Genomic DNA, 56,116 nt, shown 5'->3' with positions numbered 1-56,116 from the left:
CGGCCCTCGTTGACGCCGAAGTTCATGGTGGCGTGCGCCAGGTGCAGGGCGCAGCCCGCCTCCCGGGTGAGCGCCACCATCTCCTCGTACGCGCGCAGCGCCCCCGCCCCGTACGAGCGGTGGTGCGGGCAGTAGTAGCCGCCGTACCGGGCGACGACCCGGCACAGCTCGGTGAGCTCGGAGTCCGGGGCGTACATGCCGGGGGTGTACGTGAGGCCGGACGACAGGCCGACCGCGCCCTGTTCGAGGCCCTCGGCGACGAGCCGCCGCATGCGGGCGAGCTCGGTCTCCGTCGCCGGGCGGTCGTCCCAGCCCATCACGTACATGCGGACCGTGCCCTGGGGGACGAGGTACGCGGCGTTCACGGCGATGCCCCGGTCCAGCCGGTCCAGGTACTCGCCGACCGTGCGCCAGTCGAGGTCCATGTCGGAGGCGTCGCCGTTCCAGCCGGTGATCGCCCGGCGGACCTCGTCCAGCGTGCGGTCGTCGACGGGGGCGTACGACAGGCCGTCCTGGCCCAGGACCTCCAGGGTCACGCCCTGCGCGGCCTTCGCGCTGTGGTCCGGGTCGCGGAGCAGCGCGAGGTCGCTGTGGGCGTGCATGTCGATGAAACCGGGGGAGAGGACGAGGCCCTCGGCGTCCAGGACGCGGCGGGCGGTCGGCCGCTGGCAGCCGGCCGCCGCGGCCTCCTTGACGATCGAGACGATCCGGCCGCCCTCGATGCCGACGTCGGCGCGGTAGGAGTCGCCGCCGCTGCCGTCGACGACGTCCGCGTCACGGAAGACGAGATCCATGCCCTGCCCCTCCGGTGATCAGAAGAACGTGCGGATGTGGTCGACCACCGTGCCGTCCGCCTCGACGACCGGGATCAGCTGCCACTTGTCGAAGATCGTGCAGGGGTGCGACAGGCCCATGCCCACCCAGTCGCCGACCTCCAGGTCCGCGCCCGGTGCGGTGGCGAGCCAGGTGTGCTGGTCGGAGAGGCCGGTGACGGTGATGCCCTCCGCGGGGCGGATCTCGCCCGTGCGGGCGTCGCGGACGACGTGCGCCTCGGGGAGGTGCAGGTCGTGGGCGGCGTCCCGCTTGCCCGCGTTGGTGAAGGCCTGTCCGTCGGTGGGGCGGGAGACGACCTGCGACCACAGCCGGAACGCGGGCTGGAGCGCGCCCTCCTCGGGGATCCGGTTGAAGGGGGTGCGGTTGCGGTACTGGCCGTCGTCGTGGGAGACGTACGCGCCGGAGCGCAGCAGCTTGAGGACCGGCAGGGAGAGCTCGGGGATCTCCGCGAAGACCTCGGCGACCGTGTCGAACCACTCGCTGCCGCCCGCGCTCACGACGATCTCGCCGACGGCGGGGTCGAAGCGGCCGGCCTTGTCGAAGTCGGCGGCGAGCCCGACGAGGCGGTGCAGCCACTCCCGCACGCTGTCGGCGTCGGCGCCGGGCATCGTGCCCTCGTACCCGGCGACGCCCACGAGCCGCAGGGTGGAGACCGCCGCGACGGCGTCGGCGACGACCGCGCACTCCGCCTCCGTCCGTACGCCCGTCCGCCCGGTCGCGCCGGCGGCCAGCTCGACGACGACGTCCACGGGTCGGGTTGCGCCGGCCGCGCGCAGGGCCTCGTCCATGAGCTCGACGCCGCGCACGGAGTCGACGTAGCAGACGAGCTGGAAGGCGGGGTCGGCGTCGAGCTCGGCGGCGAGCCAGCGCAGCGCGACCGGGTCGACGACCTCGTTGGCCAGGAAGATCCGGGCGATGCCGTGGGCGCGGTAGACGCGGGCCTGGTGGGGGACGGCGGCGGTGATGCCCCAGGCGCCGTGCTCCAGCTGCCGGTCGAAGAGCTGGGGGGCCATGGACGTCTTGCCGTGCGGGGCGAAGGCCAGGCCGTGGCGCTCGGCGTAGGTCTCCAGGAGGCGGAGGTTGTGCTCGACGGACTCGGCGGAGAGGGCGAGGACCGGGGTCGTGTAGCCGCCGGTGAAGAGGTTGCGCCGCTGGGCGGAGAGCTCGCCGACGGTCAGGCCCTCGGCGTCCGGGGGCAGCGCCTTGAAGCGGTGGTCGACGCGCTCGTTCGCCAGGTCGGGCATGAGGGCTCCTCATCGTGGGGCGTTGCGGAACGACCGTTGCGGAATGTGCAACGCTCATTGCGCATGGTGCTGACGGCTGTCTAACATCCGGGCCAAGGCCGGGTCAATGGACCCGTACGAGTCGGAGGAGCCCGGGAGTGAGCGGACCCGCGCGCGTGTCGCCGCCCCCGGACGTCGTGTGCCTGGGCGAATCCATGGTCGCCTTCCTGCCGACCCGGCCGGGCCGCCTCGCCGACGTCCCCTCCTTCACCCGCGCGATCGGCGGCGCCGAGTCGAACGTCGCCTGCGCGCTGGCCGCCGCGGGCCACCGGGTGCAATGGGTCGGGCGGGTCGGCCGGGACGGCTTCGGGGAGCACCTCGTCGACACGATCGCGGGGTACGGGGTCGACGTGGGCGCGGTCGGGCGCGACCCGCACCGGCCGACGGGCGCGTACTTCCGCACGGACGAGGACCGGGCCACCGCGGCGCACGAGGTCGTCTACTACCGAGCCGGCTCGGCCGCGTCGGCGATGTCGCCCGCGACGGTCCCGTACGAGTCGGTCGCCGGCGCCCGCATCCTCCACGTCACCGGCATCACCGCGGCGCTCTCGGCGGACTGCCTGGCCCTGATGCGCGAGCTCACGGCGCCGCGGGCCGGCCGGCCGCTGGTGTCGTTCGACGTGAACCACCGGACGGGCCTGTGGCACGACGGGCGCGCCGCCGAGGTGCTGCTGGAGCTGGCGCGGGGGGCGGATGTGGTGTTCGTGGGGGCGGACGAGGCGGAGGCGCTGTGGGGTGCGGTGGACCCGGCCGGGGTCCGTGCGGTCCTGCCGGAGCCGGCGGTGCTGGTGGTGAAGGGGGGCGGTGGCGGAGCGGTGGCGTTCGAGCGCCGCGCGGCTTCTTTCCCCACCCCGGGGCTCCGCCCCGCACCCCGCGCCTCGAACGCCGGCGGGGCTGACGTTCAGCCCCCGATTCCGGGAAGTGGGGGTCCCCCCACGCCGCCAGGCGTAGGGGGAGGGGTGGGGCGCGACACCGTCACCCACACCCCGGCCCCCCGCGTCACCGTCCTCTCCCCCGTCGGTGCCGGCGACGCCTTCGTCGCCGGGTTTCTGTCCGGCACCCTCCGCGGCCTCCGCATGGACGCGCGGCTTCGGCACGGGCATCTCGCCGCCGCCGCCGCGCTCACCGTGCCCGGGGACTTCGCCGCGCCGCCCCGCCGGGAGCACGCCGACCGCCTCGTCGCGCTCGACGACGCCGCCTGGGGCACACTTCACCTCGGCCCCGGCTGGACGGGGGACGACCAGGAGGTACGTACGCCATGAGCCAGACCGTCGACCGGGCGCTCAGCATCCTGCCGCTGCTCGCCCAGGGGCCCGCCGACCTCGGGCAGGTCGCCGAGCGGCTCGGCGTGCACAAGTCCACGGCCCTGCGGCTGCTGCGCACGCTCCACGAGCACGGGCTCGTCCACCGGCAGCAGGACCAGCGCTACCGCCTCGGCGCCCGCCTCTTCGCCCTCGCGCAGGAGGCCGTCGAGAACCTGGACGTCCGCGAGATCGCGCACCCTTACCTCATCGAACTCAACGAGCGGATCGGGCACACGATCCACCTCGCGGTGTACGAGGAGGGCGAGGTCGTCTACATCGACAAGGTCGAGTCCCGCTACCCGGTCCGCATGTACTCGCGGATCGGCAAGCCCGTCGCGATCACCGTGGCCGCCGTCGCGAAGCTGCTCCTCGCCGACCTGCCCGAGGCGGAGCGCCGCGCGGTCGCGGCGAAGCTCGACTACCCCCCGTACACGCCCCGTTCGACGCCGAACGCCGCCGCCTTCCTCAAGGAGCTGGCGACCGTACGCGAACAGGGCTGGGCCACCGACCTCGGCGGCCACGAGGAGTCCATCAACTGCGTCGGCGCGCCCATCCGCGGGGCCGACGGGCGGGTCGTCGCCGCGATGTCGGTCTCGGCGCCGAACGTGGTCGTGACCGCCGAGGAACTCCTCACCCTCCTCCCGCAGGTGCGCAGCACCGCGGAGGCCGTCAGCCGCGAGTACTCCGGCAAGCCCGCTACGAAGGACACCGCATGACCGAGAAGATCGCCCTCACCCCCGCCACCCACACGGCCCCGCCCGCGAAGTTCTCGCACGGCGTCCGGAAGGGCAACATCCTGCAGGTCGCCGGCCAGGTCGGCTTCCTGCCCGCCGTCGAGGGCCAGGCCCCGACGGTCGCGGGCCCGACGCTGCGCGAGCAGACCCTCCAGACCTTCGCCAACGTCAAGGCGATCCTGGAGGAGGGCGGCGCGAGCTGGGACGACGTGATGATGATGCGCGTCTACCTCACGGACGTGGACCACTTCGCGGAGATGAACGAGATCTACAACCAGTACTTCGAGGACCAGAACCTCAAGGCCCCCGCCGCCGCCCGCACCACCGTCTACGTCGGCCTCCCCGCCGGCCTCCTCATCGAGATCGACGCCCTCGCCGTCCTCGACTGAGAAGTGCCCCGGCCGTACGGGACGGCCGGGGCACTCCGAGTCACCTACGGTTCGTCAGGCCGCGCAGTACTGCGCCTGCTTGCCGATCGAGCGGTACATGCAGTCCGCGTTCTCCAGGAGCTGGAGGACCGCGTCGCGGTTGCGGCTCGTCTCGCGTTCGATGACCTCGTCGGGCGGGTAGAAGCCGCCGCCGCCGGACGACGGGTACATCTCGAAGGTGTACGCGAAGATCCTCTGCGCGCCCCACAGGTAGTCGTCGATCGAGCCGTCCGTGATGTACAGGTCGCTGGACTGCTCGGGCGTGTAGCCGTTGCTCGCGGCCATCTTGCCGCCGACGGTCGCGAAGGCGTCGCGGTCGTCCTGGGTCATGCCGGTGGTGGTGTTGGCCGTCGTCCAGCCGAAGGGCCAGAGGACCAGCTCGCTGTACGTGTGGAAGTCGATGGCCGCCGTGATCTGCTGCTTGCCGCCGACCACCCGGGAGCGGACGAAGTCGGCGACGACCTTCACCTCGGGGGCCGACTCGGGGGCCGTTCCCCGGTAGGTCTCGGAGCTCTTCGTGCCGGAGGAGCCGCCGCAGCAGCCCCACTTGTAGTCCCAGTTCCGGTTGAGGTCGGTGCCGATGTAGGAGGAGTTGGCGTTGGGCTGGCGGTTCTTGCGCCAGCTGCGGTAGGAGCCGCTCGCGATGTCGTACTCGCCGCCGTCCGGGTTGAGGTCCGGGACGATCCAGATCTCCCGGTTGTTCACCATGCTGGTGATGCGGGAGTCCGTGCCGTAGCCCGCGCCGAGTTCGCGCAGCAGGTAGAGCGCCATCTCGACGGTGAGGTGCTCGCGGGCGTGCTGGTGGTGGGTGAAGAGGACCTCGGGCTCGTTCTCGTCCGTGGCGACGTTGTCGCTGATCTTGATGGCGACGATGTCCCGGCCCTGGTACGTCTTGCCGATGACCCGCTTGTTCATGATCGAGGGGTAGGCGGCGAGGCGCTGGTCGATCTCCGCGTTCATCTCGGCGTAGTTGTGGTACTTCGCGTCCGCCGAGGGGAAGTCGAGGGGGCCGGCCGTCCTGTCGGCGTCCGTGTTGCGGTTCGGCGGGCCCGGGAGGGCGACCGGCTCGTAGCCGAGGGCCTTGAGGCGCGCGAGCTGTTCGGTGTTGGCGCTGACGACGACCGAGCGGGCGTCGACCTCGTCGATCGAGACGCCGGTGGCGGTCAGCGCGCTGCGGGCGGCGACGGTGGAGGGTCCGGCGATCTCGTACTGCCGGATCACCTCCTCGGCCCCGGACGCGATACGGGCGGCGGTCGGCGCCGGGTCGGCCCCGGCGGGCGTACTGAGGGCGGAGAGCGGCGCCGCGAGGGCGAACGCCACGAGGGCCGCGAGGGTGGCGGTCCTTCTGCCGCGGATGGGACGTCGCATGCTGTCTCCTGGTGGGAGTGTGGGGGAGTGCGACCAAGTCGTGCGGAGGCCCGGTGGTGTGACTGTCCGACAGGTGGTGCGTCCGGGCGCGTGACTGTCCGGCCACATCGTCCGGCTATGTCATGGACGGGTCAAGATGGGGAGTTCGGCCATACTGTCCCCCGTGGGGACCCTCATCGGTAAGTACGTCATCGAGCACAAGCTAGGCGAAGGCGGCATGGGCACCGTCTATCTGGCCCGATCGCGCGGCGGGCGCGCCGTCGCCGTGAAGGTCGCCCGGCCGGAACTCGCCGCCGATCCGTCCTTCCGCGCCCGCTTCCGCGCCGAGGTCGCCGCGGCCCGCCAGGTCGGCGGCTTCCACACCGCGCAGGTCGTCGACGCCGACCCCGAGGCGGAGGCCCCCTGGCTCGCCACCGCCTACATCCCGGGCCCCACCCTCTCCGGACTCCTCACCGCCCAGGGCCCCATGGACGAGGCCCGGCTCCGCTCGCTCGGCGCCGCGCTCGCCGAGGCCCTGGAGGCCATCCACGCCTGCGGGCTCGTCCACCGCGACCTCAAGCCCGGCAACATCGTCATGGCCGCCGACGGACCGCGCGTCCTCGACTTCGGGATCGCCCGCGCCCTGGAGTCCACCCGGCTCACCGCCACCGGCAACGCCTTCGGCACCCCCGGCTACCTCGCCCCCGAACAGGCCCTCGGCGAGGAGGTCACCGGCGCCGCCGACGTCTTCGCGCTCGGCGCCGTCCTCGTCGCGGCGGCCGGCGGGCGGCCCTTCGGGGCCGGCACGCCGATGGGGCTCATGTACCGCTCGGTGCACGAGGCCCCCGACCTCGGCGCCGTGCCGGAGGCCCTGCGCGAACTCGTGGGGCGCTGCCTCGCCAAGGACCCCGCCGAACGGCCCACACCGGACGCCGTCATGGACGAGCTGGCGGGGACGCCGCACGAGGTCGGGGCGGGGACTTCCGCGCCTCCGGTGGTGTCAGTGACTCCGGTGGTCCCTGACTCTCCGGTGGCTTCTGCCCCTCCGGTGGTCCCCGCGTCTCCGGCTGTCCCGGATCCCCGGGTCGCGTCGCGGCCCGTCGACGCCGTGCCGTCCTCGTGGTCCGCCGGTGTCCAGGACGCCGTCCCCGCACCCGTACCGGCGCCCGCCCCCGTACCGCATCCCGCCACCCTCTACGTGCCCCCGCCGCCCCTCGTCCCGCCGCCGCCCGCGCCGGACTTCGCCGCCGCCGACCGGAACTCCGGGATCGCCGTCGACGGGAGCGGGGTGTCCCTGCACTTCTTCGGCGAGGAGGCCGACTTCCTCTGGAGCGAGATCGGGGCCGTACGGTACGACCGCGTACGGCTCGGCCGGGTGCTGCGCCTCTCCGTCACCCTCTACGACGGCTCGGTCTACGACTGCGAGCTCGACGGCCGCCGCCCCTCCCGGGTCGACGACTGGATCCGGCTGCTCGACCCGGTGCTGCGCCACTACCTGCCCGCGTAGAACGGACAGTGCAGCGCGGCCGGGGGAGCGGCGGCGCTGCACTGTCACGTCGGGAGCCGGGTCCGGACCGGGTCGGGCCGGGTCCGGACCGGTTCCGCTACGGCAGACCGTGCACCTTCGGGCCCACCGCGTTCGACCAGGCGTTGCCGGCCGTCGCGTCCCAGTTGGTCGACCAGGTCATGGCCCCGCGCAGCGACGGCCAGGTCTGCGCCGGCTTGAAGGTCCCGCAGCCGGTGCCCCGGGTCAGGCAGTCGAGCGCGTTGTTCACGATCTGCGGGTCGACGTAGCCGCTGCCCGCGCCCCGCGTGGAGGCGGGGACGCCCAGGCCGACCTGGGACGGGTCGAGGCCGCCCTGGAGCTGGATGCAGGCGAGCGCGGTGAGGAAGTCCACCGAGCCCTGGCTGTAGACCTTGCCGTCGCAGCCGAGCATCGAACCGCTGTTGTAGTACTGGGTGTTGACCACCGTCAGGATGTCCTTCACGGCGAGCGCGGTCTTGAAGTACTCCGAGCTCGTGTTCTGCATGTCGATGGTCTGCGGGGCCATCGTCAGGACCATCGACGAGCCCGCCTTGGCGGAGAGCTGGCGCAGCGCCTTGGTGAGGTACGTGGCGTTGACGCCGTGCTCCAGGTCGATGTCGATCCCGTTGAAGCCGTATTCCTGCATGAGGGCGTACGCGCTGTCGGCGAAGGCCGTCGCGGTGGCGTCACTGTTGATGGTGACGTTGCCCTTCTCGCCGCCGACCGAGAGGATCACGGACTTGCCGGCCGCCTTCTTGGCCGCGATGTCGGCCTTGAAGTCGGCGGTCGAGGCGTAGCCGACGGCCGGGTCGAGGTTGAAGGTGATCTGGCCGGGCGTGGCCGTCGAGTCGGCGAACGAGACGGCGATGATGTCGTACGCGGCCTGGACGTCGCGCAGCTTCTGCTTCGTGGCGCCGTTGTCGAAGTTCTGCCAGTAGCCGGTGACGGCGTGCCTGGGCACGGCGGGGCCGGGGCCCGGGTCGGTGGCCTTGGCGGTGCGGGCCGTCACGGCGGCGGACTTCGCGGACTCGCCCGCGGAGTTCGTCGCGGAGACCTGGAACTGGTACGCGGTGTCGGCGGTGAGCCCGGTGACGGTGGTCGAGGTGCCGGTGACCGTCTGCGGGTTGGCGCCGTCGCGGTACACCTTGTAGGCCGTGGCGCCGTTGACCGCGCCCCAGCTCAGGGCGACGGAGCTGCTGGTGACCGTGCCGGCGGCGAGACCGGCCGGGGTGGCCGGGACGACCGGGTCGGGGTCCTGGCCGCCGCCTCCGTCGGGCCCGAAGACGCTGACGTCGTCGACGAGGTAGGGGGAGGTGCCGTACCAGCCGTGGGTCCAGATCTCGACGGACGTGGTGCTCGCGCCGGTGGTGAAGGTGGTGGTGAGCTGCTTCCAGGTGGAGCTGTCGGGCGTCCAGGTGGAGACGGTGCCGGTGCCGGTCCCGGTGTTGTTCGCGCCCAGGTAGGCGTAGCCGCCCTGGACCCAGGCGCTCAGCGTGTACGTCGAGTTGGGCTTCACGGTCACGGTCTGCGCGCACTGGGCGTAGTCGAGACCGGCGGGGGTGGCCTTGAGGGCGCCGGTGCCGGTGTGGACGGGCGAGGAGACGACGGCGCCGCTGCCGGCGGAACAGGACCAGTTCGTGAGGCCGTTCTCGAACCCGGCGTTCTTGGCGACGTTGATGTCCGCCGCCTGCGCGGTGCCGGCTCCGCCGACGAGGACGAGCCCGGAGCCGACGGCGAGCGCGAGGGCTCCGGCGAGCCGGCGCCGTCCGTACGGGCGGGGGGTGGTGCGGTCCACGTGCATCCTCCGGTGGGGGAGTTGGGGAGGTGGAGGTGCCGTACGTCGTCGTACGGGGTACCGGCGGTGGCCACCGCTGTCTGTCGGAACAAGTTGGTCCAGACCAATCGCGTTGTCAATACCCGCGGCAGGGAGGGGCGTTCGAACGGGGGCCGGGGACCGCGATGACCGGCGGCGCAACAAAAGGAGGCAGCTTGGCGGATTGTGTGTTCACCACCCCGCGGGACGTGGATAAGGTGCAGAGACGGCGGCACCCTGCGGTGACGCCGCGAACGCGGTAAGTGATCCGCGGCCCCCGGGACACCGGAGGCCGGAGGGGACGGGGGGTCCGACGTGCCGACAGCGATCGCCGTCACCGGCGCCGACCTGGTGCTGCCGGCGGCCGACCCCGGGACCCCGCACGCCGCCGTGCTCCCGCCCCCCGAGGGCCGCCCCCTCGACGCCTCCCTCGCGGACATGCAGCAGCTCCTCGCCCGGTACGGACACGTGGTCGTCGTCTGCCCCACGTCCGCGCCCACCGCCGTCGAGCACCGTCTGCACGCCGTCCGCGCCCTCCTGGAGAGCGACCGCATCGCCCTGGTCAGGACCGATCTGCCGCCCCTCGGCGCGGCCGTCCTCGTCCGCCAGCTGCGGCAGCTCGCCGCCTGCGACTTCAGCCCCGGAGTCCTCGCCACCGCCGCCCGGCTGCTCGCCCACTACATCTACGCCGGCGCCGTCCTCGGCTCCGTCTCCCGGCTCGACCGCGTCCCCGTCAGCCTCGGCTCCCACCTCAAGAGCTGGCTCCCGGGCGCCCACTTCGCCGTTCTCGCCGGACCGACACCGCAGATCGTGCGGATCGGAGCCTCGGAAGAACCCCTCGCGGGACCCGAGTTCGCCACGGAGCTCCTCCTCGCCCGCGGCCAGCTCCAGACCGACTGGCCGACGACCACCCTCGTACCGCGCTGGCGGATCCCCGGACCCGTGCACGAGGCGGCCCTGCCCGCGTCCTCGCCCGGCTGGTGGGGCACGGGCAAGCTCGTCGAGTTCGCCGCGTACCTGCCCGACCTGCCCGTCCTCCACCAGCTGGTCTCCTCCGTACGGCGCGAGACCTGCCACTGGTGCGGGATGGACCTCATCGGCGACCGCTGCGGCTTCTGCGCCGCCCCGCTGGCCCCGCCGGCCCCTCCGGACACGCAGTACGGCGGGCAGGCCCGCGCCCTCGGGCCCGGCGTACGGGCCGAGCCGGCGACCCGCGCCCTCGGGCCCGGCGCACAGGCCGACCCTGCGACCCGCGCCCTCGGGCCCGGTGCCCGCTCCGCGCGCGCCGCGCTGCCGTGAGGGACGGCCCCGTGCCCCGCCACCGCCACCGCGACCACCCCACGTCTCCGACCGAGGAAGTACGGCCATGAACTCCCGCCAGCGCCGCGGCGTGATCCTGCTGCTGCTCTCCGTCCTGTGCGCCCTCGGCGCGTTCGCCGGTGTCCTCGCCGTCATCAGCGACGTGAACTCCAAGGTCGGCCCGGAGACCACGGCGTACCGGGTCAAGGAGGACGTCGCTCCCTACAGGCCCCTGAAGGCGGACGACTTCGAGAAGATCACCATGCCCGAGCGCTGGCTCTCCTCGACCGCCGTCACCGACCTCCGCCAGATCGAGGGCAGGATCGCCGTCACCCCGCTCAAGGCCGGCTCGCTCCTCCAGACCGACATGATCGTCGAACGTCCCCAGCTCAAACCGGGGGAGCAGGAGATCGCGATCATGATCGACGCCGCCACGGGCGTGGCCGGCAAGATCTACACGGGCTCGACCGTCAACATCTACGCGACCTTCGCCGGCGAGAAGAAGGGCGACCCCGACCAGTCCCGGATGATCGTCGCCGGCGCCCGCGTCCTCGACGTCGGCCGCCTCACCCCCGCCGCAGAGAGCAACGACCGCGCCGGCCGGGCCACCTCCACCGTCCCCATCACCTTCGCGCTCTCCACCCTCGACACCCAGCGCGTCGCGTACGCGGAGTCCTTCGCCGAGCACGTACGCCTCGCCCTCGTCGCCCCGTCCGCCGACGGCACCCCGGGCGGCTCCCCGGCCGACAAGGGCGACCGCACCTACACGCTCGACAAGGACAGGTGAGGCCGGTATGACCACCAGGATCCTGCCCGCCGTCGGCGACCCCGACGCGGCCCGGTCCGTCAGTACGCTGCTCAGCCAGCTCCCCGACGCCGAACCCGCCCAGCCGGTCACCGACTCCACCCAGCTCGTCGACACCCTCGCGCGGCTCGCCGCCGCCTCCCTCGACGAACTCCCCGAGGTCGTCCTCGTCCACGAGCGCATCGGGCCCGTCCCCGCGCTCGAGCTCGTCCGCGAGGTCGCCCTCCGCTTCCCCGCCGTCGGCGTCGTCCTCATCACCGCCGACGCCAGCCCCGTCCTCTTCTCCGCCGCCATGGACTCCGGCGCCCGCGGCCTCGTCACCCTCCCCCTCGGATACGAGGAGCTCGCCAGCCGCGTCCAGGCCGCCGCCCAGTGGTCCCTGGGCGTCCGCCGCCACCTCGGCGGCGGCGCCGAGCGGATCACCGGCCCCGGCGGCACCGTCGTCACCGTCAGCGGCGCCAAGGGCGGCGTCGGCGCCACCCTCACCGCCGTCCACCTCGCCCTCGCCGCCCGCGCCTCCGGGCGCAGCGTCGCCCTCGTCGACATGGACCTCCAGAGCGGCGACATCGCCTCGTACCTGGACGTGCAGTTCCGCCGGTCCGTCGCCGACCTGGCGTCGATCGCCGACATCTCGCCCCGGGTCCTCCAGGACGCCGTGTACGTCCACGAGACCGGGCTCTCGCTGCTCCTCGCCCCGGCGGAGGGCGAGCGCGGCGAGGAGGTCACCGACCGCGCCGCCCGCCAGGTCGTCAGCGCCCTGCGCGGCCGGCACGAGGTCGTCGTCCTCGACTGCGGCTCCCGGCTCGACAGCGCGAACGCGGCGGCGATCGAGATGGCCGACACCGCGCTCCTCGTCACCACCCCGGACGTGGTGGCGGTCCGCGCGGCGAAGCGGACGGTACGGATGTGGGAACGGCTCCAGGTCCGCAAGGCCGAGGAGACGGTCACCCTCGTCAACCGCCACCACCGCTCCACCGAGATCCAGCCGCCCCTCGTCCAGAAGATCACCGGCACCCGGATCGCGGGCGTCGCCGTCCCGGCCAACTTCAAGGAGCTCGCGGCGGTCGTCGACGCGGGCCGCCTCCACGAACTCGACGCCAAGTCGACCGTCAAGCAGGCACTGTGGACCCTGGCGGGCGAACTGGGCCTGGTCCAGGCGGCCGGACAGCCGGCCAAGGAGCTGACCCGCGCGGGCGACCGAGGCTCCCTCGGCCTGCGACGCCGCAACGGAGGCCGCTGACCCATGCGGACGGACCGGGACGACGACAGGGGGCAGGTGGCGGTGGAGTTCCTGGGCATGGTGCCGCTGATCCTGCTGACGCTGGCGCTGCTGTGGCAGGTGGTCCTGGTGGGGTACACGTACACGCTGGCGGGGAACGCGGCGGATGAGGCGGCGCGGGCGGGGGCCGTCGGTGACGACTGTGGTGAGGCCGCGCGGCGTCACCTCGACGGTGCCTGGCGGGACGGCGCCGAGGTGAGCTGCCCGCCGGGCGACGGGATGGTGAACGCGGTGGTCACGCTCCAGGTCCCGGTCCTGGTCCCGGGCGTGGGAGGCCTCTTCCGCGTGAAGGGCAGGGCGGGCGCCGTCGACGAGAGGGGCCTCACGCCATGACGAGCGATCCGGGCAACAGGCGCGGGCGGCGCGACCGGGGCCAGGCCGCCATCGAGTACCTCGGGTTCCTGCCGATCCTGCTCATCGTCGGGCTCGCGGGCCTGCAGCTCGGGGTCGCGGCGTACGCCGCGCAGCAGGCGGGCACGGCGGCGCGGGCGGCCGCGCGGGCGGCGAGCAGTGACGCGGAGGACGCGCCGGACGCCACGGCGGCGGGCTACGCGGCCGCCGACTGGGTCACAGGGGTGTCGGTCGAACCCAGCGGTGACGAGGTCGTCGCCACCGTCACCGTACGCATCCCCCCGGTCGTCCCCTTCTGGCACTTCGACGACGTCGAGAAGACCGCCACCATGCCGCTGACGCCCGACGAGGAGGTCCTGCCATGAGCCTGCGTGCCCGGATCAACGCCCCCGAGGAGAAGGGGGGCAGCGCGGCCGCGCGCGAGGACGGCCATCTCGTCGCCGCCTTCCGGGCCAAGCTCCTGGAGGAGATCGACCTCACCGAGATGTCCGCGCTCGCGGCGGCCGAGCGGCGGGCCCGTCTGGAGCGCGTCCTCGGTCACATCATCAGCCGCGAGGGCCCGGTCCTCTCCACCGCCGAGCGGGCCCAGCTGATCCGCCGGGTCGTCGACGAGGCGCTCGGGCTCGGCGTACTGGAACCGCTCCTCGAAGACGCCTCCATCACGGAGATCATGGTCAACGGCCCCGACCAGATCTTCATCGAGCGCGGCGGCCGCGTGGAACTGCTCCCGCTCCGCTTCGCCTCGCACGAGCAGCTGATGCAGACCATCGAGCGGATCGTCTCCACCGTCAACCGCCGTGTCGACGAGTCGAACCCGATGGTCGACGCCCGGCTCCCCTCCGGCGAGCGCGTGAACGTCATCATCCCGCCGCTCTCCCTCACGGGCGCGACGCTGACGATCCGCCGCTTCCCCCGCGCGTACACGCTCCACGAGATGATCGGCCTCGGCTCCCTCGACGAGCAGATGCTGCTCCTGCTCTCGGGACTGGTTCAGGCCAAGTTCAACCTGATCGTCTCCGGTGCGACCGGCACCGGGAAGACGACCCTCCTCAACGCGCTCTCCGGTCTCGTCCCCGACGGCGAGCGCATCATCACCATCGAGGACTCGGCGGAACTCCAGCTCCAGCAGTCCCATGTGATCCGCCTGGAGGCCCGCCCGCCGAACATCGAGGGCCGCGGGGCCATCTCCATCCGCGACCTCGTCCGCAACTCCCTGCGCATGCGTCCCGACCGGATCATCGTCGGTGAGGTCCGCGGCGGCGAGACCCTCGACATGCTCCAGGCGATGTCGACGGGTCACGACGGCTCGCTCGCCACGGTCCACGCGAACTCGGCCGAGGACGCCCTGATGCGGCTCCAGACCCTCGCTTCGATGTCCGAGGTGAAGGTGCCGTTCGAGGCGCTCCGGGACCAGATCAACAGTGCGGTCGACGTCCTCGTACAGCTCACCCGGCATCCCGACGGCACCCGCCGCATCACCGAGATCGCGGTCCTCGCCTCGCACGGCCGGGAAAGGTTCCTGCTCGCCACGGTCTGCCGCTTCCAGGCGGAGCCGGTGGCGGCGGACGGGCGGGTGTACGGGACGTTCACGTACCACCCGCTGCCGCGGCGCGTCGCCGAGCGCCTCTATCTGGCGGGCCAGCCCATCCCACAGGCCTTCGGCGTGGCCGCGACCGATGCCCATCTGGCGACCCGAGAGGCGGAGTGATGACGGAGGCGAACACAGCGATGACCGACGACCCCACGTGGCGGCCGGGGGCCGGAGCGACGGCGGTGGACCCGACGTGGCGACCCGGGGGCGGCGTGACGGCCGAAGACCCGACGTGGCGGCCGGGAGAGCGGCGATGACGGCCCGCGGCCGCACGGCCGGGCGGGGCGGGGCGCGGCGATGACGATTGACCCCTTCTGGCTGACGACCGGGGTGGCGCTGCTCGCGTGCGTCCTGGGCGTGGTCGGCGTGCAGGTGTACGCGAGCGGGGCACGCCGGCACGCGGCGCTGGTGGCGCGCCTGGACGAGAGCGGCGAGCCGGAGGCCGTGACCGGCCGCCGCAGGCGCCGCTTCCGGGGCGTGGACCGGCGCGTACGGAAGACGGCGCTGGGCCGGAAATTGGAGCTGCGGATCGCGGCGACCGGCCTGGACATGACGCCGGGCGAGTTCACGGTGGGCCTCGCGGCGACCGTGGCGGTGCTGTGGGTGGTGGGGCAGGCGGCGCTGTCGCCGTTCTTCGGCCCGATCTGCGGGCTGCTCGGCATCTGGGTGGCCATGGGCTTCCTCAACTGGCAGCGGCAGAAGCGCATCGAGCGGTTCATCAACCAACTCCCGGAGCTCTCCAGGATCCTCGCCAACGCGACGCAAGCAGGCCTGGCCCTCCGCATGGCCCTGAGCCTGGCGGCCGACGAACTGGAGGCACCGGCGGGGGACGAACTGGAGAAGGTCGCCCAACAGCTGGCGGTGGGAACGTCCCTGGACGACGCCCTGGGAGAACTGGCGGAACGCCTGCCGTCCCGTGAACTGGTCGTCCTGGTCACCACCCTCGTCCTCGCCAACAGGGCGGGCGGCACGGTGGTCTCCTCGCTGCGGAACCTCACGGAGACCCTGGAGGAACGCAAGGAGACCCGGCGCGAGGTCCGCACCCAGCTCTCGCAGGTGAGCATGACGGCGTACTCGGTCCCCGTGATCGGCGTCGGCTCGCTCCTGCTGATCGACAACATGCAGCCCGGGGCGCTGGACCGTATGACGGCCTCGGGCATCGGGCAGGTCGCGGTGGTGGCGGCGTTCGCGCTGTACGTGGTCGGGTTCGCCGCCATCCGCCGCTTCTCGAAGATCGACGTGTAGGGACAGCCGACGTGGACCTCCTCCTGGCCCTGCTGGCCGGCCTGGCAGTAGCGGGCATCGCCTACGGCCTGCGCCTGTACCGAGCGGACGCGAAGCTCCCGGACGACCTGAAGCTGGCCCTGGAGGTCGGCGCGACCCGTACCGGAGCGGTCGACTCGGCGGTGGACCGCCTGGGCATGCGCTGGTCGCCGGCCGTCCTCCGCCTGATGGGCCCGAAGCGGGTCAACGCGGTGCGCCGCCGGATCGACCTGGCGGGCAACCCCGGGGGCCTGACGATCGACCGGTACGGGGCGAGGCGGGCGGTCTACGGCTTCCTGGGCGGGCTCGGCGGGCTGGTGATGGTCAGCAAGGGCTCGTACCTGACGGCGCTGCTGCTGCTCGCCTTCGGCGCGTTCTGGACGGAGGTGGGGATCTGGTCGGCGGTCCGCATCCGCAAGGACCAGATCGAACGCACCCTGCCGGACTTCCTGGACGTCCTCGCGGTCGTCGTCTCGGCGGGCCTCGGCTTCCGGCAGGCGCTGGAGAGGGTGGCGGAGAAGTACGAGGGCCCGTGGGCGGACGAACTCCGCATCACACTGCGCCAGATGGACATGGGCGTCAGCCGCCGCCAGGCCTTCGACGAACTGCGGCGCCGCAACGACTCGGAGCAGGTGGCGCAGTTCGTGACGGCGCTGCAGCAGGGGGAGGAGCTGGGTGCGCCGATCGTGGACACGCTGATCCAGATCGCGAACGACATGCGGCGCACGGACGCGCAGAACGCGAGGAGGAAGGCCGCGAAGGCCGTCCCGAAGGCCACGATGGTGATCACGACCCTCATGGTCCCGGCGACGATGATCCTGCTGGGGGCGGGCCTGTTCCTGGGCACGGGAACGGACTTCGGCTCCGTGACGGGCGAATGAACCGTGCGGTTGCGCTGACATATTCGCGGGAAACGACTTCGCGGGCGCAACCCGATGTGCCAGAGTGCGGACTGAGTGTGAGGGGGGTGGAGCCGATGGACCGCGACCGACTGCCCGGGCTCCACCCGAGGAACGGGCCCTGTCCGCCGACCCGCCCGTCGGCGTACGGTGCCCAGGCGCAGGCGTCCGAACGCGGAGGGGACCACGATGAACGACGCGATGCTGAAGGCCCTGACGAAGGCCCGAGTGTGGTGGCTGGGCGACTGGGCGTCCCGCCCGACCCACCGAAACCGGGACCGCGGGCAGACGGCGGTGGAGTATCTGGGGATCATTGTGGTGGTGGTGGCGATTGTTATCGCGATCACAGGCACGGATATCGGGAACTCGATCAAGGACGCGATCACGCGGAAGATCGCGGATCTGACGAAGTAACCTGCGTGGCCTGGCGAGGTGACACGGGACAGGCATTCCCCGTCTACATCGCGGTGATTGCTGGGCTCCTGTTCCTGGGATTTGCCTACTTCCTGGTGGGCCAGGCCGCCTTGACACGAAACAGCGCTCAGACCGCTGCGGACGCGGCTGCCCTCGCGGCCGCTCAGGGCGCACGAGAGCAGCTGTGGGACGGCTGGATCGCGGTGATCCACGATCCTGGGCAATGGGACGGGTTCCTTCACGGCGTGGGCTACACCGATGCTTCCGCATGTCAGCAGGCGGCGGAATTTGCGGCTCGAAATGAGGCGGCACTCACCGGCGACAAGTGTGTGCCTCTTGCTTCCGGGGAGCGCGGCTTCAGAGTGACTGTCAGCACGACGGGCCAAGAGTCACACCACGCTACGGCATCTGCTGAAGCCATACTCGAACCGCGTTGCACCTTCGATCCGCCGGACACCATTCCTGATCCGCCGGAAAGTACGCCGGATTCGACGCCGACGGGTCCCGATGAGGGGGGCGAAGAACCGGACGGCGAAGAACCCGTGGTCGGTCTCGTGTGCGGTGGCGAACCGTGGGTGATCGATCTAGACAACCCCAGCCTCCCCGGTTCCGAAGATCTCTTCAGAGTCCGACTGTCGGACTGACTCGCGACGAGTAAAGGACGCACGCTTCATGAACGCGCGCTACGCAAGGAAGACCCGCAGCGGGGTGGTCGCCGTCGCGATCACCTCCGTAGCACTCTTCGTGGCCGGGTGCGGCGCCGAGGAAGAGCCGAGCGAGAACAAGCCCTCCTCGACGAGTGCCGCGCCTCAGCAGGGGGCTTCGCCTACCCAGGGTTCGCAAGCAAGCGAGGAGCCTGCGCAATCGCTGGCTGTACTCAAGGGCCAGGAAGGGCTCGAGCTCACTGTGACGCAGGCAGTGCGTGATGTGGGCGGCTTTCTGACGATCAAGGGCACGCTGAAGAACACTGGCTCCGGCTCAGCCGTGCTGTCAGGGCAGGTGAGAGGGAACGAGACCGAGGTGATCAAGCACGGCAATTCCCTGGGCGGCGCGACTCTCGTGGATTCAGTCGGCAAGAAGCGGTATTACGTGCTGCGGGACACGGACGGCCGGCCTCTCACCACCACTGGCCTCAGCATCGTCCCAGCCGGGGAGACGGTCGCAGTGTTCCTGCAATTCCCCGCACCCCCCGCCTCCACCACAGAAGTAAGCTTCCAGCTCCCCACCTTCGAACCCGCCACCCTCAAGCTCTCCTGAGGCGACGCCATGACGACGACAAACCGCCGCCTCGCCGCTCTCGTGCTCGTCTGCGTCGCCCTCGGTCCGGTCGCCGCCGGGCCCTTCGCGTACGCCGACGACGGTCCCGGTCCCGCCGGCACCTCCTCGCCCGCGCCCGTCATCGATCCGAACTCGCCCGGCCTGATGCTCCCCGACGGCGCCACCCTCGCCCCCGCCAAGGTCCTCGACATCAAGCAGATCGTCGAGGAGGACGGCGGTCAGCAGCGGCGGCAGGACACCAACGTGGACGTGACGTTCGCGCTGCAGGCCGAGGTGCTGTTCCCCAAGAACAGCGCCAAGCTCTCGCCCGACGCCACCTCCCGCATCGCCGCCATCGCCGCCGAGATCAACAAGATGGGCTCCGGCCGCGTCCGCGTCTTCGGTTTCACCGACAACCTCGGCACGTACGAGCACGGTCTCAAGCTCTCCAAGGAGCGGGCCGTCGCCGTGCAGCAGGTGCTCGCGCGGGCCCTCGACCCGGGGACGAGCTTCGACATCCGCGGGTACAGCGAGGACTACCCGATCGCCGACAACCGCACCGAGGAAGGCCGCAAGAAGAACCGGCGCGTCGAGATCTCCTTCCCCCGGACCACCCAGTCCACCCCGTCCACCCCGTCCACCACCCCGTGAACGCCCGGCCGTACCCGTAGCTCACAGGCTCAGCGCCGCCCTGATCGTCGCCGTCATCCGCTGCGGGTGCTGGAACACCTCCCGCGCCGTGAACCGCAGCACCCGGCGGACCTCCCGGCACGACTGGAGCGCGTTGAAGCGGGCCACGTCCCGTTCGTGGGCCCGGCGGGTGCCGTGGAAGGCGTAGCCCTCCACCTCCACCGCCAGGCCCGCCGTGCGGAAGAGGAAGTCGGGGCGCAGAGGGCGGCCGTCCGCCGTGACGAGGGTCGGCTGGCACTCCGGGACCAGGCCCTCGTCGCCCATCCTCAGCCGGGCCACCGTCTCCGCCGGGGACCCCGACGCCGGTTCCGCGAGGCGCAGCCACGCGCGGGCGCGGGCCGCTCCCCGGCGGGGCGCGCCGAGTTCCGCGGCGAGTTCCTCGTACCGGACCAGGGGCTCGCGTCGTACCCCCTGGACCACCCGCCGCGCGAGCGCCGAGTCCGCCACGACCACCGCCGCCTCCCGGGTCGCCGAGGCCCGTATCAGGTCGCCGACCGTTCGCCTCGGGGTCGTCGTCCGCAGGCCGCGGCGGACGGATCTGTCCTCCTCCGTCAGGGTTCTCGTGGTGTGGATCCGCAGCCCCGTGCCGCGCGCCGCTCCCGTTCTCCGGGGTGCCGTGAAGTCGAGGCGTTCCGGCCACGACCCCAGGACCTCGATCCGGTGCAGCCGCGCCGCCGTCCCGTGGCTGCACACCAGCTCCGGGCGCAGGAACTGGACGGCCGTCGCCCTCAGCCGCCAGTCCACCTCCCTCCCCGGGGCCGCCCACGCGCCCCGGCAGATCCGCTGCCAGCCGTCGCGGCGCAGCCGTCCGGCCAGCCGGCCCGGCGGCCAGCCCGCCGCGACCGCCCAGACCGTCAGGAGGACCCCGCCCCTGGCGAGGATCGCCAACTCGTACATACGCCCAACGATCCACGGAAGGGGGACACTTCGCACCCCCTGTGGAAAACCCGGCGAAAGACGTCGCCAGGAAAGCGTAAATCCGGCGGGACAACCCCCTCCGGCAGGAGCATTCTGGACAGATGACGGTGACCCCGAGCGCGAATCCGAACGCGACTCCGAGCGTGCAGTTGGTCAGTGATCTCGTCGCCCGGATCCCCGAGTTCCGAGGCACGTACGAGACCCATGTGTTCCATCAGGGCGGCGTCCTGCCGCACGTGTTCTTCTGGGACGTCGTCCAGGACACCGTCCGGTCCTTCCTGGGCGAGGCCCCCGCCGCCGCCGACTGGCGCCGCACGCTCGACTTCCTGGAGGAGCAGAGCGCACGCGGTGTCCTCGGCATCGACGAGGTCATCGTCACCTCCTTCCTCAACGACCTCCCCTCGCCACAGGAGCCGGGGCACGCCATCGTCGAGCAGCTCGGTCCCGTCATGGCCGCCAAGTTCGTCCGCATAAGGCCTCTGGGGTAGCCATCGGTGGCCCGCCGGGATAATCGGGGGCATGCCCCCGACCAGGCCCGATCCGACCGATCCCGATCCGACCGATCCCGATCCGACCGATCCCGATCCGACCGATCCCGATCCGACCGATCCCACTCCGACCCGTCCCGATCCGACCACCGCCCTCGCGCACCGCCCCGGTCCGCACCGCCCCACCCTCGCCGCCCTCGGCGGGTACGCCCTCGCCCGCATCGTCGGGCTCGTCGTCCTCGCCGTCGCCGCCGGCGTCACCGGCAAGGACGGCCTCCACCGGCTCAAGGGGCGCTGGGACTCCGTCTGGTACGTGCGGATCGCCGAGCACGGGTACGGGTACCAGGTCACCCTGCCCGACGGTGACGTCCACTCCGACCTCGCCTTCTTCCCGCTCCTCCCCGCCCTGGAGCGCGCCCTCTCCGCCGTCCTCCCCGTCGACGCCGCCACCGCCGGGCTCCTCGTCTCCTGGACCGCCGGACTCGCCGCCGCCTGGGGCATCGCGAAGTGCGGCGCCCACGTCGCCGGGCCACGCGCGGGCGTGCTGCTCGCCGTCCTCTGGGGCGTGTACCCGACCGCCTTCGTGCAGTCCATGGCGTACACGGAGACCCTGTTCACCGCCCTCGCCGCCTGGTCGCTGTACGCGGTGCTCCGCGGGCGCTGGATCCTCGCCGGTGTCCTGTGCGCGGCCGCCGGGCTCACCCGGCCGACGGCCGCCGCGCTGATCGCCGCCCTCGGCGTCACGGCCCTCGTCACCCTCGTACGGGAACGCCGGCTGCCCCTGCGGACGGTCGCGGGCGTGCTGATCGCCCCGCTGGGCTGGCTCGCGTACATCGCCTACGTGGGGGTCCGTCAGGGCAGCGCGACCGCCTACTTCGACGTCCAGGCCGCCTGGGGCAACTCCATCGACGGCGGTGTCGCCCTCGCCCGGTTCATCGCCGGGCTGCCCTGGCCCGCCGCCCTCGGCCTGTGCGCGGCGCTCGCGCTCCTCGGGTGGCTGATCGCGCTGTGCGTGCGGCAGCGGCAGCCGCTGCCGCTGCTCGTCTACACGGGCGGCGTCGTGTTCGTCTCCCTCGTCGGCGCCGCCTACTTCGGCTCCCGGCCGCGCCTGATGATGCCCGCGTTCGGGCTGCTGCTTCCGCCCGCCGTGGCCCTCGCGCGCGTGCGGGTCCGTACCGTCGTGCCCGTCCTCGCCGGGCTCGCGCTCGCCTCCGGGGTCTACGGGGCGTTCACGCTTCTCGGTTCGGGGCCCCCGTGACCTGTCCGTAGGACACGCGCACGCGTACTCCCGGTTTCAGACCCCACCCCGCCATCGCGCCGGCCTCCGCCTCCAGGACGTGCCGGCCGCGCGGCCTGATCATCCCGAGCCTCCCCGGGCGCATCGTCACCACGGACCGGACCGTGAACGAGCCGTCCAGATAGGCCACGTCGATCGGGAACCGCATGCCGAAGGTGTGCACGCTGTTCGTCCGCACGATGAGCAGTGCGCCGGTGATGCCGTCCCGGCCCAGCAGTCCCCGTCGCCGTGCCCGGTACGAGGCCGCCACCTCCAGCGGGATCTCCCGTGCGGCCACCGCCAACGTCCCCGTACCGTCCGCCCATTTCCCCATGCGGCAGACCGTAGCGGCCCGGGCGCCTAGGGTCTCGTCCGTGTACGTCACGCTGATCGCCGTCGCCGCCCTGTGGGGGGCCGCCGTCGGGCTGCTCGTGCCCCGGGCCGCGTACCGCCTCTCCGTCGAGCCGGAGGAGCCGTGGCGGGACCGCTGCCCCGCCGGGCACGTCCTCGTCGGGCCCGGGCGCGGGTGGCTCGGCGGGCCCGGGCGGCAGGCCTGCGCGACCACCGCGAGCCCGCTCCTCGCGCCGCTGCTCACCGCCCTCGCCTGCGCCGCGCTCGCCGCCGCCACCGGCGGGCCCCGGCCCGAGCTCGCGGTCTGGCTGCTCGGCGCGCCCTTCGCCGTACTCCTCGCCTGTGTCGACGGGCGCGTGTACCGGCTTCCGGACGCCGTGACCCTGCCGCTCGCCGTCGCCGTGCCGCTCCTTCTCGGCGGCGCCGAACTCCTCCCGTACGACGCCGGATCCTGGATCCACGCACTGCTCGGCGGACTCGCCCTCGGCGGGTCCTACCTGCTCCTCTTCCGGATCAACCCGAGCCAGCTCGGCCTCGGCGACGTGAAGCTGGCCGTCCCGCTCGGCGCCGCCCTCGGTTGGTACGGCTGGGGCGTGCTCTTCGCCGGGGCCTTCGCCGGCTTCCTCCTCGGCGCGGTCTACGGCCTCGGTCTCGTCCTGCTGCGCCGCGCCGACCGCTCCTCGGCGATCCCCTTCGGCCCCTTCATGCTCGGCGGCGGCCTGCTCGGCCTCCTCCTCGGCGCGTTCACCGCCGTTCCCTGAAAACCCGCCCCTACGATCGCCGCACATGCGGACAATTGCGAGCAATCCACCCGTCAGGGCAGCGGCGCCCCCGAGCCTCTCGTTCCGCCGCCCCGTTCCCACCCCCTGGATCTGGGCCGCCGGGCTCTTCCTCCTCTACTGCACCGTCGCCGTGCGCCGCCACCAGCTCCTGCGCACCACCGGCTACGACCTCGGCATCTTCGAGCAGGCCGTCCGCGCCTACGCCGAACTCCGGGCGCCCGTCGCCCCCTTGCGCGGCGAGGGCTTCAACCTGCTCGGCGACCACTTCCACCCCCTGCTCGCCGTCCTCGCGCCCCTCTACCGGCTCTGGCCCTCCCCGCTCTGTCTGCTCCTCGCCCAGTCCGCGCTGCTCGCCCTCGCCGTCGTCCCCCTCGCCCGCCGCGCCGGAGACGTCCTCGGGCCCGCGGCCGCGCACACCGTCGCCGCCGGGTACGGGCTGAGCTGGGGGATCGCCTCCGCCGCCGCCTTCGACTTCCACGAGGTCGCGCTCGCCGTCCCGCTGCTCTCCTTCTCCCTCGAAGCCCTCGCCCGGCGCCGCTGGCGGCAGGCCGTCGCCTGGGCCGCGCCGCTGCTGCTCGTCAAGGAGGACCTGGGGTTCACGCTCGCCGCCGTCGGCGCGTACATCGCGATCAAGGGGCCCCGCCGCCTCGGGCTGGTCACCGCCGCCGCCGGTGTCCTCGGCTCGGTCCTGGAGGTGAAGGTCCTGCTGCCCGCCTTCAACGCGGGAGGCGGATACGCGCACGGCGGGAACCTCGCCGACGCGCACGCCTCCCTGCTCTCCACCCTCGCCCACGCCCCGCTCGACCTGCTCCGCCCCGAGGTCAAGGCGGTCACCCTGATCCTGGTCTTCGCCCCGTCCGCGCTGCTCGCGCTGCGCTCACCGCTCGCCCTGACCGCCGTCCCCACCCTCGGCTGGCGGCTGCTCTCCGAGAACGGCTTCCACTGGGGGACCGCCTTCCACTACAGCGCGGTCCTCATGCCCGTCGTCTTCGCCGGCCTCGTCGACGTGCTCGGCAGGCGGGCCCCCGACCGGCGGGAGCTGCGCGCCGTCCTCGCGACCGTGCTCGTCGTGACGGCCGTCCTGCTGCCGTCCTTCCCCCTCGCCCAGCTCGCCCAGCGGGCCACCTGGCACAGCACGCCCCACGGGGAGGCGGCCCGCGCACTGCTCGACCGGATTCCCGACGGCGCCACCGTCGCCGCCTCCAACCGGCTCGCGCCGCAGCTCACGGCGCGCTGCACGGTCGTCCTCTTCCCGACGTTCCCGGTGGGCGGCGAGCTCTACCGCCGCGACGTCCCGCGTATCCCGGCGCCGACCGCCGCGTGGATCGTCCACGACGAGCAGGCGCCCGAGGCCTGGCCGTACCCCTCGGGCCACTGGCCCTACCCCCTGGAGCGGCAGCGGGCCGAGCTGGAGGCCGCCACCCGGACGTACGGCTACGAGGTCGTCGCCCGCCGTGACGGCATCACGCTGCTGCACCGGCGCCCGAACGCCTGACCTGCCGGAAAGCGTCCCGGCGGAGCCTCCCGCGTCAACGCCGCGCCCTTCGGTAGCGGTCCCTCTTCGGAGGGACGGAACCCCGCCGCCACGCCGGGGCGCAAACCCGCCACGGGGCCCCGGAACCCTTGTGCCGCCTGGGATCCGGCCCATCCGGCGCGCTTCGTTCGGCGCACGTGGCGCGCAACACGACTAACGAAGGGTTATGGTGGAAACCCCCCCTCGGGCCGGTCCGTATCCCCCCCACGGACCGGCCCGTTTTTCTTGTCCCGGAGCCTCGGGCCGGACGGTCGGCCCCGGGCAGGACTGTCAGCCTCCGTCAGGACCGCGAGCCCCGGCAGGACCGCGAGCCCCGGCCCCCGCAGGACCCGTCAGCCCCGGCCGGCCCAGATGTTCGTGCCCTCGGTGTCGACGGCGAAGGAGTCGATCTCCTTCAGCTCCTCGTCCGTCAGCGGCGCCGCGTGCAGGGCCGCCACGTTCTCCTCCAGCTGGGCGACGCTGGACGCGCCGATCAGCGCCGAGGTCATCCGCTCGTCCCGCAGCACCCACGACAGCGCCAGCTGGGCGAGGGACTGCCCGCGCCGCTCGGCGATGTCCGCGAGGCCGCGCAGCCGCCGCAGCACCTCGTCGGAGAGCAGGTTCGGGTCGAGGGACTTGCCCTGGGTGGCCCGCGAGCCCTCCGGGATGCCCTTCAGGTACTTGTTGGTGAGCAGCCCCTGCGCCAGCGGCACGAAGGAGATGCAGCCCATCCCGGCCGCCTCCAGGGTGTCGAGGAGCGCGTCCTCCTCGGTCCACCGGTTGATCATGGAGTACGAGGGCTGGTGGATCAGCGGGCGGACGCCCATGTCGTTGAGGATCCGGGCGGCCTCGGCGGTCTGCTCGCTGTTGTACGAGGAGACGCCGACGTACAGCGCCTTGCCCTGCTGGACGGCGGAGGCCAGGGCCCCCATCGTCTCCTCCAGCGGGGTGTGCGGGTCGAAGCGGTGCGAGTAGAAGATGTCGACGTAGTCGAGGCCCATCCGGTTCAGGGAGGCGTCGAGCGAGGACAGCAGGTACTTGCGGGAGCCCCACTCGCCGTAGGGGCCGGGGTGCATCAGGTAGCCGGCCTTCGTCGAGACGATCAGCTCGTCCCGGTACGGCGCGAAGTCCTGGGCGAAGATCTTGCCGAAGTTCAGCTCGGCGGAGCCGGGCGGCGGCCCGTAGTTGTTCGCCAGGTCGAAGTGGGTGACGCCGAGGTCGAAGGCGCGGCGCAGGATCGCGCGCTGGGTGTCGAGCGCGCGGTCGTCGCCGAAGTTGTGCCAGAGGCCGAGCGAGATCGCCGGGAGCTTGAGTCCGCTGCGGCCGGTGCGGCGGTACTCCATGGAGTCGTAACGGTCCGCGGAGGCGCGGTACAGGGGGGAATCAGTCACGTATCTCTGCTTATCACGGACTTGTGACAGTCCCGGGCTGGGAGCCCGTCGCCCGTCCGCAGTAGTGTGGCGGCTTCGGGGGCCGACACTGCATGGAGGGGTAAAGAACAGTGAACCTGCGCGACCTGGTGTACGGGCTCTACGCACGCCGGGTGGAAGGCCGCCTCGACCACACCCAGGTGCCCAAGCACATCGGGGTCATCCTCGACGGGAACCGTCGCTGGGCCAAGGCGTCCGGCGGGACCCCCGAGCAGGGACACAAGGCCGGCGCGGACAAGATCCAGGAGCTGCTCGGCTGGTGCGCCGAGACGGACGTCGAGGTCGTCACGCTCTGGATGCTCTCCACGGACAACCTGAACCGCCCCGAGGAGCAGCTCGTCCCGCTGCTCGGCATCATCGAGAACGCGGTGCGGGCGCTGGCCGCCGACGGCCGCTGGCGGGTCCACCACGTCGGCACGATGGACCTGCTGCCCTCCCGTACGCAGGCGGTGCTGAAGGAGGCCGAGGAGGCCACCCGTACCAACACCGGGATACTCGTGAACGTCGCCGTGGGGTACGGCGGCCGGCAGGAGATCGCGGACGCGGTCCGCTCGCTGCTCCTTGAGCACGCGGAGCGGGGGACCAGCTTCGAGGAGCTCGCCGAGATCGTCGACGTCGAGCACATCTCGGAGCACCTGTACACGCGCGGTCAGCCCGACCCCGACCTGGTGATCCGTACCAGCGGTGAGCAGCGGCTCTCCGGGTTCATGCTGTGGCAGAGCGCCCACTCCGAGTACTACTTCTGCGAGGTCCACTGGCCGGCCTTCCGCAAGGTCGACTTCCTGCGGGCGCTGCGTGACTACGCGGCCCGGCACCGTCGCTACGGGACCTGAACCCGTACCGATCACCCCCGGTCGGAACCGATCACCTCGTGTTCATGAACACGTCGTCATATGCCATGGCATGGCAAGGGGTGTTCGAGGGCATATCCCAGGTGAAGTGAGCGGCACGGAGACCGCCACCCGGGAGGCCCCTTGCACCAGGACGACCGTGCGGGACACGTACGGGAGAAGCGGAGGGCCGTGGTTCGGCCCGCGCAGAGCGGCCTGAGCCCGGTCCCATTCCGCAGCGACACCGGTTCCGTCGCACCCCGACCTCACAGGGGTCTTCAGAGGGGGTCAGTCCTTCCGTGGTGACCAGCACGAAGCGCCGCCTTTCCGACCGGCGCACCTATGTTCTCGACACCAGCGTCCTGCTGGCCGACCCCAACGCCTTCTCGCGCTTCGAGGAGCACGAGGTGGTGCTCCCGATCGTCGTCGTGACGGAGCTGGAGGCCAAGCGGCACCACCCCGAACTCGGCTACTTCGCCCGGCAGGCGCTGCGCCTGCTCGACGACTTCCGGGTCCGGTACGGACGCCTGGACGCCCCGCTCCCCATCGGGGACCTGGGCGGCACCCTGCGTGTCGAACTCAACCATTCCGACCCCGGCGTCCTGCCCGCCGGCTACAGGTTGGGGGACAACGACTCACGGATCCTCGCGGTCGCGCGCAACCTCCAGGCGGAGGGGTACGACGTCACGGTCGTCTCCAAGGACCTGCCGCTGCGCATCAAGGCCTCCTCGGTCGGGCTCCTCGCCGAGGAGTACCGCGCCGAGCTCGCCATCACGGACGCCAACGGCTGGACCGGGATGTCCGAGCTGGCGCTCTCCGGGGAGCAGGTCGACCTGCTCTTCGAGGAGCACACGCTGTACGTGCCGGAGGCCGCCGAGCTTCCGGTCCACACGGGCCTGGTGCTCCAGTCCGAGCGCGGCAAGGCGCTCGGCCGGGTCACCGCCGAGGGGAACGTACGGCTCGTCCGCGGCGACCGGGAGGCCTTCGGGCTGCACGGCCGCAGCGCCGAGCAGCGGATCGCGCTCGACCTGCTGCTCGACCCGGACGTCGGCATCATCTCGATGGGCGGCCGGGCCGGCACCGGCAAGTCCGCGCTCGCGCTCTGCGCGGGCCTGGAGGCCGTCCTGGAGCGCCGTCAGCACCAGAAGGTGATGGTCTTCCGTCCGCTGTACGCGGTCGGCGGCCAGGAGCTCGGCTACCTGCCGGGCAGCGAGTCGGAGAAGATGAGCCCGTGGGCCCAGGCCGTCTTCGACACGCTGTCCTCGGTCGCGGGCCGCGAGGTCATCGAGGAGGTGCTCGGCCGCGGGATGCTGGAGGTCCTGCCGCTCACGCACATCCGGGGCCGCTCCCTCCACGACGCCTTCGTCATCGTGGACGAGGCCCAGTCCCTGGAGCGGAACGTGCTGTTGACCGTTCTGTCCCGTATCGGGGCGAATTCGCGGGTCGTCCTGACCCATGACGTCGCCCAGCGCGACAACCTCCGGGTCGGCCGGTACGACGGAGTCGTCGCCGTGGTCGAGAAACTGAAGGGGCATCCGCTCTTCGCCCACGTCACGCTCACCCGCTCCGAGCGCTCCCAGATCGCCGCGCTCGTGACGGAGATGCTGGAGGACGGACAGATCTGACCGATTCGTACCCGTCTGTACGGGTAAGGCAGTTGGCGCCGCCCGGCAAAGCCCAGGAGCTTAGCCGGGCGGCGCCCTGCTGTCCCGTGGATCCGTCAAAACACCTGCGTCCACCGGGGTGTGAGCTTTCACACGCAACACAGAATTGCCTTGCGGCCTCGCCGTCCGGCAGAGTCTTGCTTCCGTCAGGCCCCGCATACGGCACACGTGCACCCTCAGAGGTGCGCAACAGCACCACACAACTCCACAGCCGTCGCCGTATGCCGCCCACAGCACCACGGGCCCGTGTCTTCTGTGACCCCGTACGTCGGAGACCAGTGCCAGGGGCAAGATTTCGCCCGCGTGGTCACCTGTGCGGGCGTGCTGGAAGGAAACCGTGTGAGCCGGATCTCGGTCCGGGGATTCGCGGTGGCTTCGGCCACTGCGGTCACCACTGTCGGCGCCATCGCCGGTGTTGCCACGGGCAACGCCGCGCAGCCCTCGGACGACAACTTCGAGGCCACCGCGGCCGACACCTCGCTGCTCGCGGACATCCCCGCCGGGGAGCAGGCCCAGGTACAGGTCTCGTCCCTCGCGGAGCAGGCCGACGTCCAGGCCGCCGCCGCCGACGCCGCCGCGAAGAAGTCCGCGGAGGAGTCCGCCCGCATCCGCGCCGCCAAGGACGCCGAGGCGAAGAAGGAGGCAGCCGACAAGGCCGCCGCCGAAGCCAAGGCCGAGCAGGAGCGCAAGGAGGCCGAGGAGCGCGCCAACCGTTCCTCCATCCGCAGCGCCAGCTCCTTCGGCACGCAGAGCTCCTACAGCATCGCCGAGGTCAAGGCGATGGCCCGGCAGATGATGCCGGCCGACCAGTTCTCGTGCTTCAGCAACATCGTGGACCACGAGTCCGGCTGGAACTACCGCGCGACCAACCCGTCCTCGGGTGCCTACGGTCTCGTGCAGGCCCTCCCCGGCTACAAGATGGCCTCCGCGGGCGCCGACTGGCAGACCAACCCGGCCACCCAGATCAAGTGGGGCCTCAACTACATGGACAGCCGCTACGGCAGCCCGTGTGGTGCCTGGTCCTTCTGGCAGGCCAACCGCTGGTACTAGGCGGCGTCGTCTCGGGGGGCGCCCCCCCGAGCCCCCGATGCCAGCGCGCTCAACCTCCGAGAGCCCCTCGCCGTCCTACGGTGAGGGGCCTCTTGCGTGTAGGTTCGCGAGGAGCAATAGGCGGGGGGAAGAGGGAAGAGATGTCCGGAGTGCCAGGCTGGCTGGGCCGGCTGGGCGAGAGCCTGAGCCGCATGGGAGAACGACTCGACGAGCGCCGGGCCGAGGCGGAGCGGGAGGACCCGCTCGGACCGCCGTACGGCCCCGACGAGGCCCCGCCCGTCCCCGTACGGTCCGAGGTCGACCCCGACACCGCCGCGCCGCTCCCCGAGCCGGAACCCGCCGCGCCGGACAGCGCCCCCGCCGAGCCGGGCAGCCGCTCCGTCCCCGCGCCCCCCTCGTACGCACCGGCCGTCGCCGCCCGTCCCGACCCCGTCGCGGCGATCCCCTGGGGCATGCGCGTGGCCGCCGAGGCGGGCTGGCGGCTGCTCGTCCTCGCCGGCACCGTCTGGGTCCTGATGAAGGTGATCAGCTCCGTGCAGCTGGTCGTCCTCGCCTTCGTCGCCGCCCTCCTCGTCACCGCCCTGCTCCAGCCCACCGTGGCCATGCTGCGCCGCAAGGGCCTGCCCCGCGGCCTCGCCACCGCCGTGACCGCCGTCTCCGGCTTCGTCGTCATGGGCCTGGTCGGCTGGTTCGTGGTCTGGCAGGTCATGGACAACGTCGACAACCTGTCCGACCGCGTCAAGGACGGCATCGAGGAACTCAAGCACTGGCTGCTCGACAGTCCGTTCCACGTCACCGAGCAGCAGATCAACGACATCGCCAAGAACCTCAGCGAGGCCATCGGCGCCAACGCCGAGCAGATCACCTCCGCCGGACTCCAGGGCGTCACCGTCATCGTGGAGGCCATGACCGGCATCCTGCTGGCCATGTTCTGCACCCTCTTCCTGCTCTACGACGGGAAGAAGGTCTGGGAGTGGACGCTCAAGCTGGTGCCCGCCCAGGCACGGCCCGGCGTCGCCGGCGCGGGACCGCGCGCCTGGCGCACCCTCACCGCCTACGTCCGCGGCACCGTCCTCGTCGCCCTCATCGACGCCGTCTTCATCGGCCTCGGACTCTGGTTCCTCGACGTGCCGATGGCGGTGCCGCTGGCCGTCTTCATCTTCCTGTTCGCCTTCATCCCGCTGGTCGGCGCCGTCATCTCCGGAGCCCTCGCCTGCGTCGTCGCCCTCGTCACCAACGGCGTGTTCACCGCCCTCATGGTGCTCGTCGTCGTCCTCGCCGTGCAGCAGATCGAAGGCCACGTCCTCCAGCCGTTCATCCTCGGCCGGGCCGTCCGCGTCCACCCGCTCGCCGTGGTCCTCGCCGTCGCCGCCGGTGGCCTCACCGCCGGGATCGGCGGCGCCGTCGTCGCCGTACCGCTGGTCGCCGTCCTCAACACGGTCGTCGGCTACCTGCGCGCGTACACCACCGAACAGGCCCTCCGCAGCACCCCGGAGCCGCGCGGGGCCACGGCCTTCGCCGTGGCCCCGGTCCCGGCGCCGGGCAGTGTCGAGGGGGAGCGCGCGTGATATCGGAGCCGGAGCTGGTCGGCGGGGCGGAGTTCGACGACCCCGAGGTCCTCACCGACGCCCCGCCGCCGCGCCCGCCCCGGGACCGCCGCCTCTGGCTGTGGGCGCTGGGCGGCGCGGTGCTCGCCTCGGCGGTGTGGGGCGGCGGGCTGTACGCGTACGGGCAGCGGAAGGACCCGGGCCCGGACCTGGGCGGGTACCGGACGCTGTCGGGGGAGGGCGGGCTCTGCAAGGCGGCGAAGCTGAAGGCGCTCGGCGGGATCCTCGGCAAGCGGAGCGAGGACGGCTACGGGGACGAGATCGACGATCCGGCCGTGTACGAGACGTCCTGCTCGATGAGCTTCGGCGGTCCGGACACCGGGTACAGCGCCGACCTCACGTACACCCTGCACAAGGTGACGGACCCGGAGCCCGAGTTCGTGGCGCGGGCGAAGCACGCCGACCTCACCACGCCGATCGGCGGTCTCGGGGAGCGGGCCCTCTTCAACGACGTGGGCGGCGAGGGCGGAGAGCTCCGGGTCCTCGACGGCCAGACCGAGATCCAGCTCCGCCTCTACCGGTACGTCAACACCGACGAGAACGGGAACCCGCTCGGGGAGGCCGAGCCCACCGACCTCTCCGGGATCGACGTCCCGATGACCCAGGACGTGCTGGCGCTGATGGAGGCGCTGAAGAAATGACGGAAGGGCCCCGGGGTACAGAACCCCGGGGCCCTTCTCGTACAGCGATGCCCTACTCGGCGAGGACGGCCTCCGCGTCGAGCGTGACGCCGACCGCCTGGATCACCGCGGCGATCTTCACGGCCTCCTGGATCGTGGCGCGGTCGACACCGGCCTGGCGCAGGACCTGCTCGTGCGAGTCCAGGCACTGGCCGCAGCCGTTGATCGCGGAGACGGCCAGCGACCACAGCTCGAAGTCGACCTTCTCGACGCCCGGGTTGCCGATGACGTTCATCCGCAGGCCGGCGCGCATCGTCCCGTACTCGGGGTCCGACAGCAGGTGCCGGGTCCGGTAGAAGACGTTGTTCATCGCCATGATCGCGGCGGCGGACTTGGCGGCCTGGTACGCCTCGGGCTTCAGGTTCGCCTGGGCCTCGGGCTCCAGCTCCTTGAGCACCTTCGGCGAGCGCGAGGCGATCGCGCAGGCGAGGACGGTGCCCCACAGCTGCTGCTGCGGGAGGTCGCTGTTGCCGATGACGGAACCGAGGTTCAGCTTCAGGTCCTTGGCGAAGTCCGGTATGGCGGACTTCAGTTCGTCGAGAGCCATGTCGGATCCGCCCTTACTCGCCGGCGAGGAGCGCGGCGGCGTCGAGGGTGTTCTCGCCCTTGTTCCAGTTGCACGGGCAGAGCTCGTCGGTCTGCAGGGCGTCGAGGACCCGCAGGACCTCCTTGGGGTTACGGCCGACGGAGCCGGCGGTCACCATGGTGAACTGGATCTCGTTGTTCGGGTCCACGATGAAGACGGCACGCTGGGCGAAGCCGTCCTCGCCCTCGACGCCGCAGTCGCGCATGAGCTCGTGCTTCGAGTCGGCGAGCATCGGGAAGGGCAGGTCACGCAGGTCGGCGTGGTCCTTGCGCCAGGCGTGGTGGACGAACTCGGAGTCGCCGGAGACACCGAGGATCTGCGCGTCACGGTCGGCGAACTCGTCGTTCAGCTTGCCGAACGCGGCGATCTCGGTCGGGCAGACGAAGGTGAAGTCCTTCGGCCAGAAGAACACCACGCGCCACTTGCCCTCGTAGGACTTGTGGTCGATCTGCGCGAACTCCTTGCCGCTCTCCAGCGACACGCAGGCGGTCAGGTCGTAGGCGGGGAACTTGTCACCGACAGTGAGCACGCGCTCTCCTTGCAGGGTGGAAGGTGCCCTTTTGGGGTCTTCCGTGAGGGGTTGGACGGCTCACAGCATGGCACGGAGTGCATTGATCAGTGAAATAGCTAGAGTGGGTCGTGTTGATCGAAGGTGGTTATCAGTGGCATCCCCGTACAGCCCCCCGCACGGCCCGCACCGAGGCAAACAGCCCAGCCTCTCGCAGCTCAGAGCGTTCGCGGCGGTCGCCGAGCATCTGCACTTCCGCGATGCGGCGGCCGCCATCGGCATGAGCCAGCCCGCGCTCTCGGGCGCGGTTTCGGCTCTCGAAGAGGCACTCGGTGTCCAGCTCCTCGAGCGTACGACGCGGAAGGTGCTGCTCTCGCCCGCCGGGGAGCGGCTCGCGGTCCGAGCCCGGACGGTCCTCGACGCGGTGGCCGAGCTGATGGAGGAGGCGGAGGCCGCCCAGGCCCCCTTCACCGGCGTCCTCCGGCTCGGCGTGATCCCCACCGTGGCGCCCTATCTGCTGCCCACCGTCCTGCGGCTGGTCCACCGCCGCTACCCCGAGCTCGACCTCCAGGTCCACGAGGAGCAGACCTCCTCGCTCCTGGAGGGACTCACCGCGGGCCGGCTCGACCTGCTGCTGCTCGCCGTGCCGCTCGGCGTGCCGGGCGTCGCCGAACTTCCCCTCTTCGACGAGGACTTCGTCCTGGTCGCCCCGGAAGGGCACCCGCTGGCCGGGCGGGACGACATCCCGCGCGAGGCCCTCAGGGAGCTCCGGCTGCTGCTCCTCGACGAAGGGCACTGCCTGCGCGACCAGGCGCTCGACATCTGCCGGGAGGCCGGGCGCAGCGACGGCGCGGAGGTCACCACCACCGCTGCCGGGCTCGCCACCCTGGTCCAGTTGGTCGCCGGCGGCCTGGGGGTGACCCTGCTGCCGCGCACCGCCGTGACCGTGGAGACCGCCCGTAACACCGCGCTGTGGACCGGGACGTTCGCCGAACCGGCGCCCTCGCGGCGGATCGCCCTCGCGATGCGGACGGGCGCGGCCCGGAGCGCCGAGTTCGAGGAGCTGGCCCGCGCCCTGCGCGGGGCGATGGAGGAGCTTCCGGTACGGGTGCTGGGCTGACCTCGTAAGGGTGCTCTCGTACGCGTGAGGGGCGCCGGTTCCCGACACCCCCCGGTGCCGGGAACCCGCGCCCCTCTCGTACATGCGGACGGCGGATTACTCCGTGCGCAGCCCGTCCGCGCGCATCAGCCGCCACAGCACCGGCATGCTCAGCAGCGTCACGGCCGCGATCAGGCCGAGGCCGATCCCGGCCACGGGCAGGAACACCCACCAGTCGTCCACCGGCTGCCCGCCCATCTTCAGCAGGACGACGCCGAGTCCGAGGCCGCCCGCCACGGCGAGGACCAGCCCCAGGACGATCGGCACCGCCGTCTGCCAGAGGACCGACCAGCTCAGGGTCGACCGCCGGGTGCCGAAGGCGACGAGCGAGGACAGCAGCCGCTTGCGGTCCCGCAGCTGCTCCAGGGTCGTGACCAGGAGCGAGGCCGCCACCAGGAGCATCGTCAGGGTGGAGCCGACGAGGATGCCGGTGCGGACGCTGGAGAACGCGGCGTCGCGCTGGGTGTCCTTCAGGGTGCGGACCAGGGACGTCGGATCGATGTCCGCCGCCGTGTTCCGTACGAGGTCGGCGGCGTCGGGCACGGCCGGGTCGAGCCGGACCATGGCCTGCGCGTCGGGCTCGTCGAGGACGGCGGCGCCGATCGCCTTCGGGGTGGCGAGGACGCCGTACTCGTACATGCCCGTCGGGTCCGGCCGGGAGTCCACGACCTTGGCCGTGGCCGGGATCCGCCACTCCGGCAGCGGCCCCTTCGGGCGCTTCGGCGCGCCCGGGTGCGGGTCGCGCAGCGCGACCGTGGCGCCTGGCGGGGCCGTTTTGGTGACGAGGGAGTCGTCCGGGTTGCCCTGCGCGCCGTGCGCGAGGAAGACGAAGACGTCGCCGTCCGTGCAGGACGGGAGCGTGGCGAACTCCCGGAGGGAGGCGCAGTCGCCGACCCGGAGCGAGGCCATCGGGGAGAACTCCTCGCCCTCCTTCAGGGGTCCTGGCCGCCACACGGACGACCTGACGATGCCGGACACGCCGGTGACGCCCTCGGTCCGCCGGAAGCGGTCGATCATCCCGCGGGCCTCGTCGGCGTCCCGGGCGTCGATGTCGATCACGAGCTGGGCGCGGGAGGTGTCCTCGCCCGTGACCTGCGTGAAGTCGCTCTCCATCGCCTGGAACAGCATCTGCAGCGCGATCGCCCCCGTCGCCGCGACCACGATGCCGCTGACCGCGCGGGCCGCCGTGCCACTGCTCAACTGGAGCCTGCGGACCGCCAGCTGCCAGGCCACCGGCCCGGCGTGCAGCCGCTTCACGCCCGCCTCGACGAGCCATGGCAGAAGGGTGGTGAGCCCGATCAGGACGAGCGTGGTGCCGGTCACGACGCCCACGGTGTCGACGCTGGTCTCGCTCATCTCCACGTCGCCGATGAGCGGGGCGAGGAAGGCCGCGCCGGCCGCGAGGATCAGCAGCCGCCACCACAGCCGGCGGCGGCGCGGCGCGGAGGTGCGGACGACACCGAGCGGTTCGATCGCCACCCCGCGCAGCGCGAAGAGCGTGACCACGACCGAGGCGACCGGGACGACGGCGAGGACGAGCGCGGTCAATGCGGTCATCGGCACGACGTCGGACGGGTAGGCGTTGACGTCCCAGACGGTGAAGGCGCCGGCGAACTGCCGTCCCACCGCGAAGAGTCCGAGGCCCGCGAGAAGGCCGAGCAGTGCGCCCGCGAGGGACTCGCCGGCCGCGATCCGCCGGGTCATGGCGGTGTCCGCGCCGACGAGGCGCAGCGCCGCGAGCCGCCGGTCGCGCTGCTCGCCGCCGAACCGGACGGCTGTCGCGATGAAGACGAGCACCGGCAGGAGCAGGACGACACAGGCGACGATCACGAGGAGGACCAGGAAGGCGTTCATCGGCTCGTCGGGCACCGACCAGCCGTAGCGGGTGCCGCGCCCGTCGAAGTTCTCCGCGTCGAGGAAGTCGACGTGGGCGACGTACCGCAGTTCGGCCGGGCCGATGAGTCCGGCCGGCCCGATCGTCCCCACGACCCTGTAGGGGAGGCGCTTCTTGAGGAGGGCCCCCTCGGGGGAGTCGAGCAGCTCGCCGAGCTCGGGGGAGACCAGCATCTCGCCGGTCCCGGGGAACTTCGCGGCGCCGGGCGGGACGGGGGGTGCGTCGCCTTCGGGGCGGAGCAGGAGTCCGCTGATGACGTCGTCGCGGTAGGCCGTGGTCTGTGCGAGGTGCAGGAAGCTGTCGGGCCGTGGGGAGTCGACCTGTTCGCTGCCGTCGACGGCGCGGACCGCCTCCCGTACCTCCCGTTGGAAGAGCATGTTCGGAAAGGAGGCGGCGAGCAGCAGCAGGGCCACGCCGAAGCCGACGCCGAGCGAGGTCAGGACGGTGCGGAGCAGGCCGGAGCGGCCGCCGGTGACGGCGAACCGGGCGCCGAGCGTCAGGTCGCGGGCCCAGGTGCCGAGGCTCATGCGGCCCACTCCGCGTCCCGTACCGAACCGTCCCGTACGACGACCTCGCGGTCGGAGTACGCGGCGACCCGGGCCTCGTGGGTGACGAGGACGACGGCGGCTCCGGTGTCCCGGGAGGCGTCCGTGAGCAGGGTCATGACCCGCTCGCCGTTGAGGGAGTCGAGTGCGCCGGTCGGCTCGTCGGCGAAGATCACGCGCGGGGCGGTGACGAGGGCGCGGGCGACGGCGACGCGCTGGCCCTGGCCGCCGGATATCTCGCCGGGGCGCTTGCCGCCGACGGTGTCGACCTCCAGGCGGGCGAGCCACTCGACGGCCTTCGCCTCGGCCGTCCTGCGCTTCTCGCCGTTGAGGCGGAGCGGGAGGGCGACGTTCTCGACGCAGGTCAGTTCGGGGACGAGCTGGCCGAACTGGAAGACGAAGCCGAAGTCGGTACGGCGCAGGGAGCTGCGCGCGCCGTCGGAGAGCGCGGTGAGCTCGCGTCCGTCGTAGGTGATGGTGCCGGCGTCGGGGCGCACGATGCCTGCCAGGCAGTGCAGGAGCGTGGACTTGCCGGAGCCGGAGGGGCCCATGACGGCGACGACCTCGCCGGCCCGGAGGGCGAAGTCGGCGCCGGCGAGGGCCGGGGTCGGGCCGTAGGCCTTGTGCAGGCCGGTGGCGCGCAGAAGGGGGGAGGCGGTCATCGGCGGATCTCCTCGGCGAGCGCGTCGAGACGGGCGGCGGTCAGTTCGAGCCAGCGCAGGTCCGCTTCCAGGTGGAAGAGGGCGTGGTCGCAGATGAGCTGGTCGGCGAGGTCGCCGTCCCGCTTGCGCCGGGTGAGCTCGCGCATCAGGCGCAGGTGCTCGGCGCGCTGGGTGTCGAGGATCTCGGCGGCGCCGCGGCCGGTGAGCAGGGCCAGGACGACCTTGGTGTAGAGCGTGGACTGGAGGTACGGCTCCGGCTTCTCGGGGGTGGCGAGCCACTGGGCGACATCGGTGATGCCGGCCTCGGTGATCGCGTACCGCTTGCGCTCCGGGCCGCCGCCGGCCTCGATGCCGTCGACGACGACGAGGCCGTTCTTCAGGAGGCGGGACATGGTCGAGTAGACCTGGCCGTAGTGGAGCGGCCGGTCCTGGCCGAACTTCTCGTCGAAGGCGCGCTTGAGGTCGTAGCCGTGGCGCGGGCCGGACTCCAGGAGCCCGAGGAGGGTGTGACCGATGGACATGCACACCACTGTACACCCGGTGTATACGCACGATGTATAGCCGCGTCCGACGCGCCAAGAGGCCCTTTCCCCAGGGGAGATCACTAAGCGGAATCAAACCTTCACGCAACCATCCGCCCGGCCCGAGCGTCGGTTCCTCTGGGCGTGGGTGCTGATTCTCACGTCCGGAAAAGACGTGATCGGTTGTCCTTTGTCCGCCTCGTCGGTGTTAGCTTGCTGAGCTGATCCGGCGCGGACGGGCTCAGCACCGAGGGCGCCGGACATACGACGAGCGGAGCGACTGGAGACATGGGCCGACCGGACAAGGGCAAGGCGAAGAAGCGCGGCATACGCCGTCTCTTCACCTGGAAGAAGCTCCTGGGCACCTTCTTCGTGTTCTGCCTGCTCGGCATGGGCGCCCTCTACGTCGTCTACCTGATGGTCCCGGTGCCGACGGCCAACGCCGAGGCGACGATGCAGAGCAACATCTACAAGTACTCCAGCGGCAAGATCCTCGCCCGCACGGGCAAGATCAACCGTGAGATCGTCGGCCTCGACAAGATCCCGCTGGAGGTCCAGAAGGCGTTCGTCGCCGCCGAGAACAAGACCTTCTACAAGGACAACGGCGTCGACATCAAGGGCACCACCCGCGCCGCCTGGAACACCGTCACCGGCAAGGGCAAGCAGGGTGGTTCGACCATCACCCAGCAGTACGTCAAGAACTTCTACCTGAGCCAGGACCAGACGGCCACGCGCAAGCTCAAGGAAATGGTCATCGCCATCAAGGTGGACCAGAAGATGAGCAAGAGCGACATCCTCGCCGGGTACATGAACACCAGCTACTACGGGCGCAGCGCCTACGGCATCCAGGCCGCCGCCCGCGCGTACTACGGCGTCGACGCCACCCAGCTCACCACCGCGCAGGGCGCCTACCTCGCCTCGCTGCTCCAGGCCCCCAACCAGTACGACTGGACCTCGGCGAACGCCACCGGCCGCAAGCTCGTCGAGGAGCGCTGGAACTACGTCCTCGACAACATGGTCGGCGAGGGCTGGCTCAGCTCCACCGAGCGGGCCGCGATGAAGTTCCCCGTCCCGCAGAAGCCCAAGCCCGCCCCCGGCATGGAGGGCCAGACCGGCTACATCGTCGAGGCCGCCAACCAGGAGCTGATGCGCCAGGGCGTCAAGGAGGAGGACATCAAGGCCGGCGGCTGGACGATCACCCTCAACATCGACGAGAAGAAGCAGAAGGACCTCGTCAAGGCGGTCGACAAGCAGCTGGAGTCCAAGCTCGACCGCAAGGGCGACAAGAAGCAGGCCACCGTCCAGGCCGGTGCCACCTCCGTCGACCCGAAGACCGGCGCGGTCGTCGCGATGTACGGCGGCGTCGGCGCCACCGAGCACTGGATGTCCAACGCGACCCGCCGCGACTACCAGCCCGCCTCCACCTTCAAGCCGCTCGTCCTCGCCTCCGCCGTCGACAACCGCGCGGTCACCCAGGACGGCCGGAAGATCGGCCTCGGCACGATCTACGACGGCACCAGCAAGCGCCCGGTCGTCGGCAGCCCCATCGACTTCGCGCCGGAGAACGAGGACAACGAGAGCTACGGCCCCGTCACCGTCCAGAAGGCCACCAACAGCTCGATCAACTCGGTCTACGCCCAGATGATCGTGGACGTCACGCCGGCCAAGGCCAAGAAGACCGCCCTCGCCCTCGGCATGAAGGATGGCGCGGACTTCCCCGAGAGCCCCGCGATCTCCCTCGGAACCATGGGCGCCTCGACGATGGACATGGCCGGCGTCTACGCCACGCTCGACAACCACGGCAAGAAGGTCACCCCGACCCTGGTGAAGACCGCCACCCACAAGGACCGCACGGTCCAGGGCGCCAAGGCGATCGGCGAGCAGGTCATCAGCCGCGAGGCCGCCGACACCGCCACCCAGGCGATGACCGGCGTCGTGAAGAACGGCTCCGGCTTCCGCGCCGCCGGCGACTACGAGGCCGCCGGCAAGACCGGCACCTCGGAGAACAACCGCTCCGCCTGGTTCGTGGGCTACACCCCCGAACTCGTCACCGCCGTCGGCCTCTTCGGCGAGGACGCCCAGGGCAACCAGGTCACCCTCACCGACACCATCAACGAGGGCCGCGCCAACGGTGGCCGCACGCCCGCCCAGATCTGGGGCGACTACACCGAGCGCGCGCTGAACGGCGGCTCGGACGCGAGCTTCGACCTGGAGACCGACGGAGCCGCCCCGGACGGCACCGTGCCGGAGCCGACCGCCACCAGCGAGGCGCCCGAGACGGAGGAGCCGACCGAGGAGCCGACCACGGCCCCCACGGGCCCGTCGGCCCCGCCGACCTCGACCGCCACCACCCCGCCGCAGCCGACCGGCGACCCCGTCACCACGCCGCCGGAGCCCACCCAGGAGCCGACCGCGACCGTGGAGCCGACGACCGCGCCGACGACGGTCCAGCCGCCGGACGCGGGCGACCCCGTCGCGAACACCACGGTGCGCCCGTCCCGCTGACGCCACGACCGAAGGCCGGACCCCTCGCAGGGGGTCCGGCCTTCGGTCGTTCTCACAGGCGTACGGGGGTCAGGTACGGGTCGCCAGCTCGAACCAGACCACCTTGCCGCCCGACAGGCGCGTCGCCCCCCACCGCCGGGCCAGCCGGTTCACCAGGAAGAGACCGCGCCCGCCCTCGTCCGTGTCCCGCGCCCGCCGCTGCCGGGGCAGCTGCGGGGAGTCGTCGCCGACCTCGCAGCGCAGCACGTCCGTACGGAGCAGCCGCAGCGTCACCGGACGCTCCGCGTACCGCACGGCGTTCGTCACGACCTCGCTGATCAGCAGCTCGACCGAGTCCGTCAGGTCCTCCAGGTCCCAGCGGGCGAGCGCCCGCCGGGCGAGCCGGCGGGCCCGCCCCGGAGCGGCGTCCTCCGGCTCCAGGAACCAGTACGCGACGTCGCTCGGCGCGATCCCGTCGAACCGGGCCGCGAGCAGCGCGATGTCGTCGTCCCGGTCGCCCGGGCCCAGCATGTCCAGGACGTCGTCGCAGAGCGCTTCGAGCGGCGGCGAATGGTCCGGGCCGGTCAGCTGCGCGGTCGCCGCGAGGCGCTCCCGCAGCTGCTCGATCCCCGTCCACACGTCCCGCAGCCGGGACTCGACGAGCCCGTCCGTGTAGAGCAGCAGCGTGGCGCCGGCCGGGGCGTCCAGCTCGACCGCCTCGAAGTCCACGCCGCCGACCCCGATCGGGGCGCCGGGCGGGACGCGCAGCACCTCGGCGCGGCCGCCCAGGTGGAGCAGTATCGGCGGCGGATGGCCGGCGTTGGCGACGGTGATCCGGTGCGAGACCGGGTCGTACACCGCGTACATGCAGGTCGCCATGCGGTTCTCGCCGAGCCGCTGCGCCTGCTCGTCCAGGTGGTGCAGGACCTCCTGCGGCGGCAGGTCGAGACCGGCCAGGGTCTGCGCGGTGGTGCGCAGCTGGCCCATGATGGCCGCCGAGGTCATGGAGTGGCCCATGACGTCGCCGACGACCAGGGCGACCCTGCTGCCGGGCAGCGGGATCGCGTCGTACCAGTCGCCGCCGACCCGGGCCGTCTCGGCCGCGGGCAGATAGCGCGAGGCCAGCTTGACGCCGGTCGGCTGCGGCAGCGAGTCCGGCAGCATCGTCCGCTGGAGCTCGTCCGCGATGTACGCCTCACGGCCGTACAGGACGGCCTTGTCGATGCCGAGGGCCGTGTGCGTGGCCAACTGGGCGGCGACGAGCAGGTCGTTCGGCTCGAAGCCGGCCCGCTCGGGGCGGCGCAGGAACACGGCCGCGCCGATCACCCGGCGCCGGCCGCGCAGCGGCGCGAGGACCGCCCGCAGTCCGCCGGGCAACGGGTGCTCGGGGCCGAGCAGTTCGGTGAGGGCCGACTTCGCGGCCGCGGAGTCGCCGAAGACCGGGCGCACCCCGCGCAGCACCTCGGCGAGCGCCCCGCCGTTCCGCACCTCGCAGAGTTCGGCCGCGGGGGTCGGATCGGGATCGGGTACGAGGACGAGCTCCTCGCCCTCCAGATCGCTTAACCGGAGCCGGTCCGTGCGGCGCAGGCGCAGCACGAACGGCGCCACCGGCCGCTCGTCGCCCACCGGGAGCGGGTCGCGGAGGTAGACCAGGATCTCGTCGGAGAAGGTCGGCACGGTCGCCCGGCACAGGCCCAGGACGATCTCGTCCAGGTCGATGCCGCGTGCGATGCGCCGGGTCGCGGCTCCGACGAACCGCAGCCGGTCGCCCTCCCGCCGCGCGGAGGTGTCCCCGCCGCGCGCCCCGCCGGGGTGCTGCGGGGAGACGGCGACGGCGACCGCACCGGGGGAGCCGAGGTGGCCCGGGCCGCCGGAGGTGTCCGGGTGGGCCGTGCCGCCGGTCGTGTCGGGGTGGGCGGTGCCGCCCGTCGTGTCCGGTGCGGTGGGCTGGGCGGGTACCTCCGCGCCCGGAGTCGCGGGGGTCGCCGGGCCGCCCGGCTTGCCGGGCACGTCGGAGGGCAGGCCGGGCGCCGCCTCCTGGCGAGGGCGCGCGCGTTCCTGCGACCGGGCAGCCAGGGGCTGCCGGCCTTCGTGGGAGGTGGGATGCTCCGTCACGCGTGGGATTCCGTCCGTCCGGGCCGGTGGTGCGATGCACTCGCTCTTCTCGCCGATGCCGCGCCTTCGGCGGGGGTAAACCCCTCGTATGCAGCGGATGTGGACGTTCCGCGAGCTGCGGCAACGGCAGGGGTCCGGGCACCCGGGCGCACGTCCGGCACTGCTCTCCCCCTCGTGGATGACTTCTGGTCAGGTCCTGTGCTGTGCTGAGTCTTTGACGTGCTGTTCGGTCGGTCTGACGTGGTGTTCGGTCCGTCTCTGCCGTGCGGAGGACGATCCTACGTTTGAACCCCGGGGGCGCATCAAGGGTCTCACGGCGCCGTGTGCGCCGGAGTGCGATCCCAGTCCGCCGGCAGTTCCGGAACCCGCCACCCCGGATCGGGCCGCCAGTCCTCCCAGCCGTCCGCGAACGGCGTCCCCCACCTCTTGATGCGCTCCACCGCCCGCTCCCCGGCCGCCCGCACCCGGGCGGCCTGCGCCGGGCTCATCAGGCCGGACCGCTGGGCCTGCGCGAACTCGTCCTCGTCCCGCCACAGCCAGCTGCGGTCGGGGTAGACGGAGATGTCGAGGAAGTGGTCCTCGGAGTCGAGGCCGCCGGACCAGCGGACCCGCGGCTCCTCGAGGTTCACGTACCAGCTGCGGAAGCGCCAGCCGCGCTCCCAGAACAGCCACACCGACCACGGCTCGTCGGGCCGCGCCAGCTTGAGCACCCCGCTGCCGGCCCAGCGGGTGCGCTCGGTGGTGCGCGGGGCGGTGTAGCGGGTGGCGAGCGGCTCCTCGTGGACGGCCGTGCCGTCGGCGAGCACCGGACGGACGCACTCGGTGTCGGGCGCCATCCAGACCGCGAGCAGCTCGGGCGTGTCCTGCACGACCGTCACCGGCCGGCAGATGTGCACCGCTCCGGTGCCGTTGCCGCGGTAGCGCCAGAGGATGTGATCCCCCGGCGCCCAGTGCTGAGAGCCGTCCGATCCTGTCATGCGCAGATCTTAGGGGCGCGCTCCCACGACCGCTGCGGCACAGATCACCAAGCAGTCGGCTACCGGTCACGGAGGAGTCGGCTACCGGCCGGTCACCCCCGGCCGGTCCGCCGGGCCTACGGGTGGGTCATGCGCAGCACGTCCAGCGCCTCGTCGAGCTGCTCGACCGTGAGGTCGCCGCGCTCCACGTAGCCGGACTCGAGGACCACCTCGCGGATGGTCTTCCGCTCGGCGAGGGACTTCTTCGCGACCTTCGCGGCCTCCTCGTACCCGATGTACTTGTTCAGCGGGGTGACGACGGAGGGCGAGGACTCGGCGTACTCGCGGGCGCGCTCCACGTTCGCCGTGATGCCGTCCACCGTGCGGTCGGCGAGCAGCCGGGAGGCGTTGGCCAGAAGCCGTACGGATTCCAGGAGGTTCTTGGCCATCACCGGGAGCATCACGTTGAGCTCGAAGTTCCCGGCCGCGCCCGCCACCGCCACCGTGGTGTCGTTTCCGGTCACCTGGGCGGCGACCATCAGGACCGCCTCGGGGATCACCGGGTTCACCTTGCCCGGCATGATCGAGGAACCGGGCTGGAGGTCGGGGAGGTTGATCTCGGCGAGGCCGGTGCGCGGGCCGCTGGCCATCCAGCGCAGATCGTTGGCGATCTTGGTGAGGGAGACGGCGATGGTCCTCAGCTGCCCGGACGTCTCCACCAGTCCGTCACGGGCGCCCTGGGCCTCGAAGTGGTCGCGGGCCTCCGTCAGCGGCAGCCCGGTGGCGCGGGCGACCTCGGCGATGACGGCCGCGGAGAAGCCGGCCGGGGTGTTGATGCCGGTGCCCACCGCCGTGCCGCCGAGGGGGAGTTCCGCGAGCCGGGGGAGCGAGGTGCGCAGCCGCTCGGCGCCGTACCGGACCTGGGCCGCGTAACCGCCGAACTCCTGGCCCAGGGTGACCGGAGTGGCGTCCATCAGATGCGTACGGCCCGACTTCACCACGGACGAGAATTCGGCCGATTTTCGCTCCAGGGAGGCGGCCAGGTGATCGAGGGCGGGGATCAGGTCGCGGGTGACGGCGGCGGTGGCCGCGATGTGGATGGAGGAGGGGAACACGTCGTTCGAGGACTGCGAGGCGTTGACGTGGTCGTTGGGGTGGACCTCGCGGCCCTCGGGGAGCCGCTCGGTGGCGAGGGTGGCGATCACCTCGTTGGTGTTCATGTTGGAGGAGGTGCCCGAGCCGGTCTGGAAGACGTCCACGGGGAAGTGCTCGTCCCAGCGGCCCTCGGCGACCTCGTCGGCCGCCGCGACGATCGCCTCCGCGCGGTCCTTCTCGATCACCCCGAGCTCGGCGTTGACCTTGGCCGCGGCGGCCTTGATGCGGGCCAGGGCCTCGATGTGGGCGCGCTCGAGGCGCTGGCCGGAGACCGGGAAGTTCTCCACGGCCCGCTGGGTCTGCGCGCGCCACTTGGCGTGCGCGGGGACCCGCACCTCGCCCATGGAGTCGTGTTCGATGCGGTAACCGTCGTCGTTTCTCATGCTGCGTCAACCTCCATAAAAAGATGAGCACTTGTCTTGTTCGATGTATTCCCAAGGCGCGTACCGGCCAGTAAAAACCGTGGGTAACCCCACTTCCAGGAGGCGCAATGAAGCGCACCAGGTACAGACTCCGCTGGCCCGTCGCGGCCGTCGCCGCCGCCGCGGCGGCCCTCGGCAGCATGACCGCCGCCGCCCCCGCCGGCGCGGCCGACACGAGCACCACGGCCGGAATCACCTCCGTACCGCTCTCTCCCGAGCTGGAGGCGATCCGGGCGGCCGAGGCCACCAAGATCTACGGCAGCCCCGAGGAGCGCCCGCTCGCCGAGCGCAGGACCGGCCTGATCTCCCTCGGCGACAGCGAGATCTCCGGCGAGGGCGTCGGCACGTACGAGTCGCCCACCAACGGGCCCACCAACTGGTGCCACCGCTCCCCGGACGCCGCCATCCACCGCACCGGGATCCCCGCGGACCTCACGTTCAACGTGTCCTGCTCCGGCGCCTACACCGGGAACATCCGGATCGGCGGCTCCAAGCAGTACGCCGACGAGCTCGTCCAGAGCGACAACCTCGCCATCAAGGCCCGCAACACCCGCATCAAGATGGTCCTGCTCGTCGCCGGCGCCAACGACGACCTGCAGTTCGGGCCCGTCATGACCGACTGCGTCGAGCGGTACGTGCTCAGCCAGGGCCCCTGCGAGCCCAAGTACGCCCCCGGCTGGCAGGCCCGCGTCGACGGCCTCGTCCCCAAGGTCGAGCAGACCGTCCGCGACCTCAGGACCGTCATGCGCGACGCCGGGTACGCCGACGGCGACTACAAGCTCGTCGTCATGGGCTACCCCAGCCCCATCGGCCCCGACTTCTACGACAACCCGAACTTCCCCGGCAAGCTCGCCTGCGGCGGCATGGGCTACGACTCCGACACCAAGTGGGGCCGCAACACCGCCGTCCCCGCCTTCGAGCGCGGCATGCGCAAGATCGCGGCCGACACCGGCGCCACCTACCTCGACAACTCGCGCCTCTTCCACGGCCACGAGGTCTGCATGGAGGACACCTGGGCCCGGGGCCTCTACATCGACCTCTCCAAGCCCGGCGGACTCGACGAGAACTCCGTACGCCAGTCCTTCCACCCCAACAGGAGCGGCCACGGCGCCTTCGCCTCCTGCCTGACCCAGATCTACAACTCGGGCCTGCGCGAGGCGGGCTGCGCCGACGTCAACTCCTCCGGCACCCCGACGCTCTTCCCGCTCGCCTGGGACGACGCGTACCAGCCGCTGAGGAACCAGGCGACCGGCAACTGCGTGGACGTCAACGCCTCCGAGTCCGCCAACGGCACCGCCGTCCTCGGCTGGGACTGCCACGGCGGCCGCAACCAGGGCTGGTGGTACGACTCCGCCAGGAAGACCGTCCACACCCAGCTCACCCAGGACCGCTGCCTGGACGTGCCCGGAGCCGCCTACCAGCCGGGCAAGGCGCTCATCGTCTGGAACTGCAGCGGCGCCGCCAACCAGAAGTTCGTCCGTGACGGCGCCACGATCCGGCCCGCCGCCGCGACCGGACTCTGCCTCGCCCAGGGCGCGGCGAAGGAGCCGATCAGGCTCCAGAACTGCGACGGCTCCGCGAACCAGAAGTTCGTGTAGCCGCCGCTCGGGAACGCCGTGGCCCCTCGTCCGGTGCGGGACGGGGGGCCACGGTCATGTCCGAGACGCTAGAGCGCCTTCACGGTGCTCTTCGCCAGCTCGTAGGCCGGGAGCATCGCCCGGTGCTCGTCGGTGTCGAGACCGCCGAGGTGGACGATGACCGTCCCCTTCGGGGTGGAGACGGCGAAGGCCCGCTTCTCCTCGCCGTCGACGGTGTACGTCACCTCGGTCGCGGGCAGCGCGCCCGCCTTCGTCTCGCGGTAGGCGACCGCCGAACTGCCCTTCTCCGCCGTCACGAAGCCTTCGAGAGCCGTCCGCGCCGGGCCCTTCGGCGCCGTCCACACCCGCAGATAGCCGATGTTCCCGGACGGCTTGGCGTCGACCTCGCAGCGGACGGTGACGGGGCCCTGCCGCGTGAGTGCCGCGAACTCCGGGTCCTCGGGGTTCTTGACGGCCTCCGGCTTCCAGTCCTCCGCGACCGAGAAGGAGACCGGCAGCGCGCAGGCCGAACCGGGACCGCCGAGGGTCGCGGCGGCCTTCACCGTCTCCGGCTTCGCCGACTCCGACTTCGCCGTCTCCGGCCTCGCGGGCGCGGCCGGCTCCGGGGTCGTACCGCAGGCGGTCAGCAGCAGTCCGGCCGCCGCCACGAGGGCGGCGGGAAGGGCCGTACGTATCGGTCGTGCTCTCTCTGGCATGGCGCCATGATCCCCGACGCGGCCGCCCCGGATTGCGCCGGACGGGCGAATCCGTCGTGATCGCCGCACAATGTGAAGCGTGCCGAGGGGGACCCCCACCCACGGGAGGCAGGACATGACCCGCAGCTTCAGGAGGATCGGCGCGCTCTGCGCCTGTACGGTCGCGGCGGTCACCTTCGCCGCCGCTGCCCCCGCCCAGGCCGACGACGGAGACGGCTTCGAGTTCACGCTCTACGCCAAGGAGGTCCCGGCCTCCGGGGCGAGCGAGAGCGGGCCGCCACCCAAGGTCGGGGAGGTCTTCACGGTCGCCGACGACCTGTACAAGACCAAGGGCGGCAGCAAGGTCGGCCGCGACGGCGTGACCTGCGCCGTCGTGCGTGTCTCCGGGGACCAGGCCGACGTGAACTGCGTGGGCACCTTCGTCCTGAACGGCGGACCGGGCGGACAGCTCACCGCCCAGGCCCTCGTCACCTTCGACATCTCGAACGCGGCGCCGGCCGCCTACGACGTCGCCATCACCGGGGGCACCGGCGACTTCACGCAGGCGCGTGGCTACGTGAGCACGACCCCCGACGGGGACTACTCACGGCTGGAGTTCCACGTCACCAAGCGCTGAGCCCGTCACGACAGCTTGCCGCCGTAGTCCGGGAGCTTGAAGGCGCGCTCGGCGTGTCCGCCGACGAGGTCGGTCGTGTTGTTGCCGATGTTCGCGATGATCGTGTAGCCCTTGGCCTCGATCTCGGCGCGCTTCTCGGTCTTGTACGCGCTGACCTCGGCGAACAGGTCGGGCAGCGAGCGCACGTACAGCCCGTCGACGGGGTAACCGGCCTTCTTCAGGTTCCAGTCCGTCAGGGAGTAGATGATCCCGGGGCGGGCGGTGACGAAGAAGACGGCCACCCCGCGCGCGTGGGCGTCGTTGACGAGCGAGCGCACGTCCGCGATGGCCGGGGTCGGCAGCTCCCAGAACGGGTGGAAGTCCGTCTCCAGGGAGCTGTTGTCGATGTCGAGGACGATGGCCTGCTTCTCGCGGCCGGCGTTCTCCGAGCGCGCCTCGATGTACGGGCGGGCCTCGGCGACGACGGCCGCGACGTCGTGGCGCCAGGTCGTGTAGTCGACGTCCGCGAGGGCAGCGGCCGAGGTGAGGTGGGTGTCGGGGTCGGCGGCGGAGGCGGCGGGCGCGGCGCCGACGACGAGGACGGCGGTGAGGCCGAGGGCCGCGGCGGTGGTCTTGGCGGAGGGCATGGGGGGCTCCCGAGTGGGTCGAACCGGCTCAGTGGTTGACATGCTCGCGACCCATACTGGCCAGTAGGTGACGGGAGGGCTACCGGTCGGTAGCGACTTTCTGAGCGAAGATCGACGCGCGGGAACGACAGCGCCCCCCGGCCCGGAAGGACCGAGGGGCGCCGCGAGAGCTCTACGGGATCAGCCGAGGCAGGAGCCTTGGGAGATCAGGCGAGACCGGGACCGCGCACCGGGATGTGCGTGAAGGTCGGCTCCGGGGCCGGGTTCTGGAAGAAGTCGTTGCCCTTGTCGTCCACCACGATGAACGCCGGGAAGTCCTCGACCTCGATCTTCCAGACCGCCTCCATGCCGAGCTCCTCGTACTCGACGACCTCGACCTTCTTGATGCAGTCCTGCGCCAGACGGGCCGCCGGGCCGCCGATCGAGCCCAGGTAGAAGCCGCCGTGCGCGCCGCACGCGTCCGTGACCTGCTTGCTCCGGTTGCCCTTGGCCAGCATGACCTTCGAGCCGCCCGCCGCCTGGAACTGCTCCACGTACGAGTCCATGCGGCCGGCCGTCGTCGGACCGAAGGAACCGGAGGCGTAGCCCTCGGGGGTCTTCGCGGGGCCCGCGTAGTAGACCGGGTGGTCCTTCAGGTACTGCGGCATCTCCTCGCCCGCGTCCAGGCGCTCCTTGATCTTGGCGTGCGCGATGTCGCGCGCCACGACCAGCGGGCCGCTGAGGGACAGACGGGTCTTGACCGGGTACTTGGTCAGCTCGGCGAGGATCTCGTCCATGGGCTGGTTGAGGTCGATCTTCACGACGTCACCCGCCTCGTCCAGGTGGGAGTCCTCGGTCTCCGGCAGGAAGCGCGCCGGGTCGGTCTCCAGCTGCTCCAGGAAGACGCCCTCGGCGGTGATCTTCGCGACGGCCTGGCGGTCGGCCGAGCAGGACACGGCGATCGCGACGGGCAGCGAGGCGCCGTGACGGGGGAGGCGGACGACGCGGACGTCGTGGCAGAAGTACTTGCCGCCGAACTGCGCGCCGATGCCGATCTTCTGCGTCAGCTCGAAGACCTTCTCCTCCAGCTCCTTGTCGCGGAAGCCGTGGCCGGTGGTGGCGTCGCCCTCGGTGGGCAGCTCGTCCAGGTAGTGCGCGGAGGCGTACTTCGCGGTCTTCAGCGCGAACTCGGCGGAGGTTCCGCCGACGACGATCGCCAGGTGGTACGGCGGGCAGGCCGCCGTGCCGAGCGAACGGATCTTCTCCTCCAGGAACTTCATCATGGAGGCCTCGTTCAGGACCGCCTTGGTCTCCTGGTAGAGGAAGGACTTGTTGGCCGAGCCGCCGCCCTTGGCCATGAAGAGGAACTTGTACGCGCCGCCGTCCGTCGCGTACAGCTCGATCTGCGCGGGCAGGTTCGAGCCGGTGTTCTTCTCCTCCCACATGGTCACCGGGGCCATCTGCGAGTAGCGCAGGTTCAGCTTGGTGTACGCGTCGTAGATGCCCTTGGACAGGGCCTCCTCGTCACGGCCGGAGGTCAGCACGTTCTGGCCGCGCTTGCCCATGACGATCGCCGTGCCGGTGTCCTGGCACATGGGCAGCACGCCCGCGGCCGCGATGTTCGCGTTCTTGAGGAGGTCGAGCGCGACGAACTTGTCGTTGCTCGACGCCTCCGGGTCGTCGATGATCCGCCGCAGCTGGGCCAGGTGGGCCGGGCGCAGGAAGTGCTGGATGTCGTGGATGGCCTCGGCGGCCAGCTTGCGCAGCGCCTCCGGCTCGACCTTGAGGAACGTACGGCCGTCGGCCTCGAAGGTGGAGACACCTTCGGAGGTCACCAGGCGGTAGGGCGTGGTGTCCTCTCCCAGGGGGAGCAGATCGGAGTACGCAAACTCAGGCATGACGGGGGCCATTCCTCACTCGGCAGACAGCTGCGCCGCCTCCGTTGGCGGCGCGCCCTCCAGCGTATGACGCGGCGGCCGCCCCGATCCTGTGAGGTAAGGCTCAGTAGGGGCTGGGAGCGCACCGGAATGGCGTGTTTCCGTGCCCGCGTCGACGCGGCCGGGGGTGTCCCCTAGGGGACGGGACCAGGGTCTGTCCCTCTGGTCGCGATCTATCGCGTTTCGCTAGGCTGGCTCCGTGGACCTCGAAAAGCAGCCCGAACCCGAGAAGCAGCCGCAGCCGCAGCGGCCGGCCGCCCCCGCCGAGCCCGCTCTCGCCGGGCCCGCCTACGCCGATCCGCAGGGCTCGCTGCGGGCCTCGGATGCGGACCGGGACCGCATCGCGGACATCCTCAGGGACGCCCTGGCCGAGGGCCGGCTCGACGCCGAGGAGCACTCGGACCGGATCGACGCGGTCTACCGGGCCAAGACCGTCGGGGAGCTGGAGCCGATCGTCCGCGACCTGCCGGCCGCCCGCAGCACGCGCGAGCCCGAACCGGCCTTCGCCTGGGGCTCGGACGGTCCCGAGGGTCCCGCGGAGAACCTCGTCGCGATCTTCTCCAGCAACACGCGCAAGGGCCGCTGGCGGGTGAGCCGCCGGACGAACGCCTTCGCCCTCTTCGGGAACGTCGAGATCGACCTGACCGAGGCGATCTTCGCCCAGCGGCTGACCACCATCAACGCCACCTCCATCTTCGGCAACGTGGAGGTGCGGGTCCCGGAGAACATCAGCCTGCGCGGCAGCGGCAGCGGCATCTTCGGGAACTTCGAGGTCGTGACCCTCGAAGGGGTCGACCCGCAGGCCCCGGTCGTCGTCATCAACGGCTACTCGGTCTTCGGAAACGTCGAGGCCAGACCCAAGCGCGGCAAGTGGATCACCGACCTCCAGGGCAGGCTCCGCAAGCACCTCGGGCACTGACGACCGGGGGCTCCCGCAGCGACTCCCCGGCCCCGCGCCCGTGAGCTCTTCCGGGAGTCGTTCCGTGAGCTGTTCCGTGAGCCGTTCCCGGCGCCCCTGGAGGTGACCGGAATTCGCCCTCGGGTATCCGCAGTGCGGAACGGCGGGGCACGCAGTGCATAGGCGCGCGCACAGCGGGTAGGGCTGGTGCATCGCCGCTCGCTCGCGAAGCCGTCGTCAGGAGTAGACCGTGCTGCAACTGCCGCATCAGCCCCTCCAGGTCGCCGCCGTACCCCCTCAGCGCGCCCCTGCCCGGGAGGACGAGGCCGGTCCATGGCACGCGGAGGCGGTGTGCCGCCGGGACGAAGCCGGGCTCTTCTTCGCGCCCTCCAAGGAGCCGACCGCCGCGCGGCTCGCCCGCGAGGAGGCGGCCAAGCGGGTCTGCGCGCGCTGTCCGGTCATGGTCGAGTGCCGGGAGCACGCCCTGCTGCAGCCCGAGCCGTACGGGGTGTGGGGCGGGCTCACCGCGGCGGAGCGCCGCGTCGTCCTCGCCCGGCGCCGGCGGCGCGAGGTGGAGCTTCGGAAGGCCGCGGCGACCGAGCGGATCGCCCAGGCGGGCTGACGGCACCGCGGAGACCTTCGCCCGCGCCCGTACGAGAAGGGGCGCCCCCACCGCACATGGGGGCGCCCCTCTTCGTACCGTCGCGTGCTGAAGCGTTACTTCGCGCGGTCGAAGTCGATCTGGCTGTACGCGCGCAGCTTCGACAGGCGGTGCGTGGAGTCGATCTGGCGGATCGTGCCGGACTTCGAGCGCATGACCAGCGACTGCGTGGTCGCCGTCTCGGCGCGGTAGCGCACGCCGCGCAGCAGCTCGCCGTCGGTGATGCCGGTCGCGACGAAAAACACGTTGTCGCCGGAGACCAGGTCGTTCGTGGAGAGCACACGGTCCAGGTCGTGGCCCGCGTCCAGCGCCTTCTGGCGCTCGGCGTCGTCCTTCGGCCACAGCTTGCCCTGGATCACGCCGCCGAGGCACTTGATGGCGCAGGCGGAGATGATGCCCTCGGGCGTGCCGCCGATGCCCATGAGCATGTCGACGCCGGTGCCCTCGCGGACGGCCATGATCGAACCGGCGACGTCGCCGTCCGAGATGAACTTGATCCGGGCGCCGGTCTCGCGGATCTCCTTGACGATGCCCTCGTGGCGCGGGCGGTCCAGGATGACGACCGTGATGTCCTCGGGCGAGGAGTTCTTGGCCTTGGCGACCCGGCGGATGTTGACCGAGACGGGGGCGTTGATGTCGACGAAGTCGGCGGCCTCGGGGCCGGTGACCAGCTTGTCCATGTAGAAGACCGCGGACGGGTCGAACATGGTGCCGCGGTCGGCGGCGGCCAGGACGGCGATCGCGTTCGGCATGCCCTTGGCGTTGAGGGTGGTGCCGTCGATCGGGTCGACGGCGATGTCGACCTCGGCGCCGGTGCCGTCGCCGACCCGCTCGCCGTTGAAGAGCATCGGGGCTTCGTCCTTCTCGCCCTCGCCGATGACGACGACGCCGTTCATCGAGACGGTGGAGATCAGGGTCCGCATGGCGTTGACCGCCGCCCCGTCCGCGCCGATCTTGTCGCCGCGGCCGACCCAGCGGCCGGCGGCCATGGCGGCGGCCTCGGTGACACGGACCAGCTCAAGGGCGAGGTTGCGGTCGGGGGCCTCGGGAGAAACGACAAGCTCGGGCGGAAGGTGGTGGTGCTCGGTCATCGGTGCGCACCTTTCTGTACGGCGACGGCCGGAAAAAAGAGGGTGCTGCGACTCTATCGGTACGTCGACAAAATGAGCAGAGGGGCCCACGTATGAGCACAACACCATGATGCGACCATGGTGGGCGTGGCAGGTATGCGAGGCAGGCAGACGGTACGCGGGATGTTCCAGTCCCTCGGGGTGATCATGGTCGCCGCGGGCGTGATGTATCTCTTCATCCCGCACGACGAGAGCGCGGACCCGGTCAAGGCGAAGGACTACCGGGTCGAGCTCCTGACGGCCCAGCGGGCGGCGCCGTATCCGGTGCTGGCCCCCGAGGGCCTGGGCGAGGGCTGGAAGGCGACGGTCGTCTCGTACAAGCGCGAGAAGTCCGACGCCTGGCAGCTCGGTTTCCTCTCCCCGGACACCCAGTACGTGGCCGTGAACCAGTCCACGGCCGAGCCGGGGAAGTTCGTGCCCGAGGTGACCCAGAAGGCCAAGAACACCGGGAAGACCCAGACGGTCGCCGGTCAGGTCTGGCAGCGCTGGGAGGGCCCGAAGTACGACGCGCTCGTCCGCACGGAGAACGGTGCGACGACCGTGGTGACCGGCACGGCCTCCTTCGAGCGGCTGGCCGAGATGGCCGGCTCGCTGCGGTCGCAGAAGGTCTGATCCGCGGGCGCACGGAGATACGGAGAAGGGCCCCGCACTCGTGGAGTGCGGGGCCCTTCCGTGTGCCGTCAGGCTCAGACGGTGGTGACGACCTCGTCGTAGGAGAGGCGCGGGGAGCGCGGGAACCAGGCGTCCTCGCCCGGCTTGCCGATGTTGACGACCATCAGCGGGGTGTGGTCGTCGTCCAGGAACTCCTTCTGGACGCCGGCGAAGTCCAGGCCGGTCATCGGGCCGGCGGCCAGGCCGGCGGCGCGGACGCCCACGATGAAGTACGCGGCCTGGAGGGCGGCGTTCAGCAGGGCGGAGCCCTCGCGGGTCGGGCGCTCGGCGAAGAACATGTCCTTGGCCTGCGGGAAGTGCGGGAGCAGGGCCGGGAGCTCCTCGTGGAACTCGTTGTCGGCGGAGAGGATCGCGACCAGCGGGGCGGCGGCGGTCTTGGCCTGGTTGCCCTCGGCCATGTGCTTCACCAGACGCTCACGGGCCTCGGGGGAGCGGACCAGGGTGATGCGCAGCGGGGTCTGGTTGAAGGCGGTGGGGCCGTACTTCACCAGGTCGTAGATCGCCTGGACCTGCTCGTCGGTCACCGGCTCGTCGGTGAACGTGTTGGCGGTGCGGGCCTCACGGAAGAGGAGGTCCTGGGCGACGGCGTCAAGGGCGAGAGACATGCTGCGTACCTTCCGGACTGCAAAAGGGGGTCGCTCGTACGGGGGTCGAGCGATGTCTCGACAGTACGCCGCCGATTGGTGAAAATTCAACCAATCCATCCGGATAGTGATCCGGTTCACGTGAAGTTTACATGCGGGGGCGCGGGGGCGCGGGGGTGAAGGGGCGTTGCGGCGGGCGGGCTCACGGGCCCGGGGCCACGGAGCCACTGGCCTACCGGCTGCGGCCCACCGGCCCACGGCTCACCGGCCCCGGCGTACTGGCCCGTCGGCCTACTCGTCGTCCCCGTCCTCCGCCTCGGCGGCGCGCTCCGCCGCCAGGGAGGCGTCGAGACGGGCCCGCGCCCCCTCCAGGCGGCGCCGGCACACCTTCGCCAGCTCCTCGCCGCGCTCCCAGAGCGCGAGTGACTCCTCCAGGGACGTCCCGCCCGCCTCCAGCCGCCGGACGACCTCGATCAGCTCGTCCCGAGCCTGCTCGTAGCCGAGGGCCGCCTCCTCCGCGCTCGTCTCCGTACCGGTGTCCGTACCCGCTGCCATGTGCCGCTCCATCCTTGGTTTCCGTTTCCGTTCGCTCAGGCCGGGTCGGCCACGCGCCGCACCGTGAACTCGCCCTCGGCGACCCTGGCCCGCAGCTCCTCGCCCTCCGCGACCTCCTCGGGCGAGCGGACCACCACGCCGTCCGACCGCTGGAGCACCGCGTACCCCCGCTCCAGCGTCGCGGCGGGCGACAGCGCCCTGACCCGCGCCCGCGTGTGCGAGAGCTCCGAGTCCGCCCGGTCCAGGAGGTGGCCGAGGACCCGCCGGCTCCGGGCGAGGAGCGCCGCGAGCTCGTCCTCGCGGACCTCGACCATGCGCTGCGGGTGCTCCATGACGGGCCGCGCGAGCGCGTGCGCGAGGCCGCGCTCCTCGCGCTCCAGGAGCCCGCGCACGGTCCGCAGCGCCCGGTCCCTGAGGCCGCGCACCCGGTCCAGCTCCTCGCCGACGTCCGGGACGACCTTCTTGGCCGCGTCCGTCGGAGTCGAGGCGCGCAGGTCGGCCACGAGGTCGAGCAGGGGGGAGTCCGGCTCGTGGCCGATGGCGGACACCACCGGCGTACGGCACTCGGCCACCGCGCGGACCAGCTGCTCGTCCGAGAACGGCAGCAGGTCCTCGACGCTGCCGCCGCCGCGGGCGACGATGATCACGTCCACGTCCTCGTGGGCATCCAGCTCCTTGACCGCCTGGATGACCTGGGGGACCGCCTTCACGCCCTGCACCGCGACGTTCCGCACCTCGAAGCGGACGGCGGGCCAGCGCCGGCGCGCGTTCTCCAGGACGTCCCGCTCGGCCGCCGAGGCGCGGCCGCAGACCAGGCCGACGAGGTGCGGCAGGAACGGCAGCGACTTCTTCCGGTCGAGCGCGAACAGACCCTCCGAGGCGAGGCTCCGCTTGAGCTGCTCCAGACGCGCGAGCAGCTCGCCGATGCCGACGGGCTTGATCTCCACGGCCCGCAGCGACAGCTGCCCGCGCGGGGCGTACCACTCGGGCTTGGCGTGCACGACGACCCGCGCGCCCTCCGAGACGACGTCGGCGACGGCGTCGAAGACCTGGCGGTAGCAGGTGACGCCGATGGAGATGTCGTACGAGGGATCCCGCAGCGTCAGGAAGACGACCCCGGCGCCGGGGCGCCGCGACAGCTGCGTGATCTGCCCCTCGACCCAGATGGCCCCGAGCCGGTCGATCCACCCCCCGATCATCCGGGAGACCTCACCGACGGGAAGAGGCGCTTCTGCGGACGTAGTCAGACCCATGGACCGAGCGTAACCGCGCGGTACGACAACGTCAGGGGCGCGGCGGGGTGCGGGTCGGGTCGGGGCCGTTCCGGGCCGCTTCACGCGGGGGTGAACGTGAGAGTCTCTTGGGGCCGCGTCCCACGGGCGGGTATCCGAGGCCCCTCTACGCGCCCGGGCCGTTTGGATCCGTTCCCACGCGCGGCGTGGGCGTCCGGCCC

Annotated in this window: 54 protein-coding genes (1 of these 54 cut by a window edge); 32 read left to right on the top strand and 22 right to left on the bottom strand. The window is 71.8% G+C overall.

The window, feature by feature from the left end:
- Positions 1–794, bottom strand: partial view of an N-acyl-D-amino-acid deacylase family protein gene (locus tag ABT041_RS15860; protein WP_351184327.1) — the 5' portion only. The gene continues 790 nt to the left of window position 1, outside the view; 794 of the gene's 1,584 nt are visible here — the first part of the coding sequence; the start codon lies at positions 792–794; its stop codon lies off the left edge, out of view.
- Between the two features lie 18 nt (positions 795–812).
- A complete protein-coding gene (locus ABT041_RS15855; RefSeq protein WP_351184325.1) occupies positions 813–2,078 on the bottom strand; it encodes an alanine racemase in 1,266 nt (421 codons plus the stop codon).
- Between the two features lie 137 nt (positions 2,079–2,215).
- Between ABT041_RS15855 and ABT041_RS15850 the strand changes: the two genes are divergently transcribed.
- Genes ABT041_RS15850 through ABT041_RS15840 form a run of 3 tightly spaced genes read left to right on the top strand, consistent with a single transcriptional unit; the run spans position 2,216 to position 4,544 of the window.
- On the top strand, positions 2,216–3,379 hold the full coding sequence (locus ABT041_RS15850) for a sugar kinase (protein ID WP_351184323.1): 1,164 nt from the start codon (positions 2,216–2,218) through the stop codon (positions 3,377–3,379).
- Positions 3,376–4,137, top strand: a complete 762-nt coding sequence (locus ABT041_RS15845) for an IclR family transcriptional regulator (protein ID WP_351184321.1) — start codon at positions 3,376–3,378, stop codon at positions 4,135–4,137. The genes ABT041_RS15850 and ABT041_RS15845 overlap by 4 nt, the downstream gene beginning before the upstream one ends.
- Positions 4,134–4,544 (top strand): RidA family protein, encoded by a 411-nt coding sequence (locus tag ABT041_RS15840; protein WP_351184319.1) that lies wholly within the window; start codon positions 4,134–4,136, stop codon positions 4,542–4,544. Before ABT041_RS15845 ends, ABT041_RS15840 begins: the two co-directional genes overlap by 4 nt.
- A gap of 54 nt (positions 4,545–4,598) precedes the next feature.
- Here ABT041_RS15840 and ABT041_RS15835 read toward each other — a convergent pair whose 3' ends face one another.
- Positions 4,599–5,951 (bottom strand): M14 family metallopeptidase, encoded by a 1,353-nt coding sequence (locus tag ABT041_RS15835; RefSeq protein WP_351184317.1) that lies wholly within the window; start codon positions 5,949–5,951, stop codon positions 4,599–4,601.
- A 163-nt stretch (positions 5,952–6,114) separates the two neighbouring features.
- Here ABT041_RS15835 and ABT041_RS15830 point away from each other — a divergent pair, with 163 nt between their 5' ends.
- Positions 6,115–7,437 carry a serine/threonine-protein kinase gene (locus ABT041_RS15830; RefSeq protein ID WP_351184315.1) on the top strand — a complete coding sequence of 441 codons (1,323 nt, stop codon included), beginning with the start codon at positions 6,115–6,117 and terminating at the stop codon, positions 7,435–7,437.
- 97 nt (positions 7,438–7,534) lie between these two features.
- Here the strand turns inward: ABT041_RS15830 and ABT041_RS15825 are convergent, their stop codons facing one another.
- The gene (locus ABT041_RS15825; RefSeq protein ID WP_351184313.1) at positions 7,535–9,256 is read right to left on the bottom strand and encodes a chitinase; all 1,722 of its coding nucleotides are present in this window, start codon (positions 9,254–9,256) and stop codon (positions 7,535–7,537) included.
- Positions 9,257–9,583: 327 nt separating this feature from the next.
- Between ABT041_RS15825 and ABT041_RS15820 the strand changes: the two genes are divergently transcribed.
- The 12 genes from ABT041_RS15820 to ABT041_RS15765 all read left to right on the top strand — a co-directional run bounded on the left by ABT041_RS15820 (position 9,584) and on the right by ABT041_RS15765 (position 19,077).
- Positions 9,584–10,567 (top strand): hypothetical protein, encoded by a 984-nt coding sequence (locus ABT041_RS15820; protein ID WP_351184311.1) that lies wholly within the window; start codon positions 9,584–9,586, stop codon positions 10,565–10,567.
- 67 nt (positions 10,568–10,634) lie between these two features.
- Positions 10,635–11,354 (top strand): Flp pilus assembly protein CpaB, encoded by a 720-nt coding sequence (gene cpaB / locus ABT041_RS15815; RefSeq protein WP_351184309.1) that lies wholly within the window; start codon positions 10,635–10,637, stop codon positions 11,352–11,354.
- A gap of 7 nt (positions 11,355–11,361) precedes the next feature.
- On the top strand, positions 11,362–12,612 hold the full coding sequence (locus ABT041_RS15810; protein ID WP_351184307.1) for a CpaE/TadZ family protein: 1,251 nt from the start codon (positions 11,362–11,364) through the stop codon (positions 12,610–12,612).
- Between the two features lie 3 nt (positions 12,613–12,615).
- Positions 12,616–12,984: a TadE/TadG family type IV pilus assembly protein gene (locus ABT041_RS15805; RefSeq protein WP_351184305.1), complete on the top strand. Its 369-nt coding sequence runs from the start codon at positions 12,616–12,618 to the stop codon at positions 12,982–12,984.
- On the top strand, positions 12,981–13,367 hold the full coding sequence (locus ABT041_RS15800) for a TadE/TadG family type IV pilus assembly protein (protein WP_351184303.1): 387 nt from the start codon (positions 12,981–12,983) through the stop codon (positions 13,365–13,367). Before ABT041_RS15805 ends, ABT041_RS15800 begins: the two co-directional genes overlap by 4 nt.
- On the top strand, positions 13,364–14,710 hold the full coding sequence (locus ABT041_RS15795) for a TadA family conjugal transfer-associated ATPase (RefSeq protein WP_351184301.1): 1,347 nt from the start codon (positions 13,364–13,366) through the stop codon (positions 14,708–14,710). The genes ABT041_RS15800 and ABT041_RS15795 overlap by 4 nt, the downstream gene beginning before the upstream one ends.
- Positions 14,711–14,890: 180 nt before the next feature.
- Positions 14,891–15,838 (top strand): type II secretion system F family protein, encoded by a 948-nt coding sequence (locus tag ABT041_RS15790; protein WP_351184299.1) that lies wholly within the window; start codon positions 14,891–14,893, stop codon positions 15,836–15,838.
- 11 nt (positions 15,839–15,849) lie between these two features.
- Positions 15,850–16,737, top strand: a complete 888-nt coding sequence (locus ABT041_RS15785; protein ID WP_351184297.1) for a DUF5936 domain-containing protein — start codon at positions 15,850–15,852, stop codon at positions 16,735–16,737.
- Positions 16,738–16,944: 207 nt separating this feature from the next.
- Positions 16,945–17,169 carry a Flp family type IVb pilin gene (locus ABT041_RS15780; RefSeq protein ID WP_351184295.1) on the top strand — a complete coding sequence of 75 codons (225 nt, stop codon included), beginning with the start codon at positions 16,945–16,947 and terminating at the stop codon, positions 17,167–17,169.
- Positions 17,170–17,174: 5 nt separating this feature from the next.
- Positions 17,175–17,813, top strand: a complete 639-nt coding sequence (locus tag ABT041_RS15775) for a pilus assembly protein TadG-related protein (protein WP_351184293.1) — start codon at positions 17,175–17,177, stop codon at positions 17,811–17,813.
- A 28-nt stretch (positions 17,814–17,841) separates the two neighbouring features.
- Positions 17,842–18,426: a hypothetical protein gene (locus tag ABT041_RS15770; protein ID WP_351184291.1), complete on the top strand. Its 585-nt coding sequence runs from the start codon at positions 17,842–17,844 to the stop codon at positions 18,424–18,426.
- A gap of 9 nt (positions 18,427–18,435) precedes the next feature.
- Positions 18,436–19,077, top strand: a complete 642-nt coding sequence (locus tag ABT041_RS15765; protein ID WP_351184289.1) for an OmpA family protein — start codon at positions 18,436–18,438, stop codon at positions 19,075–19,077.
- A 21-nt stretch (positions 19,078–19,098) separates the two neighbouring features.
- Here ABT041_RS15765 and ABT041_RS15760 read toward each other — a convergent pair whose 3' ends face one another.
- The gene (locus tag ABT041_RS15760) at positions 19,099–20,013 is read right to left on the bottom strand and encodes a hypothetical protein (protein ID WP_351184287.1); all 915 of its coding nucleotides are present in this window, start codon (positions 20,011–20,013) and stop codon (positions 19,099–19,101) included.
- Positions 20,014–20,135: 122 nt separating this feature from the next.
- On the opposite strand from ABT041_RS15760, the gene ABT041_RS15755 reads away from it, so the two are divergent.
- Both ABT041_RS15755 and ABT041_RS15750 read left to right on the top strand, forming a co-directional pair.
- On the top strand, positions 20,136–20,522 hold the full coding sequence (locus ABT041_RS15755; RefSeq protein WP_351184285.1) for a hypothetical protein: 387 nt from the start codon (positions 20,136–20,138) through the stop codon (positions 20,520–20,522).
- A gap of 31 nt (positions 20,523–20,553) precedes the next feature.
- Complete coding sequence (locus ABT041_RS15750) at positions 20,554–21,780, top strand: hypothetical protein (RefSeq protein ID WP_351184283.1); 1,227 nt, start codon at positions 20,554–20,556, stop codon at positions 21,778–21,780.
- Here ABT041_RS15750 and ABT041_RS15745 read toward each other — a convergent pair.
- The gene (locus ABT041_RS15745) at positions 21,752–22,132 is read right to left on the bottom strand and encodes a DUF192 domain-containing protein (RefSeq protein ID WP_351184281.1); all 381 of its coding nucleotides are present in this window, start codon (positions 22,130–22,132) and stop codon (positions 21,752–21,754) included. The genes ABT041_RS15750 and ABT041_RS15745 overlap by 29 nt on opposite strands.
- Before the next feature lie 40 nt (positions 22,133–22,172).
- Between ABT041_RS15745 and ABT041_RS15740 the strand changes: the two genes are divergently transcribed.
- Together ABT041_RS15740 and ABT041_RS15735 are read left to right on the top strand one after the other, a co-directional pair.
- Entirely contained in the window at positions 22,173–22,910 is a 738-nt protein-coding gene (locus ABT041_RS15740) for a prepilin peptidase (RefSeq protein ID WP_351184279.1), read from the top strand.
- A 25-nt stretch (positions 22,911–22,935) separates the two neighbouring features.
- Entirely contained in the window at positions 22,936–24,426 is a 1,491-nt protein-coding gene (locus tag ABT041_RS15735) for a DUF2079 domain-containing protein (protein WP_351184277.1), read from the top strand.
- Between the two features lie 371 nt (positions 24,427–24,797).
- Here ABT041_RS15735 and mgrA read toward each other — a convergent pair whose 3' ends face one another.
- The gene (mgrA, locus tag ABT041_RS15730) at positions 24,798–25,835 is read right to left on the bottom strand and encodes an L-glyceraldehyde 3-phosphate reductase (RefSeq protein WP_351184275.1); all 1,038 of its coding nucleotides are present in this window, start codon (positions 25,833–25,835) and stop codon (positions 24,798–24,800) included.
- A gap of 110 nt (positions 25,836–25,945) precedes the next feature.
- On the opposite strand from mgrA, the gene ABT041_RS15725 reads away from it, so the two are divergent.
- The 5 genes from ABT041_RS15725 to ABT041_RS15705 all read left to right on the top strand — a co-directional run bounded on the left by ABT041_RS15725 (position 25,946) and on the right by ABT041_RS15705 (position 31,666).
- A complete protein-coding gene (locus tag ABT041_RS15725; protein ID WP_351184273.1) occupies positions 25,946–26,707 on the top strand; it encodes an isoprenyl transferase in 762 nt (253 codons plus the stop codon).
- A gap of 296 nt (positions 26,708–27,003) precedes the next feature.
- A complete protein-coding gene (gene phoH2, locus ABT041_RS15720; RefSeq protein ID WP_351184271.1) occupies positions 27,004–28,329 on the top strand; it encodes an RNA 5'-3' helicase PhoH2 in 1,326 nt (441 codons plus the stop codon).
- 378 nt (positions 28,330–28,707) lie between these two features.
- Complete coding sequence (locus ABT041_RS15715; protein WP_351184269.1) at positions 28,708–29,418, top strand: aggregation-promoting factor C-terminal-like domain-containing protein; 711 nt, start codon at positions 28,708–28,710, stop codon at positions 29,416–29,418.
- A 140-nt stretch (positions 29,419–29,558) separates the two neighbouring features.
- Positions 29,559–30,986: an AI-2E family transporter gene (locus tag ABT041_RS15710; RefSeq protein ID WP_351184267.1), complete on the top strand. Its 1,428-nt coding sequence runs from the start codon at positions 29,559–29,561 to the stop codon at positions 30,984–30,986.
- Entirely contained in the window at positions 30,983–31,666 is a 684-nt protein-coding gene (locus tag ABT041_RS15705) for a hypothetical protein (RefSeq protein WP_351184265.1), read from the top strand. Before ABT041_RS15710 ends, ABT041_RS15705 begins: the two co-directional genes overlap by 4 nt.
- A 52-nt stretch (positions 31,667–31,718) precedes the next feature.
- Here the strand turns inward: ABT041_RS15705 and ABT041_RS15700 are convergent, their stop codons facing one another.
- Complete coding sequence (locus ABT041_RS15700; protein WP_030222466.1) at positions 31,719–32,252, bottom strand: alkyl hydroperoxide reductase; 534 nt, start codon at positions 32,250–32,252, stop codon at positions 31,719–31,721.
- Positions 32,253–32,265: 13 nt separating this feature from the next.
- Entirely contained in the window at positions 32,266–32,820 is a 555-nt protein-coding gene (locus ABT041_RS15695; RefSeq protein WP_351184263.1) for a peroxiredoxin, read from the bottom strand.
- A gap of 133 nt (positions 32,821–32,953) precedes the next feature.
- Between ABT041_RS15695 and ABT041_RS15690 the strand changes: the two genes are divergently transcribed.
- Positions 32,954–33,919: a LysR substrate-binding domain-containing protein gene (locus ABT041_RS15690; RefSeq protein ID WP_351184261.1), complete on the top strand. Its 966-nt coding sequence runs from the start codon at positions 32,954–32,956 to the stop codon at positions 33,917–33,919.
- 96 nt (positions 33,920–34,015) lie between these two features.
- On the opposite strand, the gene ABT041_RS15685 is transcribed toward ABT041_RS15690, so the two are convergent.
- Genes ABT041_RS15685 through ABT041_RS15675 form a run of 3 tightly spaced genes read right to left on the bottom strand, consistent with a single transcriptional unit; the run spans position 34,016 to position 37,580 of the window.
- On the bottom strand, positions 34,016–36,379 hold the full coding sequence (locus ABT041_RS15685; RefSeq protein WP_351184259.1) for an FtsX-like permease family protein: 2,364 nt from the start codon (positions 36,377–36,379) through the stop codon (positions 34,016–34,018).
- A complete protein-coding gene (locus ABT041_RS15680) occupies positions 36,376–37,059 on the bottom strand; it encodes an ABC transporter ATP-binding protein (RefSeq protein WP_351184257.1) in 684 nt (227 codons plus the stop codon). The genes ABT041_RS15685 and ABT041_RS15680 overlap by 4 nt, the downstream gene beginning before the upstream one ends.
- The gene (locus ABT041_RS15675) at positions 37,056–37,580 is read right to left on the bottom strand and encodes a PadR family transcriptional regulator (RefSeq protein ID WP_030692793.1); all 525 of its coding nucleotides are present in this window, start codon (positions 37,578–37,580) and stop codon (positions 37,056–37,058) included. Before ABT041_RS15675 ends, ABT041_RS15680 begins: the two co-directional genes overlap by 4 nt.
- A 288-nt stretch (positions 37,581–37,868) precedes the next feature.
- Between ABT041_RS15675 and ABT041_RS15670 the strand changes: the two genes are divergently transcribed.
- Positions 37,869–40,085: a transglycosylase domain-containing protein gene (locus ABT041_RS15670; protein ID WP_351184255.1), complete on the top strand. Its 2,217-nt coding sequence runs from the start codon at positions 37,869–37,871 to the stop codon at positions 40,083–40,085.
- Positions 40,086–40,154: 69 nt separating this feature from the next.
- Here the strand turns inward: ABT041_RS15670 and ABT041_RS15665 are convergent, their stop codons facing one another.
- From ABT041_RS15665 to ABT041_RS15655, 3 genes are all read right to left on the bottom strand, one after another.
- Positions 40,155–42,179, bottom strand: a complete 2,025-nt coding sequence (locus ABT041_RS15665; RefSeq protein WP_351184253.1) for a SpoIIE family protein phosphatase — start codon at positions 42,177–42,179, stop codon at positions 40,155–40,157.
- Between the two features lie 311 nt (positions 42,180–42,490).
- Positions 42,491–43,156, bottom strand: coding sequence for a cytidylyl-2-hydroxypropylphosphonate hydrolase (fomD, locus tag ABT041_RS15660; protein WP_351184251.1), 666 nt, complete (start codon positions 43,154–43,156; stop codon positions 42,491–42,493).
- A gap of 116 nt (positions 43,157–43,272) precedes the next feature.
- Positions 43,273–44,673, bottom strand: coding sequence for a class II fumarate hydratase (locus tag ABT041_RS15655; RefSeq protein ID WP_351184249.1), 1,401 nt, complete (start codon positions 44,671–44,673; stop codon positions 43,273–43,275).
- A 107-nt stretch (positions 44,674–44,780) separates the two neighbouring features.
- On the opposite strand from ABT041_RS15655, the gene ABT041_RS15650 reads away from it, so the two are divergent.
- Entirely contained in the window at positions 44,781–46,310 is a 1,530-nt protein-coding gene (locus ABT041_RS15650; RefSeq protein ID WP_351184247.1) for a ricin-type beta-trefoil lectin domain protein, read from the top strand.
- Positions 46,311–46,378: 68 nt separating this feature from the next.
- Here ABT041_RS15650 and ABT041_RS15645 read toward each other — a convergent pair whose 3' ends face one another.
- Positions 46,379–47,005: a lipoprotein gene (locus ABT041_RS15645; RefSeq protein ID WP_351184245.1), complete on the bottom strand. Its 627-nt coding sequence runs from the start codon at positions 47,003–47,005 to the stop codon at positions 46,379–46,381.
- A 115-nt stretch (positions 47,006–47,120) separates the two neighbouring features.
- Here ABT041_RS15645 and ABT041_RS15640 point away from each other — a divergent pair, with 115 nt between their 5' ends.
- On the top strand, positions 47,121–47,621 hold the full coding sequence (locus ABT041_RS15640) for a dirigent protein (RefSeq protein WP_351184243.1): 501 nt from the start codon (positions 47,121–47,123) through the stop codon (positions 47,619–47,621).
- A gap of 5 nt (positions 47,622–47,626) precedes the next feature.
- On the opposite strand, the gene ABT041_RS15635 is transcribed toward ABT041_RS15640, so the two are convergent.
- On the bottom strand, positions 47,627–48,247 hold the full coding sequence (locus ABT041_RS15635; RefSeq protein ID WP_351184241.1) for an HAD family acid phosphatase: 621 nt from the start codon (positions 48,245–48,247) through the stop codon (positions 47,627–47,629).
- A gap of 206 nt (positions 48,248–48,453) precedes the next feature.
- Complete coding sequence (locus ABT041_RS15630) at positions 48,454–50,124, bottom strand: fumarate hydratase (RefSeq protein WP_351184239.1); 1,671 nt, start codon at positions 50,122–50,124, stop codon at positions 48,454–48,456.
- A gap of 238 nt (positions 50,125–50,362) precedes the next feature.
- Between ABT041_RS15630 and ABT041_RS15625 the strand changes: the two genes are divergently transcribed.
- Both ABT041_RS15625 and ABT041_RS15620 read left to right on the top strand, forming a co-directional pair.
- Positions 50,363–51,082, top strand: coding sequence for a DUF1707 SHOCT-like domain-containing protein (locus ABT041_RS15625; RefSeq protein ID WP_351184238.1), 720 nt, complete (start codon positions 50,363–50,365; stop codon positions 51,080–51,082).
- Positions 51,083–51,311: 229 nt separating this feature from the next.
- On the top strand, positions 51,312–51,683 hold the full coding sequence (locus ABT041_RS15620; RefSeq protein ID WP_030692804.1) for a WhiB family transcriptional regulator: 372 nt from the start codon (positions 51,312–51,314) through the stop codon (positions 51,681–51,683).
- Between the two features lie 95 nt (positions 51,684–51,778).
- On the opposite strand, the gene glpX is transcribed toward ABT041_RS15620, so the two are convergent.
- The gene (glpX, locus tag ABT041_RS15615) at positions 51,779–52,813 is read right to left on the bottom strand and encodes a class II fructose-bisphosphatase (RefSeq protein ID WP_041131039.1); all 1,035 of its coding nucleotides are present in this window, start codon (positions 52,811–52,813) and stop codon (positions 51,779–51,781) included.
- Positions 52,814–52,930: 117 nt separating this feature from the next.
- Between glpX and ABT041_RS15610 the strand changes: the two genes are divergently transcribed.
- Positions 52,931–53,464 (top strand): DUF4245 domain-containing protein, encoded by a 534-nt coding sequence (locus tag ABT041_RS15610; protein ID WP_351184235.1) that lies wholly within the window; start codon positions 52,931–52,933, stop codon positions 53,462–53,464.
- Positions 53,465–53,538: 74 nt separating this feature from the next.
- Here ABT041_RS15610 and ABT041_RS15605 read toward each other — a convergent pair whose 3' ends face one another.
- The 3 genes from ABT041_RS15605 to xseA form a co-directional block, all read right to left on the bottom strand.
- Positions 53,539–54,129: a malonic semialdehyde reductase gene (locus tag ABT041_RS15605; RefSeq protein ID WP_351184233.1), complete on the bottom strand. Its 591-nt coding sequence runs from the start codon at positions 54,127–54,129 to the stop codon at positions 53,539–53,541.
- 270 nt (positions 54,130–54,399) lie between these two features.
- Complete coding sequence (locus ABT041_RS15600) at positions 54,400–54,663, bottom strand: exodeoxyribonuclease VII small subunit (protein WP_351184231.1); 264 nt, start codon at positions 54,661–54,663, stop codon at positions 54,400–54,402.
- Between the two features lie 35 nt (positions 54,664–54,698).
- The gene (xseA, locus tag ABT041_RS15595; RefSeq protein ID WP_351184229.1) at positions 54,699–55,916 is read right to left on the bottom strand and encodes an exodeoxyribonuclease VII large subunit; all 1,218 of its coding nucleotides are present in this window, start codon (positions 55,914–55,916) and stop codon (positions 54,699–54,701) included.
- Positions 55,917–56,116 lie beyond the last annotated feature (200 nt).

Source organism: Streptomyces sp. NPDC002825 (genome assembly GCF_040295385.1).
GTDB lineage: Bacteria > Actinomycetota > Actinomycetes > Streptomycetales > Streptomycetaceae > Streptomyces.
This window is presented reverse-complemented; position numbering and strand designations above follow the sequence as displayed.

Coding starts and splice junctions, on each gene's coding strand:
- ABT041_RS15700 (WP_030222466.1), bottom strand. CDS start 32,252: ATGGCTCTCGACGAACTGAAGTCCGCCATACCGGACTTCGCCAAGGAC.
- ABT041_RS15810 (WP_351184307.1), top strand. CDS start 11,362: ATGACCACCAGGATCCTGCCCGCCGTCGGCGACCCCGACGCGGCCCGG.
- ABT041_RS15670 (WP_351184255.1), top strand. CDS start 37,869: ATGGGCCGACCGGACAAGGGCAAGGCGAAGAAGCGCGGCATACGCCGT.
- ABT041_RS15635 (WP_351184241.1), bottom strand. CDS start 48,247: ATGCCCTCCGCCAAGACCACCGCCGCGGCCCTCGGCCTCACCGCCGTC.
- ABT041_RS15795 (WP_351184301.1), top strand. CDS start 13,364: ATGAGCCTGCGTGCCCGGATCAACGCCCCCGAGGAGAAGGGGGGCAGC.
- ABT041_RS15640 (WP_351184243.1), top strand. CDS start 47,121: ATGACCCGCAGCTTCAGGAGGATCGGCGCGCTCTGCGCCTGTACGGTC.
- ABT041_RS15600 (WP_351184231.1), bottom strand. CDS start 54,663: ATGGCAGCGGGTACGGACACCGGTACGGAGACGAGCGCGGAGGAGGCG.
- ABT041_RS15825 (WP_351184313.1), bottom strand. CDS start 9,256: ATGCACGTGGACCGCACCACCCCCCGCCCGTACGGACGGCGCCGGCTC.
- ABT041_RS15685 (WP_351184259.1), bottom strand. CDS start 36,379: ATGAGCCTCGGCACCTGGGCCCGCGACCTGACGCTCGGCGCCCGGTTC.
- ABT041_RS15840 (WP_351184319.1), top strand. CDS start 4,134: ATGACCGAGAAGATCGCCCTCACCCCCGCCACCCACACGGCCCCGCCC.
- ABT041_RS15805 (WP_351184305.1), top strand. CDS start 12,616: ATGCGGACGGACCGGGACGACGACAGGGGGCAGGTGGCGGTGGAGTTC.
- ABT041_RS15800 (WP_351184303.1), top strand. CDS start 12,981: ATGACGAGCGATCCGGGCAACAGGCGCGGGCGGCGCGACCGGGGCCAG.
- ABT041_RS15780 (WP_351184295.1), top strand. CDS start 16,945: ATGAACGACGCGATGCTGAAGGCCCTGACGAAGGCCCGAGTGTGGTGG.
- ABT041_RS15760 (WP_351184287.1), bottom strand. CDS start 20,013: ATGTACGAGTTGGCGATCCTCGCCAGGGGCGGGGTCCTCCTGACGGTC.
- ABT041_RS15655 (WP_351184249.1), bottom strand. CDS start 44,673: ATGAGAAACGACGACGGTTACCGCATCGAACACGACTCCATGGGCGAG.
- ABT041_RS15765 (WP_351184289.1), top strand. CDS start 18,436: ATGACGACGACAAACCGCCGCCTCGCCGCTCTCGTGCTCGTCTGCGTC.
- fomD (WP_351184251.1), bottom strand. CDS start 43,156: ATGACAGGATCGGACGGCTCTCAGCACTGGGCGCCGGGGGATCACATC.
- ABT041_RS15855 (WP_351184325.1), bottom strand. CDS start 2,078: ATGCCCGACCTGGCGAACGAGCGCGTCGACCACCGCTTCAAGGCGCTG.
- xseA (WP_351184229.1), bottom strand. CDS start 55,916: ATGGGTCTGACTACGTCCGCAGAAGCGCCTCTTCCCGTCGGTGAGGTC.
- cpaB (WP_351184309.1), top strand. CDS start 10,635: ATGAACTCCCGCCAGCGCCGCGGCGTGATCCTGCTGCTGCTCTCCGTC.
- ABT041_RS15610 (WP_351184235.1), top strand. CDS start 52,931: ATGGTGGGCGTGGCAGGTATGCGAGGCAGGCAGACGGTACGCGGGATG.
- ABT041_RS15770 (WP_351184291.1), top strand. CDS start 17,842: ATGAACGCGCGCTACGCAAGGAAGACCCGCAGCGGGGTGGTCGCCGTC.
- ABT041_RS15630 (WP_351184239.1), bottom strand. CDS start 50,124: ATGCCTGAGTTTGCGTACTCCGATCTGCTCCCCCTGGGAGAGGACACC.
- ABT041_RS15710 (WP_351184267.1), top strand. CDS start 29,559: ATGTCCGGAGTGCCAGGCTGGCTGGGCCGGCTGGGCGAGAGCCTGAGC.
- ABT041_RS15750 (WP_351184283.1), top strand. CDS start 20,554: ATGCCCCCGACCAGGCCCGATCCGACCGATCCCGATCCGACCGATCCC.
- ABT041_RS15835 (WP_351184317.1), bottom strand. CDS start 5,951: ATGCGACGTCCCATCCGCGGCAGAAGGACCGCCACCCTCGCGGCCCTC.
- ABT041_RS15845 (WP_351184321.1), top strand. CDS start 3,376: ATGAGCCAGACCGTCGACCGGGCGCTCAGCATCCTGCCGCTGCTCGCC.
- ABT041_RS15735 (WP_351184277.1), top strand. CDS start 22,936: ATGCGGACAATTGCGAGCAATCCACCCGTCAGGGCAGCGGCGCCCCCG.
- ABT041_RS15755 (WP_351184285.1), top strand. CDS start 20,136: ATGACGGTGACCCCGAGCGCGAATCCGAACGCGACTCCGAGCGTGCAG.
- ABT041_RS15745 (WP_351184281.1), bottom strand. CDS start 22,132: ATGGGGAAATGGGCGGACGGTACGGGGACGTTGGCGGTGGCCGCACGG.
- ABT041_RS15790 (WP_351184299.1), top strand. CDS start 14,891: ATGACGATTGACCCCTTCTGGCTGACGACCGGGGTGGCGCTGCTCGCG.
- ABT041_RS15675 (WP_030692793.1), bottom strand. CDS start 37,580: ATGTCCATCGGTCACACCCTCCTCGGGCTCCTGGAGTCCGGCCCGCGC.
- ABT041_RS15605 (WP_351184233.1), bottom strand. CDS start 54,129: ATGTCTCTCGCCCTTGACGCCGTCGCCCAGGACCTCCTCTTCCGTGAG.
- glpX (WP_041131039.1), bottom strand. CDS start 52,813: ATGACCGAGCACCACCACCTTCCGCCCGAGCTTGTCGTTTCTCCCGAG.
- ABT041_RS15680 (WP_351184257.1), bottom strand. CDS start 37,059: ATGACCGCCTCCCCCCTTCTGCGCGCCACCGGCCTGCACAAGGCCTAC.
- ABT041_RS15650 (WP_351184247.1), top strand. CDS start 44,781: ATGAAGCGCACCAGGTACAGACTCCGCTGGCCCGTCGCGGCCGTCGCC.
- ABT041_RS15645 (WP_351184245.1), bottom strand. CDS start 47,005: ATGCCAGAGAGAGCACGACCGATACGTACGGCCCTTCCCGCCGCCCTC.